Genomic DNA, 55,909 nt, shown 5'->3' with positions numbered 1-55,909 from the left:
AATGCCGGCATGGACAACGCCACGGCGCTGGCCGTCATCGAAGCGATGGGTCTGTTAGCGGCCGGCGTGGTGGCCCTGCAAATTGCCGAAACCATCATCGAAGAAGAAGTCATCCGCGACAGCGACATCAGCGCGCCGACCCGCGTGCGGCGCTTCCTGTCGCGCTTTTTCGTGGTGGTGGTGGTCGCCCTCGCCCTCGAAGGGCTGGTGGCCACCTTCAAGGCGCTGCACGAAGACCCGACCCAGCTGCCGTACGCGGCCAGCATCCTGATCGCCGTCGCCTTCATGCTGGCGGCCTGGGGCGTGTTTGTCCACCTGAACCGCTCGGCCGAAGAGCTCGAGCCGGAAGCGATGGAAGACGCCAAACAGGAAGACCAGAAATTAAAATAGTGGCGCGACCGTCACAGGTTTGTGTCTGCATGGTGCCTGCGAGGCATCTGCGTCCCACCAGCGCGCCGCCAGCGTTGCGCAAGCGCCGGCGGCCGTCTATGATTGGCGACATTCCCGAGATGCAACATCACGCATCGACCGGTTACCCTTTTAATTGCGGATCGCCATGCTTCCTGAAACCCTGTTTTTTGCCCCGCCAGGCGACCTGGTCGCCACCGTCATGGCCGCCGTCTTCGGCCTGCTGATCGGCAGCTTTTTGAACGTCGTCATCTACCGCTTGCCAAAGATGATGCAGCGCGACTCCGACAATTACGTCGCCCACGAAAGCGGCAAGGACTTGCCGCACCAGGACAACTTCAATTTGATGGTGCCGCGCTCGGCCTGCCCCCACTGCGGCCACCAGATCACGGCGCTGGAAAACATCCCCGTACTGAGTTACCTGGCGCTGCGCGGCAAGTGCAGCAATTGCAAGGCGCCGATTTCGGCGCGCTACCCGGCCATTGAAGCGGTGACGGCGCTGCTGTCGGCCGGCCTGGTCTGGCATTTCGGCAGCGGCTGGGCCGGCCTGGCCGCGCTGGTGTTCGGCTGGACGCTGGTGGCACTGACCTGCATCGATGTCGACACCCAGCTGCTGCCGGACGATCTGACCCTGCCGCTGCTGTGGCTTGGCCTGCTGCTCAACATCAACGCCACCTTCGTGCCGCTGCAGGACGCCGTGCTGGGCGCCGCCGCCGGCTACCTGGTGCTGTGGGCGATCTACTGGCTGTTCAAGCTGCTCACCGGCAAGGAGGGCATGGGTTACGGCGACTTCAAGCTGCTCGCCGCGCTGGGCGCCTGGATGGGCTGGCAGGCGCTGCCGGCGATCATCCTGATTTCGTCGGTGGTCGGTGCGCTGGTTGGCATCGTGCTGATCGTCGGCGCCGGCCGCGCGCGCGACAAGGCGATTCCATTCGGCCCGTACCTGGCCGCTGCCGGCATGATCGCCCTGCTGTGGGGGGCGCCGATCGCCGCCTATTCGCACCGCTACTTCGGCTGAGCCCCATGCAACGGCCGCCGCCTTTGACCATCGGCCTGACCGGCGGCATCGGCTGCGGCAAGACCACGGTGGCCAATCTGTTCGCCGCCCGCGGCGCCACCCTGGTCGACACCGACCTCATTGCACACGCCATGACGGCGCCGGGCGGTGCCGCCATGGCCGCCATCGTCGCCACCTTCGGCGCGCAATTTGAAGGCGCCGACGGTGCCCTCGACCGCGCTGCCATGCGCAAGCTGGTGTTTGCCGACCCGCTGGCCAAACAGCGCCTGGAAGCCATCCTGCACCCCCTTATCCGCACCGCTGCCGAAGCCGAGGCAAGCACCGCCAGCGGCCTGTACGTGGTCTTCGTGGTGCCCCTGCTGATCGAATCGGGCGCCTGGCGCCAGCGGGTGGCGCGCATCGTCGCCGTCGATTGCCGCGAAGCGACCCAGGTGGCGCGGGTGATGGCCAGAAACGGTCTATCCGAAGCCCAGGTACGCGCCATCATGGCCAGCCAGGTCAGCCGCGCCACCCGGCTGGCCGCTGCCGACGACATCATCGACAATGACGGCGACGCCGCCGCATTGCCGGCCCAGGTCGATGCATTACACGCCCGCTACCTGGAAATTTCAGCGACAATGCAGTGAGCAGGCGAATCAACCATGCATTATTTGTAATTTGTGGGCGCTTGCCTCAGAATCATGAGACTTCTCCGCCAACCATACAAGGGATGTCACTTTGATCGTCTACGAATACCCGTTCAATGAGCGCATACGCACCTTGTTGCGGCTGGAAGATTTGTACGAGAAATTCAAGTTCTTTGTTCAACAAGAACATGCGATGCAGCATCATGTCGCCCTGGCAACTATCTTCGACATGCTGGAAGTGGCGGGACGGGCCGACCTCAAGTCCGACCTGCTGCAGGAACTGGAACGCCAAAAGCAAAGCCTGTTGAGCTACCGCTCGAATCCCAACGTCGCCGCCGACATGTTGGACGCCGTGCTGGCCGAACTGGAAACGGTCAGCACCAGCCTGGTCGCCACGCAGGGCAAGACCGGCCAGAATGTGCGCGACAATGAATGGCTGATGAGCATCCGCGGGCGCACCATCATTCCCGGTGGCGCCTGCGAATTCGATTTGCCGTCCTATCACGCCTGGCAACAACGCCCGGCCCAGCAGCGCTACGACGACATCAGCGCCTGGTTTGCGCCGCTGGCGCCCCTGTTCGACGCCCTCGCCCTGGTGCTGCGCCTGCTGCGCGATTCCGGCGGCCCCGTTAAAATGATCGCCATCGCCGGCAGCTACCAACAGATGTTGCAAGGCAAGGTCTACCAGATGCTGCGCCTGACCCTCGATGAAACGAGTGGAGCGATTCCCGAAATTTCTGCCAACAAATACATGCTGTGGGTGCGTTTCACCACCCAGGGCGGCGACCTCAAGCCCAAGCCACTGGAAGACGACGTGCCGTTCGAACTCACGCTGTGCAATTTTTAAACGATGAAGACCACCATGACTGTCGTCTCTTGCCCTACCTGCGCCGCCAAGGTTGAATGGACCGAAGCGAGCAAATACCGGCCGTTCTGCTCCGAGCGCTGCAAACAGATTGACCTGGGCGCCTGGGCGGAAGAAAAGTACACGATTCCGGCAGCGGCGCCGACCGATCCGCTGGACGATCCGCTGGCGGACGTTTAACGCGGGGCTGACGCAGCCAAGCCTGACGCGGCGCGGCCTGCCCCCGCTGCGCCATTCGTGTTGTGGTGATCATGGGGACAGGCGGCGGCGCCAGTCCCCCTAGGCCGTCACTCCCACCGGCACCACAATCGGCTTGTTGGCGCCACTGTAGCGGTCCATGAACAGCCCCTGCAGTCCAATTTCCGGCTGCCGCCCGCTGACCAGATCGGCCAGCACGCGTCCGGAACCGCATGCCATGGTCCAGCCCAGCGTGCCATGGCCCGTATTCAAAAACAGGTTGCGGTACGGTGTCGGTCCAATCACCGGGGTGCCGTCCGGCGTCATCGGCCGCAAGCCGCACCAGAATTCACCGCGCGCCAGGTCGCCGCCATCGGGGAACAGATCGCTGACCGAATGCTCGAGGGTATCGCGGCGCGCCTGGCGCAAACTGAGGTCGTAGCCGGCGATTTCCGCCGTGCCACCAACGCGAATGCGCTCGCCCAGCCGGGTGATCGCCACCTTGAAGGTTTCATCCATCACCGTCGACTCGGGCGCGCCGGCGGCGTCGGCCACTGGCACGGTGATCGAATAGCCCTTGACCGGGTAGACCGGAATGCGAATACCGAGCTGCTTGGCCAGCAGCGGCGAATAGCTGCCCAGCGCCAGCACGAAGGAATCGGCCGTCAGTTCGCCCGCCGAGGTGACCACGCTGGTGAGACGGTCGGCCACCGTGTTCAAGCGCTCGATGGTCACGCCCTGCCTGAATTGCACCCCCAGGCCCTTGGCCAGTTCGGCCAGCCGCTGGGTGAATTTAAAACAGTCACCGGTCTCGTCGCCGGGCAGCTGCAAGCCGCCGACGAATTTGCCGCGCACCCGCGCCAGCGCCGGCTCGTACTGTTCGCAGCCAGCCGCATCGAGCAGGCTGTAAGGCACCTTGTACTGGTCCAGCACGGCGATGTCGCCAGCCGCGCCATCGAGCTGCTTGTTGTTGCGGAACAGCTGCAGGGTGCCCTTGCTGCGCTCATCGTAGGCGATGCCGGTGTCGGCCCGCAGCTGCACCAGGCAATCGCGCGAGTACTCGGCCAGACGGACCATGCGGCCCTTGTTGACTTCATAGCTTTTCTGGTTGCAGTTGCCCAGCATTTGCAGCATCCAGCGCCACATGTCGGCATCGAACGCCGGCCGCAGCACCAGCGGGCTGTGCTGCATCAGCAGCCACTTGATGGCCTTGAGCGGCACCCCGGGGCCGGCCCATGGCGCCGAATAGCCGGGCGAGACTTCGCCGGCGTTGGCAAAACTGGTTTCCATGCCGGCCGCCGGCTGGCGGTCGATGACGGTCACTTGATGGCCGGCCTTGGCCAGGTAGTAAGCAGAGGTGGTGCCGATGACGCCACTACCGAGGACGATGATTTTCACGAAAGATCCTTGCGCACAGTTGTTAGAGCGGGTGACGACGGCGGCCGGTGGGCCGTTGCCGTCACTGCAGCGTCAGCCGACGGGTAGTCGGCGTAACGCACCTTGTCGAGCCATTCAAGCAGGGGAATGGTCGCTGGCAGCAGCGGCGTCACGCCGACCTGCCCCTGCCAGGCAAAAGCCTGCCCCTCCAGGCCCTGCGCCTCGCCATGCCAGGCGCGGCTGATAAAAAAATGCAGGCGCACATGGGCGTGTTCGTACACGTGTTCGATGCCGCACCACGGCTCGGCGCTGTCGATGAACAGGCCCAGTTCTTCGACAAATTCGCGCTGCAGGGCGGCGAACAGGTCTTCGCCCGCCTCGACTTTCCCGCCCGGGAATTCCCAGTAACCGGCATACGGTTTACCGGGCGGGCGCTGGCCCAGCAGGACGTCGCCATTCGGCCGCAGCAGGATGCCGACGACGACATCAATCGGCGTCGTCACGGCGCGCCCGGTTCATCGCGTTTACCGGCGTAGTCCCTGGCGAACTGCCAGGCCACGCGGCCCGAGCGCGAGCCGCGCTGCAGGGCCCAGCGCAGCGCCTCGGCGCGCGCACCGGCGATCTGCGCGGCGTCGCAGCCAAAGCTGGCCAGCCAGTGGCCGACGATGGCGAGGTAGTCGTCCTGCTTGAACGGATAAAACGACAGCCACAGGCCAAACCGTTCGGACAGCGAGATTTTTTCTTCGACTGTCTCGCCCGGATGCAGGTCACCATTGTCGTCGCTGGCATAGCCGGCGTTGTCGCTCATCCGCTCGGGCATCAGGTGGCGGCGGTTGGAGGTGGCGTAGATCAGCACATTGTCGGACTGCGCAGCGATCGAACCATCGAGTGCCACCTTCAGCGCCTTGTACCCGCTCTCGCCTTCTTCGAACGACAGGTCGTCGCAAAACACGATGAAGCGCTGGGGCAGGCCGGCCACCAGGTCGACGATGTCGGCCAGGTCGGCCAGATCGGCCTTGTCCACTTCGATCAGGCGCAGGCCCTGGTCGGCGAACTGGTTCAAACAGGCCTTGATCAGCGACGATTTGCCGGTGCCGCGCGCGCCCGTCAGCAGGACGTTATTGGCGGGGCGGCCGGTCACGAACTGGCGGGTGTTTTGCTCGATCTGGCGTTTTTGCGGACCGATGTTATGCAAGTCATCGAACTCGATGGCGGCGACGTGCGCCACCGGCGCCAGGGTGCCATGGCCATTGCGCTTTTTCCAGCGGAAGGCAAAGCTGCGCTGGCAGTCGGGCGCCGCCGGCGGCGCTGGCGGCAGCACCGCTTCGACGCGCGCCAGCAGTGCTTCGGCACGCAGCAGGAACTGCTCGAGGGGCGTCATGCGCGCCCCTTACGAGCGGTAGTCGGCGTTGATGGTCACGTACTCGTGCGACAGGTCGCAGGTCCACACCGTGGCCGTCGCAGCGCCGCGACCGAGGGTGACGCGCACCAGGATTTCGCTTTGCTTCATCACGCGCTGGCCGTCGGCTTCCTGGTAGTCGGGATTGCGACCGCCATGTTTGGCCACCCAGACGTCGTCGAGATACAAGTCGAGCAGCTCGACATCGAGGTCGTCGACGCCAGCGTAGCCGATGGCAGCGAGAATGCGGCCAAGGTTCGGGTCGGAAGCGAAAAACGCCGTCTTCACCAGCGGCGAATGGGCAATCGCGTAGGCGATCTGACGGCATTCTTCGATCGACTTGCCCTGCTCGACGGTGATGGTGATGAACTTGGTGGCGCCTTCGCCGTCGCGGATGATCTGCTGCGCCAGGTTGGTCGACAGCGCAGTGACGGCATCGCGCAGGGCTGCATAGTTGGCATCGTCGACGCTATCGATGACCAGCGAACCGGCGCCGGTGGCGACGACGATAAACGAATCGTTGGTCGAGGTGTCGCCATCGATGGTGATGCAGTTGAACGACTGGTCGGCGGCGTGGCGCACCAGCTGCTCGAGTACCGGCTGGGCGACGGTGGCGTCGAACGCCAGGTAGCCCAGCATGGTGGCCATGTTTGGCTTGATCATGCCGGCACCCTTGCTGATGCCTGTCATGGTGACCGGGTGGCCGCCGATCTGCAGCGTGCGCGAAGCCGCTTTCGGCTGGGTGTCGGTGGTCATGATCGCCTCGGCAGCATTGAACCAGTTATCGGCGGTCAGGTTGGCGATGGCGGCGGGCAGCGCGGCGACGATCTTATCGACCGGCAGCGGCTCGAGGATGACGCCGGTGGAAAACGGCAGGATTTGTTCGGCCGCGCAGCCAAGCAGGCCGGCCAGTGCCGTGCAGGTTTCCAGCGCGCGCGCCAGACCGGTGGCGCCGGTGCCGGCATTGGCGTTGCCGGTATTTACCACCAGCGCGCGGATTGGCGCGCCACCGGCGCTGACGGTGGCCAGGTGGCTTTTGCACAGCTGCACGGGAGCAGCGCAAAAGCGGTTTTTGGTAAATACGCCAGCCACCGTGGCGCCAGCGGCCAGGCGCATCACCAGCACGTCCTTGCGGCCCGGCTTCTTGATGCCGGCCTGGGCATAGCCGATATCGATGCCGGCGACAGCGTGCAGTTCAGCGGCGACGGGCAGCGGGGAGTTGACGGCCATAACGATCCCAATCCATGATAAGGGTAAAAAATACGAAAAAAAGCGGGCGAAAATGCCAGCAGCTATTGTAACGCGTCACCTGCCATCGGGCATCGGCGCGGCGGCAACGGCGGCGGGTCAGAGTGCCTCAGTTCACCTTAGCGGCAACTTAAAACGGTGCAGCAAGCGGATGACTTTCCCCATGTTGTAGTTGATAATGGGAAAATCTTTTCAACTTGATCATTCATCGTGAATCCATTCCCGCGCCGTCGCCTCAGTGCTGTCACCATGGCCGCCGCCATGGCCGCCCTCTGCCTTGCTGCTTGGGCGGACGCCGCCGTGCCGCCAGCGGCGCCAAGACCAGCGCCAGCGGGCCCGGTGGGCGCGGCGATGACGGCGCTGGTGCAGGAACTCAGTGCGGCCACGCCCACCTCGATGCCGGTGCAGCAGCGCCTCGACGCCCTGTTACAGTTTCGCCACAGCCCGGCCACCGCCGCGCTGCTGGAAAACATCTATGGCAGCACGCCGGCCTGGACGTTGAGCCGGCTGCCGTCGGCCGATGGCGCCGCCCACTACCGCGGCGAGCTCGCTGCCCTGCATTACAGCGACGCCAACGGCAGCACCGACTGGGCCGCCTTGCCGATCACGCTGGCGGTCAGTGGCGACGGCCGCACCGTCACCTACAGCGGCAGCTGGCCGTCGCTGGCCAGCGTTGACAAGACCGTCCGCATCGATATGCGCGGCCTGACCCTGGCCGGTCAGCAGCAGCGCGCGGCCGACCAGCTCTCGCTCGGCAGCGTCAGCGTCGACCTCGCCAGCATGGCGTTCGAGCCGGTGAGCGGCGGCCCCCGCTTCGTCATGGAAGGCATCCACAATGACAGCAGCATGGACGAGCAGGCTGGACGTCTTGGCATCGGCTACCAGTTGGCGGTGCGCCGAATCGCCGTTGGCGGCGATGGCGTCGACAATCTCAAGCTGGTCACTCGCTTCGGCCCGCTCGACCGCGCCAGCATGCTCGAGCTGCAAGCGCTCGGCCAGCGCCCCCTTGCCACCGGCGCCAGCGTGCAACAGCGGCAGGCGCAGCTGGCGCCCGTATTAAAGGCGCTGGCGCGCGGCGTGATCAGAAGCGGCAGCGTGCTGGAGATCGACGAACTGAGCGCCAGCTTTCACGGCCAGACCATCCGCGCCAGCGGCCGCCTCAGCCTGGACAAGGCGGTCGAGGCGGATGCCGACAATTTACCGGCCCTGGTCAACAAGCTGGTCGGGCGCCTCGACCTCAAGGCGCCGCTGGCGCTGCTGACGGCAGTCTCAACAACCATGGCCGAACTGCAGGTGCGCGCCGCCAACCAGGGCGTCGCCGCGCCGCCGGCGGTGGCGCAGCTGGCCGCCACCATCAACGACACCCTGCTGGGCAAGATGGTCTCGAGCGGCTTGGTGCGGGTCGACGGCGATCTGCTGGTCACCGACATCGTCTACAGCGGCAGCGGCGGCTTGCGCATCAATGGCAAGGCGGCGTCGCTGCCGGCGGTCGGCAGCAAGCGAAGCAGTGCTGCTGGCAATGTAAGCAGCACTGCCGGCGGCGCGCCCTCGATGCTGCAGGCGCGCCGCATTGAGGGGCGCTGCACGCTGCCCGACTACCCGGCCGACATCGTCAAGGAGGACACCCCCCTGAGCCTGACGCTGCGGCTGCTGGTCAAGGCCGACGGCAGCGTGCGTCATGTGACGCTGGCGGCAGCGAGCACGCGGCCCGCGTATGACCAGGCGGTGCTGGCGGCGGCGGCGCGCTGCGCGTATCTGCCGGCGCTGCGCAACGGCCAGCCGGTGGACGTGCCGGTGGCATGGAAAATTGTCCGCGAAACGGGCAGTACGCGGCCATAATCGCCTGCTCACCTGCTCACCTGATCAACTCAGCACCATTCGATTCCTATTTGACCAGGAGGCCCGCATGTCGGACACCCAAAGAGATATCCTGAGCACCTGCTTTTCGCTGGCCATCATCGCGCTGGCGGCCTTTATTAGCCAGCGCTTTTTTTTGCCGGTGGTGTGGGCCGGCATTTTGTGCATCGCCACCTGGCCCATGTATGCGCGCCTGCTGCGTGCCTGCAAGGGGCAGGCGCTGCTGGCGGCGCTGGCCGCCACCGTCATTTCGGCGCTGATGTTCATCGTGCCGCTGGCGGTGGCGCTCACTGAGGCGGCGCGCGAAGGGCCGGCACTGGCGGCGCTGGTGGCCGACGCCAACAACAACGGCCTGGCGGCGCCGGCCTGGCTGCAGCACCTGCCGCTGGCGGGGCCGGCCATCGAAGAATGGTGGACCACCACGCTGGGCCAGCCGCACGGCATCGCCCACCTGCTGCAGGACGGCTCGGTGGCGCGTCTGAAAAGCGCCAGTGAAGTGCTCAGAAATGTCGGCGCCCACCTGATGCACCGCCTGATCGACATCGGCTTTGCCTTCGTCACCCTGTTCTTCTTCTACAAGGACGGACTGGCACTGGTGCGCCAGGTGGGCGCCATCGGCAGCCACTGCGTGGGCCGGGTGCGCTGGAACCTGTACGCCACCAAGGTCCCCACCGCCGTACGCGCCACCGTCAACGGCCTGGTGCTGGTCGGCCTGGCCGAGGGCGTGCTGCTGGGGATCGTGTATGCCTTCGCTGGCGTACCCTCGGCGGCGTTGTGGGGTGCGGCCACCGGCATCCTCGCCATCATCCCGTTCGGCGCCCCAGTGGCCTTCCTGGCGGTGGCGGGGGTGCTCATTGTCGGCGGTCACATGGTGGCGGCCATCGTCGTCATTGCCGCCGGCACCGTGGTGCTGTTCATCGCCGACCATTTCGTCCGCCCCACCATCATCGGCAATGCCACCGCCCTGCCCTTCCTGGCGGTGCTGTTCGGAATTTTAGGGGGGGTCGAAACGCTCGGGCTGGTGGGCCTGTTCATCGGCCCGGTGGTGATGACGCTGTTCGTCACCCTGTGGCACGAAGAAAACCTGTTCGGCCCGGGCGTCAAGCCGGGGCAGTAAAGCGCTGCCAACACCGGCAGGGGGACTGGCGCGCAGTGCACCGTCGCCCGTCCGATTGTGCCGGCACGGCGCCAAGGGTGGCCCGGCCAGTCCCGGCGGCGAACGCTGCGCAGAATCGGACTGGCGTAAACTGAAAAACGCCCGGCATTGCCGGGCGTTCTGCATCTGATCAGACCAAACCAACGTCGCAGTTCACATTTGTCTGATTAGCTCAACTTGCCATGGCAGGCCTTGAACTTCTTGCCGCTACCGCAAGGGCAGGCATCGTTGCGCCCCACTTTCATGCCGTTGTACGTGGTCGCCGGATCATCGGTGGCCGCCACTTCGCCAGGCGCCGGCGCCAGCAGTTCTTCAGGGGTGGCGTCGGGCCGGTAATCGGCGTGCTGGTAACTGATGTTTTCCAGGTGTGCCTGCTGCTCGGCCATGGCCGCTTCGGCCGCTTCGACTTCTTCGCGCGACTGTATGCGCACCAGCATGATCTGGCGGATCACTTCATTCTTGATCTCGTCTAACATGCTGCCGAACAGTTCAAACGCTTCGCGCTTGTATTCCTGTTTCGGGTTTTTCTGCGCATAACCGCGCAGGTGGATACCCTGGCGCAGGTGGTCAAGGGCCGCCAGGTGCTCGCGCCAGTGGCTGTCGACGGCCTGCAGCATGACGCTGCGTTCAAAGCCGCCAAACGATTCCTTGCCGACGACGGCAATCTTGGCCGCATACGACGCTTCGGCCGCCGCCTGTACTTTTTCAAGAATGTCGTCGTCGCTGATATTGCTGTCGTCGGCAATCTGTTGCGCCAGCGGCACCGGCAGGTTCCATTCATTGGCCAGGCTGCTTTCCAGCGCGGCGATATCCCACTGTTCTTCGACCGACTCGGCCGGCACGTGCACCCGCACCAGGTCGTTGAACACGCCCGCGCGCAGCGACGCGATCAGCTCGGAAATGTCGAGCGTTTCGAGCAGTTCATTGCGCTGCGTGTAAATGACCTTGCGCTGGTCGTTGGCGACGTCGTCGTATTCGAGCAGCTGCTTCCGGATATCGAAGTTGCGCGCTTCGACCTTGCGCTGCGCCGTTTCGATCGAGCGCGAGACGATGCCCGCTTCGATCGGTTCGCCCTCCGGCATTTTCAGGCGGTCCATGATGGCGCGCACGCGGTCGCCGGCAAAGATGCGCAGCAGGGCGTCGTCGAGCGACAAATAAAAGCGCGAGGAGCCGGGGTCGCCCTGGCGTCCCGAACGGCCGCGCAACTGGTTGTCGACGCGGCGCGATTCGTGGCGCTCGGTGCCGATGATGTGCAGGCCACCGGCCGCCACCACGTGCTCGTTGAGCGACTTCCACTCATTGCGCATGGTCTCGCCCTGCGCCGCTTTTTCGGCGTCGCTGAGCGCGTCGTTGGCATCGATGAACTGGATCTGCTTTTCGACATTGCCACCGAGGACGATGTCGGTACCGCGACCGGCCATGTTGGTGGCGATGGTGATCATCTTCGGCCGCCCCGCCTGGGCAATGATTTCCGCTTCGCGGGCATGCTGCTTGGCGTTGAGCACATTGTGCGGCAAGCCGGCCTCGGTCAGGATGCCCGACAACAGTTCGGAATTTTCGATCGAGGTGGTACCGACCAGCACCGGCTGACCGCGTTCGTAGCAGTCGCGGATATCGATGAGCATGGCGCCGTATTTTTCCTGCGCCGACTTGTACACCTGGTCCTGGCGGTCCTTGCGCTGCGACGGCCGGTTGGGCGGGATGACGACCGTTTCGAGGCCGTAAATTTCCTGGAATTCGTAGGCTTCGGTATCGGCCGTACCGGTCATGCCAGCGAGCTTGCCGTACATGCGGAAGTAGTTCTGGAAGGTGATCGAGGCCAGCGTCTGGTTCTCGTTCTGGATGCGCACACCTTCTTTTGCTTCGACGGCCTGGTGCAGGCCATCGGACCAGCGCCGTCCCGTCATCAGGCGGCCGGTGAATTCATCGACAATGACGACTTCATCGTTTTGCACCACGTAGTGCTGGTCCTTGTGGAACAGCGCGTGCGCGCGCAGCGCTGCGTACAGGTGGTGGATCAGGGTGATGTTGGCGGCGTCGTACAGCGAGGCGCCTTCCGGCAGCAGGCCCATCTTGGTGAGGATGGCTTCGGCTTTTTCGTGACCCGCTTCGGTCAGCAGCACCGAGTGGGCTTTTTCATCGCGCGTGTAGTCGCCCGGTACTTCGACAACGCCCTTGCCATCCGGCGTCTCTTCACCGATCTGCAACGTCAGCATCGGCGGCAGTTCATTGATGCGCACGTACAGGTCGGTGTGATTTTCAGCCTGGCCGGAAATGATCAAGGGCGTGCGGGCTTCATCGATGAGGATCGAGTCGACTTCATCGACGACGGCGAAATTGAGGCCGCGCTGGACCCGCTCCGACTTGTCGTAGACCATATTGTCACGCAGGTAATCGAAGCCGAATTCATTGTTGGTGCCGTAGGTGATGTCGGCGGCGTAAGCGCTCTGCTTGGTGTCGTGGTCCATCTGCGACAGGTTCACGCCGGTCGACAGGCCCAGCCAGCCGTACAGACGCCCCATCCAGTCGGCATCGCGCTGGGCCAGGTAATCGTTGACGGTAATGACGTGCACGCCCTTGTCGGCCAGTGCATTGAGGTAAGTTGGCAGGGTGGCCATCAGGGTCTTGCCTTCGCCCGTGCCCATTTCCGCGATTTTGCCGTAGTGCAGCACCATACCGCCGATCAGCTGCATGTCGAAGTGGCGCATTTTAAGGACGCGGCGGGCCGCTTCGCGGCACACGGCAAACGCTTCGGGCAGCAAGTCGTCGAGCGCAGCGCCGGCGGCCACCCGCTTTTTCAGTTCGGGCGTCTTGGCCTGCAGCTCGGCGTCCGACAGCGCTTCCATCTGCGCCTCGAGCGCATTAATCTGGGCCACCGTCTTTTTGTATTGCTTAAGCAGACGCTGGTTGCGGCTGCCGAAAATCTGGGTCAGTAATGACATGCTTGAATTCTTGAAAAATGCGCCGCGAAAGAGAGCCAGAGTCGGTACCCGAAGTTACCCGGTTCTAGCCGCCATAGACAAAAAGAGGATGATTTTATCACGCACCACCACCATACTTGGGGTTATCCCACGCGATAACAAGTGCGCACAGTAAAGAATGTTGTCAATTTGCTCCGTCTGCGCCGGCTGTCCCGTGCGCCAGCGGGCGCGCCGCCGGGATCAGGGCGTGCAGGCCGGCTTGCATGGCCGCATGCATGCGCATGCGCCACGGTGACACCGCGACGCCTGCATGTGATATGTTCTCCCTCATGCGCCCATCCTCCCCAGATCAATACGGCGGCCACATTTATGGTACCCGTTCACGCCAGACGTCCGTTGGCGCTACTGACTTTTTGACCGGCAACTCCCGCATGGCCAGTCTGCTGCCCACCGCCATGCGCATGGGCCGCCTGCAAAAAGATTGCGCCGACGCCCTGCCCGCCATGTTCGCCAACTGCGACGTGCTGTCGTTCGAAGAAGGCGCGCTGGTGCTGGCGGTGCCGACCTCGGCTGTTGCCGCCAAGCTCAAGCAGCAGCTGCCAAAACTGCAGGGTGCCCTGCAGCAACGTGGCTGGCAAATCAACAACATCAAGCTGAAAGTGCAAGTCATCCGGGCCATCGCCCCGGTGGTGCACACGCGCCAGCTCGACTTTCCCGCCACTGCCGTGCAAGCCTTCGAGGCGCTCGGCGAGGCGCTGCCCGACACGGCGCAAAATGCCCGCCTGATCGCCGCCATCAAGGCGATGGCGGCGCGCCGCCGTTAGTCGTGCCGGCGATTTAAGTAAGTGCCCACTCGCGCGCCATTTGCCGCACATACGATTGCGGCGCCGCAGCAACATCGTCAAAACTGACGATCTCATAGGCGTCGGGCTGCTTGAGTAATTCGAGCAGCAACAGATTGTTCAAGCCGTGGCCCGACTTGTGCGCGCTGTAGGCCGCCAGCAGCGGGTGGCCCACCAGGTACAGGTCACCGATCGCATCGAGGATCTTGTGGCGCACGAACTCGTCTTCGTAGCGCAGGCCATCGGAATTGAGAATCCGGTATTCGTCCATGACGATGGCGTTTTCCAGCGAACCGCCGCGGGCCAGACCCATCCCCCGCAGACTTTCGACATCCTGCATGAAGCCAAAGGTGCGGGCGCGGGCGACGTCGTGCACATACGACACCTTGCCAAAGTCAACCGATGCGCGCTGGGTGGTGCCGTCAACCGCCGGGTGATTAAATTCGATATAAAAGTCGAGCTTGAAGCCATCGTGGGGCGACAGGCTGGCCCATTTTTCCTGTTCTCCCGTGCCCTGGCGCACTTCCACGGTGCGCAGCACGCGGATGAATTTTTTGGCCGCTGGCAGCTCCTGCACGCCAGCCTGCTGCAGCAGGAAGACGAACGACGAGGCCGAGCCATCCATGATGGGAATTTCTTCGGCCGACACGTCTACCACCAGGTTATCGATGCCCAGGCCGGCGCAGGCCGACATCAAGTGTTCGACGGTCGACACGCGGGCGTCGCCCTGGATCAATACGGACGCCATGCGGGTGTCGCCCACCACACCGGCGCTGGCGGCAAATTCGACCACGGGGTCGAGATCGACACGGCGGAACACGATGCCGGTGTTGATCGCCGCCGGGCGCAGGGTCAGTTCGACCTTGGTGCCGGAATGCAGGCCAACACCGGTGGTGCGCACCATCTGTTTGAGGGTTCTTTGCTTTAACATCCGCCGATTATAGCCAGTTTGCAAGGTCACCGCTCACCGGTGTTCCGTCTCGGCAAGACCGTTACTGACGGCGCCATGCGCCCGTTCATGGCCGATCAGATACAGGCCGCTGCCGATGATGATGGCCGCGCCCAGCAGCGTGATGCGGTCGGGCAACGTGTTCCACAGCAGCCAGTCGAAGCCGACACCGAAGGCCAGCGCCGCGTATTCAAACGGCGCCACCTTCGACGCTTCGCCGTAGCCGAACGCTTCGGTGATGGCCAGCTGGCCCAGAAAGCCGCTCACGGCCAGCCCTGCCAGCAGGGCGCTGTCGGCGCTGCGCACGGCCACCCAGTGCGGCCAGGCCAGCGTGCTGGCGCCAGCGGCGACGATCACCATCAACCACAGCACCATGTGTTCGCTGCGGTCGGTGCGCGCCAGCATGCGCGCCGTGATGGCGGAGACGGCATACATGGCGGCCGCCCCCAGCACCGCCAGCCCGCCCAAGGTCAGCATGCCGGCGCCGCTGGGGCGCAGCACCACCAGCACGCCCACCAGGCCGAGCCCGATGGCGGCCCAGCGCGCGCCGTTGACGGATTCCTTGAGCAGTACCACGGACAGCGCCGTGATCAGGGCCGGGGCAATGAAAAAAATTGCATACGCTTCGGCCAGCGACAGCGTCTGCAAAGCGAAGGCAAACAGGAACAGCATGGCAATGCCGAGCGCGCCGCGCAGCAGGTGCAGCGACCAGCGCACCCGCAACAGGCCAGCGACAGCACCGCGCCAGAGCACGTAGACCAGCACCAGCGGCAGCGCGGTCAGCGCGCGCAGGGCGACCACCTGCATGGCGGGGTAGTTGCTCGACAATAGCTTCATGCAGCTGTCCATGACGGAAAACAGGGCCACCGCGCACAGCATGGCGTAGATGCTGCGCAGGTGGCTGGGATGACGACCAGGCATAGCGGTGATATCAACTAAAAAAAACGGCGCCGCGGCGCCGTGATGGACTACTGTGAGTGCGGCGATTTAGCCGATTTGTTCGAGCAAGGTGTCAGCGCCGGAGACTTTCAGACCGCCGCCCTGCTCGACATTGAGTTGCTTGACGACGCCGTCGACCACCAGCATCGAGTAGCGCTGCGAGCGGGTGCCCATGCCATGCTTGGAAAAATCGGCGTCGAGGCCGAGCGCCTTGCTGAAGTCGGCGTTGCCGTCGGCCATCATGCGGACCACGCCGGTGGCTTTTTGTTCACGGCCCCAGGCGCCCATGACGAAGGCGTCATTGACGGAGATGCACCAGATTTCATCGACGCCCTTGCCCTTGAAGGCGTCGGCGTGGGCGACATAACCAGGTACATGCTGGGCCGAGCAGGTCGGGGTGAACGCACCTGGCAGACCGAAGATGGCGATGGTCTTGCCCTTGATCAGATCTGCGACCTGGAACTGGTTCGGACCGAGCGCACAGCCTTCGGTGGCCGATTCGATGAATTCTGCAAGCGTGCCGTTTGGCAGGGTGTCGCCGACTTTGATGGACATGGGGGCTCCTGTAATGTTGTTTTAAAATGGGTGGTCCGGCGACTCGCACCGTCGGTACGGCGTCGAGTATGCCCGATCCTGGCGATCCTTGCAGGCGGCGCGCCCTGTCGGCGCCCATGGCGGTGCGCTAAAGCCAGCTGGGACGGGCACCCTGCGGTGCCAGTCCCCCTTGAACCGGCCGCCCTACCCCTTCGACTTAATCGGCCTGCTTGCGCAAAAACGCCGGAATATCGTAGGTCTCAACGCCATTGCGCTGCATCGCCTGCACCTGCTCCGACGCCTGCTCACGGCGCCAGACGGCGGGCTGCTTCATGCCATCGACAGCGGCATGACCGGCCGAAGCGGCGCCCATGGTGACGCCGCTGGAAGCGGACAGACCGCTGTTTGACGCCATCATCGGGGCGTTGTGCAAGCCGCCCAGGCCACCATGGGTGCCGGTGCGCAGCATCGGCTGCTGGACCAGCTGCATGGCTTTTTTCGCTTTACCCAGGCCGGTAGCGACCACGGTAACGCGGATGTCGTCGCCCATGGCGTCGTCGTAAGCGATACCTTGCGCGATTGACGCGTCAGGGGCGGCGAAGGCGCGCACGGCCGCCATCACTTCCTTGATCTCTTTGCCCTTCAGACCGCGCGAAGCGGTGACGTTGACCAGCACGCCACGGGCGCCCGACAGGTCAATGCCGTCCAGCAGTGGCGAGGCCACCGCCTGTTCGGCAGCGATACGCGCACGGTCAACGCCCGATGCGGTGGCGGTGCCCATCATCGCCTTGCCCTGCTCGCCCATGATGGTCTTGACGTCATTGAAGTCGACGTTAATATGACCGGGCACATTGATGATCTCGGCGATACCGGCCACCGCGTTGTTGAGCACATCATCGGCGTGCTTCATCCAGTCGATCATCGACTCGTCTTCGTAAATCTCTTCGAGCTTTTCGTTGAGGATGATGATCAGGGAGTCGACGTGCTTGCTCAATTCATCGAGGCCTTCCTCAGCGATGTCCATGCACTTCTGGCCTTCGTAGGAAAACGGCTTCGATACCACCGCCACCGTCAGCGCCCCCATCGCCTTGGCGATTTCAGCGACGATGGGCGCGGCGCCAGTGCCGGTACCGCCGCCCATGCCGGCGGCGATGAACACCATGTGGGCGCCGCGCAGCGAGTCTTCGATGCGCGCGCGCGAGTCTTCCGCCAGCTGGCGGCCGACCGACGGCTTCATGCCGGCGCCGAGACCGGAGTCGCCGATCTGGATGATGTTGTGGGCGCTCGAGGCGGCCAGCGCCTGGGCATCGGTGTTGGCAGCGATGAATTCGACGCCGCTGACGCCCTTGTTAATCATGTGCTGCACGGCGTTGCCGCCGGCGCCGCCGACACCCACGACCTTGATGACGGTACCGATTGCTGCGTTGTCGACCATATCGAACTCCATGATGAAACTCCTAATCAAATTGCCGTTTCCAAGCGCCAGGGCTCATGCTGAGGATGAAACCTGGAGATTGAAAACCGCCACTTCAGTGAATAATAAAAAATGTGTTTTTGTGTGTGCTGTGTTACCGCTGCTACCGCTGCTGCTACCATCAAATACCGAAACCACCCGCTTAAAAATTCCCTAAAAACCATTCCTTCATCCGCTGCACGACCGCCTTCACCGAACCGTCCTGGCGCGTGACGATGTGCCCGCGCAAATACTGTTTTTTCGCTTCCAGCAGCAGCCCCAGCACGGTGGCGTAACGGGGACTGCGCACGACGTCGGCCAGCTGGCCGCGGTAATCGGGCGTACCGAGGCGCGCCGGCTTGAGGAAAATATCTTCCGCCATTTCCACCATGCCGGGCATGATGGCGGTGCCGCCGGTGAGCACGATGCCCGACGACAGCACGCCTTCATAACCGGAATCGCGCACCACCTGGTGCACCATGGCGAACAGCTCTTCCACGCGCGGCTCGATGACGGCGGCGAGCGCCTGGCGCGACAAGGTGCGCGGACCACGGTCGCCCAGCCCCGGCACTTCGAGCTGCTCGCCCGGATCGGCCAGCACCTGCTTGGCGACGCCATAGCGAATCTTGATTTCTTCCGCTTCCGAGGTGGGTGTGCGCAGGGCCATGGCAACGTCATTGGTGATCTGGTCGCCGGCAATCGGAATGACCGCCGTGTGGCGAATGGCGCCATCGGAAAACACGGCGATGTCGGTGGTGCCGCCGCCGATATCGATGAGCACCACGCCGAGTTCCTTTTCATCGGGCGTGAGCACGGCATCGGCCGAAGCCATCGGCTGCAAAATCAGGTCCGACACTTCCAGGCCGCAGCGGCGCACGCACTTGACGATGTTTTGCACCGCCGAGACGGCGCCGGTGACGATATGCACGCGCACTTCGAGGCGGATGCCGCTCATGCCGATCGGTTCGCGCACATCTTCCTGGCTGTCGACGATGAATTCCTGCGGCACCGTGTGCAGCAGCTGCTGGTCGGTGGGGATGTTGACTGCCTTGGCCGTCTCGATCACGCGGGCGACATCGGTGGCGGTCACTTCCTTGTCCTTGATGGCCACCATGCCGCTCGAATTGAACGAGCGGATATGGCTGCCGGCGATGCCGGCGTAGACATTGCGGATTTTGCAGTCGGCCATCAGCTCGGCTTCTTCCAGCGCGCGCTGGATCGATTCGACGGTCGCCTCGATATTGACCACCACGCCTTTTTTCAGGCCGCGCGATTCATGCTGGCCAAGGCCGATGACCTCGTGGCGGCCATCAGGCATCACTTCGGCGACCACCGCCACCACTTTCGAGGTGCCGATGTCGAGTCCGACGATGAGGTTTTTCGCGTCTTTTGTCATTTTTATGGCCTAGTGCTGGGTGCTTGCTTTGGTGTTGGGTTTGGCGGGTAAGGCGGCTTGGGGGACTCTGGTGGCGCTGCTGGCGCTGGCAAGCACCTTGGCAACTGGCTGGGGCAGCAGCTTGCCATCCTTGGAAATCTTGATGCCACGGGCGGCCAGCGCCAGGCCGTTCTGGTAGCGCATGTCGATGGTCTCGATCTCCGGCACGCGGGCAGCGAGCTGGGGATAGACCTTGACCAGCCGCTGAACGCGCTCGCGCATGGTGTCGTGCGTGCTGTCGTGGTCCTGTTCACGGCCGAGCGCCACCAGCATGCCGTTGTCGAGTTTGACGGTCCACGCATAGCGGCTCGACAGGCTGAGCGACTCGGGGGTCAGCGCCACCGGCGCAAACCAGGCGCGCAGCTGGCCAAACCGGGCCAGCACTTCCTTTTCGCTGCCTTCCGGACCGTCGAACGCGGGCAGCGGATGGTCGTCGTCCGCTTCGGCCAGGTTGGCAGTAAACACATCGCCCTTGACCGACAGCAGCCGACCATCTTCGCCCCAGGTGCCCAGCGGCTCATGTTCTTCGATCGAGACGATCAACTGGTCGGGCCACTCGCGGCGCACGGTGGCGCGGCGTACCCATGGCACCGATTCAAAAGCGGTGCGCACCTGCTCCAGATTGGTGGTGAAAAAATTGCCCTTGAATTTGCCGATCACGCCGGCGCGCAGGGTCAGCGCACTGACCCGTTTGAGCTCAATGTCATAGATGCTCTCGACGCGCACGCTGCGCAAGGTAAACATGGGGCGCTGCGAGACCCACCAGACGCCCGAGGCGACGCACGCCAGCACCACCAGGGCGATCAGGCCGTTGGCGGTGGCGTTGAGGGCGCGCACGTCTTGCCACATGATTAGCGTCCCGCTCCCTGGTGCAGTTTTTGCAGTTTCACCCTGGCGGTGGCCAGAATGCTCAGGCACAGATCGTCGTAGCTGATACCCAGCGCGCGTGCGGCCATCGGCACCAGCGAGTGACCGGTCATGCCAGGCGAGGTATTGGCCTCGATCAGGAAGGGCTGCTGATCGCTCGCGCGCAGCATGAAGTCGATGCGCCCCCAGCCTTCGCAACCGAGCGCGCGGTACGCCGCCAGCGCCAGCTGCTGCATGTGGGCGGTCAGTTCAGCGCTCAACACGGCCGGGCAAAAATACTGGACGTCGTCAGTAAAATACTTGTTCTGGTAATCGTAGTTGCCCTGCGGGGCGACGATCTCGCAGATCGGCAGCGCACGCGCACTGCGACCGGCACCCAGAATGGCGACGGTAAATTCGCGGCCGGTGATGAACTGCTCGGCCAGCACAACGTCATCAAACGTGGTTGCCAGATCGACCGCAGCCTGCATGGCGCTGGCCTGCTCGACCTTGGTGATGCCAATGGTCGAACCTTCGTGGGGCGGCTTGACGATCAAGGGCAGGCCAAGCTGGACCAGCACCGCAGCCAGATCAGCACCCGCCTCGATCTGCGCATAAGCGGGGGTCGGCAGCCCGTTTTGCAGCCACATCATCTTGGTGGCGATCTTGTCCATGGCGACGGCGCTGGCCATCACCCCGCTGCCGGTGTACGGGATGCCCAGCTGTTCGAGGGCGCCTTGCAGGCTGCCATCTTCGCCGAAGCGCCCGTGCAGGGCGATGAAGACGCGGTCGAACTGCTGCGCTGCCAGTTCGGCCAGGCTGCGTTCGGCCGGGTCGAACAGGTGGGCATCGACGCCGCGGCTTTGCAGGGCGGCCAGCACGCCCGCGCCGGACATGATGGAGATGGCGCGCTCGGCCGAACCGCCGCCGCACAGCACGCCGACTTTACCGAGCGCCTTGACGTCGATGTCGTCGAACTCAATGGTGCTCTCGCTGATGTTCGCCTGGTTCATGCTGATCCCTTCACTGCAGTCAGTTTGGCCGGCACGCCCGAAATCGAGCCGGCGCCCATGGTGATGACGACATCGCCGTCGCGCACCGCGTTGAGGATCGCGGCCGGCATGTCGGCGATCGCTTCGACAAAGATCGGCTCGATCTTGCCGCCCACCCGCAGCGCGCGTGCCAGCGCGCGGCCATCGGCGGCGGAAATTGGCGCTTCGCCGGCCGCATAGACGTCGGCCAGCAGCAGCACGTCGGGGGTCGAGAGCACCTTCACGAAATCTTCGAACAGGTCGCGCGTGCGGCTAAAGCGGTGCGGCTGGAACGCCAGCACCAGCCGGCGGCCCGGGTAGGCGCCGCGGGCGGCGGCCAGCGTCACCTCGGTCTCGAGCGGGTGGTGACCGAAGTCGTCGACCAGCGTAAAACTGCCGCCGCCGGAGGCCTCATCGATGGCGATTTCGCCATAGCGGGTAAAGCGCCGGCCGACGCCATGAAACCCTTCGAGACCGCGCTGGGTGGCGGCGTCATCGATGCCAATTTCGCGGGCGATGGCGATGGCCGAGCAGGCGTTTTGCACATTGTGCAGGCCTGGCTGGTTGAGGATGAAATCGGTGTCGGGGTAGCCGTCCTGGATCACGGTGAAATGCATGGTGATGCCGACCGCGCGGGCGTTCACCGCGCGCACCTGGGCCTGCGCCGAAAAGCCATAGGTGGTGACCGGCTTGGTCACCTGCGGGATGATGGCGCGCACGTGTTCGTCGTCGATGCACAGCATGGCGCGGCCATAGAACGGCAGCCGGTGCGTAAAGTGCACAAACGCTGATTTCAATTTCTCGAAATCGTGCTCGTAGGTGTTCATGTGGTCGGCATCGATATTGGTGATCACTTCGATCATCGGCGCCAGGTTCAGGAACGAGGCGTCCGATTCATCGGCTTCAACGACGATGTAGTCGCCGGTGCCCAACTTGGCGTTGGCGCCGGCGCTGGTCAAACGGCCGCCAATGACAAAGGTGGGGTCGACGCCGCCTTCGGCCAGCACCGACGCCACCAGGCTGGTGGTGGTGGTTTTGCCGTGGGTGCCGGCAATCGCGATGCCGCGTTTCAAGCGCATCAATTCACCGAGCATGATGGCGCGCGGGACGATCGGGATCATGGCGGCGCGGGCGGCCACCACTTCGGGGTTTTGCTCGTTGACGGCGGTCGAGGTGACGACGACATCGGCACCGGCCACGTTGGCAGCGTCGTGACCGAGGCACACGCGGGCGCCCAGTTCGGCCAGGCGCACGCTGGCGGCATTGCTGCCCAGGTCCGAGCCCGACACCTGGTAACCGAGATTGAGCAGCACTTCGGCGATGCCGCTCATGCCGCTGCCACCGATGCCGACGAAGTGAATGTTTTTGATTTTATGTTTCATGCTGTGCTCTTCATGGCTGTGCCATCTTTTCTAAAATATCGGCAATGGCGTCGTTGGCGTCGCGCCGTCCCACCGCCAGCGCGGCCAGCGCCATCGCGCGGCAGTGCGCGCGCGTGGTGGCGCTCAGCAGCGCGCCCAGTTTGTCAGCCGTCAGTTCGCCCTGCGGCAGGTGGATGGCGGCGCCCTGGCTGGCCATCCATGTGGCATTGTCGACCTGGTGGCCGGTGGTGGCGGCAACGAACGGCACCAGCACGCTGGCCACGCCGGCCGCCGTCAGTTCGGAGACGGTGATGGCGCCGGCGCGGCAAATCACCAGGTCGGCGGCGGCGTATTGTGCCGCCATGTCATCGATAAAATCGACCACAGTGGCGTCGACCCCATGGCGCGCATACGCTGCAAGCAAGGCGTCCAGATTTTTCTTGCCCGACTGGTGCGTCACCTGCGGGCGCACGGCGACATCGATGGTCGCCAGCGCGGCCGGTACGGCGTCGTTGAGCACCTTGGCACCGAGGCTGCCACCGACCACCAGGATGCGCAGGGGGCCGCTGCGGCCATCAAAACGCGCCTCTGGCGACGGCATGTCGAGAATCGCCTGGCGCACGGGATTGCCGGTGACGGTGGCCTTGCCGGCGGCGCGGCCGAAATCGGCCGGAAAACCAAACAGCACGCGGCGCGCCAGCGGCGCCAGGGTTTTGTTCGACAGCAGCAGTGCAGCGTCGGCGTTGACCAGCACCAGCGGCACGCCGCGCAGGCGCGCCATCACGCCGCCCGGTACGCACACGTAGCCGCCCATGCCGAGCACGACGTCGGGCCGGCGACGCCCCAGAATCGCAAAGCAGCTGGCAAAGCTGGCCGCCAGTTTGAAGGCGCCGGTGACGGTGTGGCGCCAGCCCTTGCCGCGCATGCCGGTAAAATCGATGGCGTCCATGGCGATGCCCGCTTTCGGCACCAGCTGCTGTTCCATGCCGGTGGCGGTGCCCAGCCAGCTCACCTGCCAGCCGCGCGCGGCCATGGTGTGGGCGATGGCGATGCCGGGGAAGATGTGGCCGCCGGTGCCGGCTGCCATGATCAACAGGCGCTTCATGGGCGACCTCCGCGCATGAGCACACGATTTTCGTAATCGATGCGCAGCAGGATGGCGATGCCGATGCAGTTGATGAAAACGCCGGTGCCGCCATAGCTCATCAGTGGCAAGGTCAAGCCCTTGGTCGGCAACAGGCCCAGGTTGACGCCCATATTGATAAAGCACTGCACGCCGATCCAGATGCCAATGCCCTTGGCGGCCAGACCGGCGAAGGTCTGGTCGAGGGCAATCGCCTGACGGCCGATGTCGAAGGCGCGCTTGACCAGCCAGTAAAACATGGCGATGGTCACCAGCACACCGGCCAGGCCCAGCTCTTCGCCGATCACGGCGAGCAGAAAGTCGGTGTGCGCTTCCGGCAGGTAGTGCAGCTTTTCGACGCTGCCGCCCAGGCCAACGCCAAAAATCTCGCCGCGGCCAAAGGCGATCAGCGAGTGGGTCAGCTGGTAGGCTTTATTCAAGGCGTTGTCTTCCTGCCACGGGTCGAGATAGGCGAACATGCGCGCGCGCCGGAACGGCGAGAGCGCAATGATGGTGCTGAAAATGACCACCAGCAGCGCGCCGATACCACCGAACCAGATCGCATTGATCCCGCCCAAAAACAGGATGCCCATGGCGATGCAAACGATCACCCCGAAGGCGCCCAGATCCGGTTCGAGCAGCAGCAGCAAGCCGACCAGGCCAATCGCGCCAGCCATCGGCAAAAAGCCCTTGGTCAGCTTGTGCATGTATTCCTGTTTGCGCACCGTGTAGTCGGCGGCGTACAGCACCGCCACCACTTTCATGATCTCGGATGGCTGCGGCTTGAAGACGATCAGGTTGATCCAGCGGCGCCCGCCATTGACAGTCACGCCCAGGCCCGGCATGAACACCATCGTCAGCATCACCAGGGTGGCGCCGAACAGCCACGGCGCCGCCTTTTGCCAGGCTTCGACGCGCACGCGGAATGCCAGCAGGCCGGCGACCAGCGAGACGCCGATAAAAGCGGCCTGGCGCTGTAAAAAATAGGTGCTCTTGTAGGCGGCGAACTTGGGCGAATCGGGCAGCGAGATCGACGCCGAATACACCATCACCATGCCGAACAACATCAGCAGCAGGGTCACCCACACCAGCGGCTGGTCGTACTCCATCATCTTCGACGGCCGGCTGCGGCCGGCCGCGAGGGCGCTGGAGGAGGCGCCGCCGAATTTGAAGGGGAGCTGGAACACCGACATCAGAGCTCCTGCCCATGGTCGAGGGCCAGCTGGCGCACGGCGTCAGTAAACACCTGGGCGCGGTGGGCATAACTGGTGAACATGTCGAGACTGGCGCAGGCGGGCGAGAGCAGCACGCAGTCGCCGGCCTGCGCCAGCGCGGCGGCGCGCTGCACGGCGTCGGGCAGGTTGCGGCAGTCGACCAGGTCGACGCCGGCCGGTTCCAAGGCGGCGCGCAGTTGCGGCGCATCGCGGCCGATCAATACCACCGCGCGCACATACCGCGCGCCGGGCGCGGCCAGCGGCGAAAAATCCTGGCCCTTGCCGTCGCCACCGGCGATCAGCACGATTTTCTGGCCGGCGCCGGCGAAGGCCTGACCGAGGCCGCTCAGGGCGGCGACGGTGGCGCCCACATTGGTGCCCTTGCTGTCGTCGTAGTACTCGACATCGGCGATGCTCGCCAGCAGCTCGACCCGGTGCGGTTCGCCCTTGTAGTCGCGCAGGCCGTGCAGCAACGGCGCCAGCGGCAGGCCGATGGCGCGGCACAGCGCCAGCGCGGCGAGCGCATTGGTGGCATTGTGCAGGCCGCGAATGTGCAGGGCATCGGCCGGCATCAGGCGGGTGATTACCACTTCGGCCGGCGCGGCGAAGTCGCGCTTGCGCTTTTTTTCGATCTCTTCGCCGGCCATCGCCTGGGCCAGCCACAGCACGCCGCGTTCGTTGACCAGGCCGAAGTTGCCGGCCGCGGTGGGTTCAGCTGCGCCGAACAGCACCGTGTCGGCACCCGGCGTGGTCAAGGCCAGGTCAAACACCAGCGCATCGTCGCGATTGAGCACGCGCACCGTGTTGGCGGCAAAAATGCGCGCCTTGTCGGCGCCATAGCTGGCCATGTCGCCATGCCAGTCAAGATGGTCCTGGGTCAGATTGAGGACGGTGGCGGCATCGGCCTGCAGGCTGAAAGTCGAATGCAGCTGAAAGCTCGACAGCTCGAGCACCCACGCCTGCGGCAGGCTGCCATTGCCGACGCAATCGAGCAGCACGTCGAGCGCGGCCGGGCTGATATTACCGGCCAGGCGGACGGACAGTCCGGCACGCTCGCACAGCAGCCCGGTCAGGCTGGTGACGGTGGTCTTGCCGTTGGTGCCGGTGATGGCGATCACTTTCGGAGCGTAGCCCTGCCCGGCTTTTAACTGCGCCAGGCCCTGGGCGAACAGCTCGATTTCACCCCACACGGGAATTGCCAGCGCCGCGGCAGCCGGCACGATGGTGCGCAGTTCGCGACGCGGGGCCAGGCCGGGACTCAAGGTGACGAAATCGACGCCGGCGAGCAGCGCTTCATGAAATTCGCCGCAGCTAAACTGCACTTCCGGCACTGCCAGGCGCAGCGCCTGCAGACGCTGCGGCTCGGTGCGGGTATCGGCCACGTGCACCAGGGCGCCGCAGGCGGCCAGCCACTTGGCCATGGCCAGACCGGACTCGCCCAAGCCCAGCACCAGTGCGCGCTTGCCGGCGTACAGGGCAGACAGGGATGCCGGCGTGGTCATGGGGGACATGGTGGACATGGTGATCAGCGCAGCTTCAGCGACGACAGGCCGACCAGCACCAGCATCATGGTGACGATCCAGAAGCGCACCACCACCTTGGTTTCCTTCATGCCCAGCTGCTCGAAGTGGTGGTGCAGCGGCGCCATCCGAAACACCCGGCGACCAGCGCCATAGCGCTTCTTGGTGTACTTGAACCAGCTGACCTGGATGATCACGGACAGCGTCTCGGCGACGAACACGCCGCCCATGATGAACAGGACAATTTCCTGGCGCACGATGACGGCGATGGTGCCGAGCGCGCCGCCGAGCGCCAGTGCGCCGACGTCACCCATGAACATTTGCGCCGGGTGGGCGTTAAACCACAGGAAGGCCAGTCCCGCGCCGGCCATGGCGCCGCAAAAAATCAACAGTTCGCCAGCGCCCGGAATGTGCGGCAAGAACAGGTAGCGCGAATAGGTCGACGACCCGGTCAGATAGGCGAACAGGCCGAGGGCGGCGCCCACCATCACGGTCGGCATGATGGCCAGACCGTCGAGACCATCGGTAAAATTGACGGCATTGCTGGCGCCGACGATGACGCAATAGGTCAGCGCAATGAAGCCCCACACACCCAGCGGATAGCTGATGGTTTTGACGAAGGGGACGATGAGGTCGGCCTTCGGTGGCAGCGACATGGCAAAGCCCGAGCGCACCCACGCAAAAAACAGTTCCCACACCTTGATCGGGGTCGGCGCCGACACCGAGAACGCCAGGTACAAGGCAGCGGCCACGCCGATCAGCGACATCCAGAAGTATTTTTCGGCCGAGCGCATGCCCTCCGGGTCCTTGTGCACCACCTTGCGGTAATCGTCAGCCCAGCCGACCGCGCCGAAACCGAGCGTGACCACCAGCACCGGCCAGATCAGGCGGTTCGACAGATCGCACCACAGCAGCGTGGAGACGCCGATGGAGATGAGGATCAACACGCCGCCCATGGTGGGGGTGCCGTGCTTGGCCAGGTGGGTCTCGGGACCGTAGGTGCGCACCGCCTGCCCCACCTTCATGCGGGTGAGCCAGTTGATCACGGCAGGACCGGCACCGAGGCCAATGACCACCGCGGTGATGGTGGCGAACACCGCGCGGAAGGTGATGAAGTTAAAGATACGCAGTGGACCGAGATCCTGCTGAAAAAATTGTGCGAGCCAGAGCAGCATGATTAATGGGCTTCCTTGCCAGTGTTGTCAGTATTGTCAGAATTGTGTGTGCCAGTCAGGTGCCGGACCACGCGTTCCATCTTCATGAAACGCGAGCCCTTCACCAACACAGTCGCGTCAGACTTACTGCCCAGTGCTGTATCCAGTGCTGCCAATAACTCGTCAAACTGTTCAAAATGTTGTACCGCCGGCGCGTCGGGCCGGCCCTGCATGTGGCGTGTCAGTTCACCGGTGACCAGCACGGACTCAATGCCGGCAGCGCCCGCGCAGGCGGCGATCTCTTCATGGAACTGGCGGCCCTGGGTGCCCACCTCGCCCATGTCGCCCAATACCAGGATGCGCGGCGCAGGCGCTTGTGCCAGCACCGCAATGGCGGCGCGCACCGAGTCGGGGTTGGCGTTGTAGCTGTCGTCGATGACGGTGATGCCGTTGGCACCAGGCTTGCGTTGCAGGCGCCCGCTGACCGGCGCAAACGCCTGCAGGCCGGCGACGATGGCCGCCTGCGGCACGCCGGCAGCAAAGGCGCAGGCCATCGCGGCGAGCGCATTGCGCACGTTGTGCACGCCGGCGGCAGCCAGCGCGACGCCAAACACCTGGGCGGCGCCGTCATCGATGCGCGCCGTCACTGTGAGCTCGCTGCCAAACGCACCAGCAACATAGGTGCAGCTGACGTCAGCGCTGGCATCAAGGCCAAAGGTGATCGAGCGACGCGCTCCCGCCAGGCCCGCCCACAGCGACGTGTAGACGTCATCGGCCGGATAGACCGCGCAACCGGACGCCGGCAGGGCCGCCAGCACGGCGCCGTTTTCGCGTGCCACCGCTTCCACGGTGTGCATGAATTCCTGGTGCTCGCGCTGGGCGTTGTTGACCATGGCGACGGTAGGCGCGGCAATCGCGGCGAGCCGGGCGATTTCGCCGGGATGGTTCATGCCCATCTCGATGACGGCGGCGCGGTGCTGTGCTCCCAGGCCAAACAGGGTCAGTGGCACGCCGATTTCATTATTCAGGTTGCCGCGCGTGGCCAGCCGGTGCGCTTGACCAAAGGCGGCGGCGAGGATGGCGGCGATCATTTCTTTGACCGTGGTCTTGCCATTGCTGCCAGTGACGCCGATCACCGGGCCGCTGAACTGCGTGCGCCAGTAGTGGCCCAGCTGGCCCAGCGCCGTCAGGGTGTTTGGCACGATCAGTGCCGGCAGGGTCCAGCCGGCCGGCAGCGTTTCAGCGATGACGGCGGCGGCCAGCCTGTCAGCGGCGAGGGTCGGCAAGAAGCTGTGCGCATCATACGTCTCGCCGCGCAGGACGACGAACAGCTGGCCGGCGCCCAGCGTGCGGCTGTCGGTGGAGACGCCGTCAAATAACGCCTCGCCAGTCAGGCGCGCGCCCGGCAAGTGCGCCAGCAGGTCGGACAGGCGGGCCTGCATCAGCTGCCCCTCAGCATGGTGGCACGCGCGGTCAGCGCCAGCGAAGCGTGGTCGAAGTCCGAAAATGCCAGCTTGCGGCCCTTGATTTCCTGGTACGGCTCATGGCCCTTACCGGCCAGCAGAATGACGTCCGGGCGCGCCGCCTGCTTGATGGCCAGCAGGATGGCGGCGGCGCGGTCTTCGATGGTATGCAAGCTGCTGCCGGCGCGCGCCGGGTCGATGCCCTTGACGATGTCGGCGATGATGGCGGCCGGCTCTTCGCTGCGCGGGTTGTCGCTGGTGACGAACACGTGTTCGGCGATCTGCGCAATGGCGCCCATCGGCGCGCGCTTGCCGGGATCGCGGTCGCCGCCGCAACCGAACACGCACCACAGTTCGCCGCCGCGCTGGTGCGCCACCTGTTTTAAGGCCGCCAGGGTTTTTTCCAGGGCGTCGGGAGTATGGGCGTAGTCGACGATGACCAGCGGGCCGTCGACGCTGCCCTGGCCGTCCACCTGCTGCATGCGGCCCGGCGCTGGCGTGAGCGCTTCGACGGCGTCGACGGCCGCTTTCAGGGCGACCTGTTTGACCAGCAGGGTGCCCAGCACCGCCAGCGCATTGCTGATATTGAAGTGGCCCACCAGCGCAGTTTTCACCGTCGCATTGCCCAGCGCCGTGGTCAGCTGAAACTCGGTGCCGCCATGTTTGCTGCGGCACTGCGCCGCGCGCAGCATGGTCACGCCATCGATATCGGCCAGCGCGCCCGCATCCTGCAGGGTGTAGCCGGTCAGCGCCAGCTGCGGACCATGCGTGCGCAGGTGCTGCACCAGGCGCAGGCCGGCAGCGTCGTCGAGGTTAATGACTGCCGCCTGCAGGCCGGGCCACTCGAACAGGGTGACCTTGGCCGCTTCATAGCTGGCCATGTCGCCGTGAAAATCGAGATGGTCGCGCGTCAGATTGGTAAATACGGCGACATCGAAATGCATGCCGCGCGTGCGCCCCTGCACCAGACCGATCGACGATACTTCGATGGCCAGTGCGGTCGCTCCCGCGTCGCGCAGGCCGGCCAGCCGTTCGGCCAGCATCACCGCGTCCGGCGTGGTGTAGCCGGTGACATCGAACTGCGCTGCGCCCTTGGCGTGAGCGTTGAACAGGCCAACGCCAAGGGTGCCGATGACGGCGGCATTCTGTCCCAGCCGCGACAAGGCCTGGCCCAGCCACAGCGCCACCGAGGTCTTGCCATTGGTGCCGGTGACGCCGACGCTGAACATGGCGCGGTCGGGCTGATGGCGCAGCGCGTGGGCGATCGGCCCGGCATTCGCCTTCAGGGCGGGCACCGCCAGCTGCGGCACGCGCAAGGCGGCATTGGCGACGAAATGATCGGGATCGAACAGCACGGCGGCAGCGCCCCGTTCGACGGCGCTGTCGATGAACTGGCGGCCATCGACGGCATCGCCCGGATAGGCAAAGAAGACGTCGCCCGGCTGGAGCAGGCGCGAGTCGGTGGCCAACCTGCCTTGCGGGGCAGCGTTGGCGATCCAGGCGGCGATGTCAATGGGCGTCATTCATTCCTCCTGCGAGTTTTCAGGGTGGATGATTTCCGTCACCGTCGAGTCGGGCGACACATTCGCCGCGCGCAGGGCGTTGGCGGCCAGCGCGGCAAACGTTGGCGCGGCGACGCCGCCACCGGTGTGGATGGCGCCGGACGGATCGTCGACCATGACGGCGATGACGAAGCGGGGATTCGACATGGGGGCGATGCCGGCGAACGAGCCGATGTAGCGGGTTTGCGAATAGTGGCCGTTGACGAATTTTTGCGCCGTGCCGGTCTTGCCGCCAACGCGGTAGCCGGGCACCTGCGCCTGCGTGGCGGTACCGCCCGGCAGCACCACGGTTTCCAGCATGGCGCGCATTTCGGCGGCGGTTTTCGCCGAGATCACTTGCTGGCCAACGGGTTTTTCCGTCACCTTCTGGAACGACAGCGGAATGATGTCGCCATCGCGGGCGAAGATCATGTAGGAACGCGCCAGCTGCAGCAGCGACACCGAGATACCCTGGCCGAACGACATATTCGCCTGCTCGATGGGGCGCCACGATTTGTACGGCCGCACGCGGCCGGCGACGGCGCCGGGAAAGCCGAAACGGGGCGCCTGGCCGAAGCCGGCCTTGGTGAACATTTCCCACATTTCCTGCGGCGGCATGGCCAGCGCCATTTTCGACACGCCGATATTCGACGACTTCTGGATGATGGTGGAGACGTCGATCATGCCGTGCGGGTGGGTGTCGCGGATGGTCTTGTCACCGACCACGTAGCGGCCCGACAGGGTGGTGTCGAACAGGGTGCTCGGCTTGACCCGGTTGGTGTCGAGCGCCAGCGCCACCGTGAACGGTTTCAAGGTCGATCCCGGCTCGAAGGTGTCAGTGATGACGCGGTTGCGCAACTGCTCGCCCGTCAGCTTGCTGCGATCGTTGGGATTGTAGGTGGGCCAGTTGGCCAGCGCCAGCACTTCGCCGGTGTGCACGTCGAGCACCACGGCGGCGCCGGCCTTGGCGTGGAATTTTTCCACCGCCTCTTTAATGCTGGTAAACGCAATGTACTGCAGCTTGCTGTCGACCGACAGCGTCAGGTCCTTGCCATCGTGCGGCTCTTTCGACAGGCCGACGTCTTCGACGATGTGGCCGAGGCGGTCCTTGATCACCTTGCGGCTGCCGACAGCGCCCACCAGGGTTTTTTGCTGGGCCAGTTCCATGCTCTCCTGGCCGACGTCTTCGACGCTGGTAAAGCCCACCATGTGGGTCATCACTTCACCCTGCGGATAGAAGCGCTTGTATTCCTTGCGGGTGTCGAGGCCATCGATGTCGAGCTGTTTGATCTGCTCGATCACATCCATCTCGACCTGCCGTTTGAGGTAGACGAAGGTGCGGTCGGAGTCGAGTTTTTTGCGCAGCTCAGCCTCGCTCATCTCCAGCAGGGCGGCCAGCTTGCGCAGTTTTTCCGGCGGCTCGGCCAGCACGTCGTCAGGGATCGCCCATACCGCCTTGACGGGGATCGACGAAGCGAGCACCTGGCCGTTGCGGTCCATGATCTTGCCGCGCGTGGCGGGCAGTTCGAGGGTGCGCTCGTAGCGGCTGGCGCCCTGCTTTTGCAGGAACTGGCGCGACACCGCCTGCAGCCACAGGGCGCGGCCGGCCAGCGCGGCGAAAGCGCAAAACAACACCACCAGCACCACCCGCGAACGCCAGCTGGGCAGGCGCACCGCCAGCAGCGGGCTGGTGGAAAACTTGACGCCCCGCGAGGCCGCCACCCGGGCGCCGCTCTTGTCCGCGCCGCGCTTCATTTGGCGCCTTCCGTCAGGTACTGGGTGCGCGCGGGGGTCAGCGGCGTCATGTTCAGGTCAGTGCGGGCGATCTGTTCGATGCGGGCATTTTTACCCAGCGTCGACTGGTCCAGCTGCAGCTGGGCCCAGTCGATGTCGAGCTGGCGCGACTGCTGCTGCAGCGCTTCGAGATCGATGAACAGGTGGCGCGCGATGTACTGCGCCTTGACGACCGACAGCGCACAGGCGACCAGCAGGGCCAGCAGCACCAGGTTGACCTTGCTGCTCATGCCGCACCTTTCATCGACAGCGCCGACGCCGGCAACCGTTCGGCCACCCGCAGCACCGCCGAGCGCGAACGGGGATTGGCCGCCACTTCAGCGTCCGATGGCTTGGTTTTGAGAATCAGCTTCATCAGGGGCTGCGGCAAATCGACGGCGCGGATCGGCAGGCGGCGGTCGGGCTGCTCGAGCTTGACCTTGGCGGCGAAGAACTGCTTGACGATGCGGTCTTCCAGCGAATGAAAACTGATCACCGCCATGCGCGCGCCAGGCGCCAGCATGGCGTAGGCAGCGCTCAGCCCAGCCGCGAGGTCTTCAAGTTCCGCATTGATGTGAATCCGGATAGCCTGAAAGGTACGGGTGGCCGGATCCTTGCCCTTTTCCCGAGTCTTGACCGCGCCTGCCACGAGACTGGCAAGCTGTCGTGTGCTTGAAATTGGTTCGACTGCCCTGCGAGCAACAATCGCCTTTGCAATCTGAAAAGCAAACCGTTCTTCCCCATATTCTCGTATCACCTTTTCAATTTTTTGTTCGGTTTCCACGGCCAGCCAGTCAGCGGCGGACATGCCGCGCGTGGTGTCCATGCGCATGTCGAGGGGACCGTCGTTGCGGAAAGAAAAGCCGCGGGCGGCGTCGTCGACCTGCGGCGAAGAAATGCCGAGGTCGAGCAGGATGCCGTCGACCTGCGTCAAGCCGCATTCAGCCAGCGCCGTTTGCATGGTGGCAAAGCTGTCGTGGACGATGCTAAAGCGCGGATCATCGATGGTGGCGGCGGTGGCGATCGCCTGTAGATCTTTGTCGAAGCCGATCAGCCGGCCGTTCTGGCCCAGGCGCGACAGGATCAGGCGGCTGTGACCGCCACGCCCGAAGGTGCCATCGATATAGATGCCGTTGGCGCGTGCGCCGGCCAGATCGAGGGCGTCGACCGCTTCGTCAAGCAACACTGTCAGGTGCTTGTACTCCGGCACCGTTACGTCAGTCATTGCGGCGCCTCAGAAAGAAAAATTGGAAAGAACATCGGGCATACCACCGGCCACCGCTTCCTGCTCGTCAGCGGCCAGCCTGGCCGCGTCCCAGATTTCAAAATGGCTGCCCATGCCGAGCAACATCACATCCTTGGCCAGCCCGACGGCACTGCGCAGTTCCGGCGCGATCAGGATGCGGCCCGCCGCATCCATCTCGACGTCGCAGGCGTTGCCGAGGAAAATGCGCTGCCAGGCACGCGCCGACATGGGCCAGCCGGCAATCTGTTCACGGTGAGATTCCCACACGGGACGGGGGAAGAACAACAGGCAACCATGCGGGTGGCGGGTCAAGGTCAGGCGGCCTTCGCACTGAACGGCGAGCGCGTCGCGATGCTTGGCCGGGATGGACATCCTGCCCTTTGCATCGAGATTGATTGCGGACGCGCCTTGAAACACGGTGATTTGCCTGATGGTAGTTGGAGTAGTCGGTTTAGTTTGCGCATCGGGGAGCGATTTTTGCCCCACAAAACTACACTTTTCCACACGTTCACCCACTTTAGTGGATGGTCCGAGCAGGGTCAAGCGGTTTTCTTCACGAAAATGGGAAATTTGCTAATGAAGTCAATGACTTAGCGCACTTACCGGAGAAAGTGGCTCGAAAAAAAAGGTCGATAAATTAGATACTTATGGCAGAGCCTTAATGTTGCACCTCATCTTTAGCGGGTCACAGGGGGTGTTACAGATGACGGAAAAATAATGTCCTCAGTTCAATACTGGCAACACATGGTCAGGGGATCCCGGCAAAAAACGCGTCCATCACTTTGTGTTCACCCGGCAACACAACGCCACATCCCCCACATGCTGCTGGTATATAATTCCCCTATAAAAAATAGGTTTTTAAAAAGAAATACATTACTTGTTTGTATAGCGAACAGGATCGCCCTGCCGTGCGGCCCTGCCCCCGCATCCGGGGCGTGACCCTGGCGCACCTTTGAATGAAACGTACCCGTGAGTAATATGTTAACTAAGCAATCTTCGTCACGCCTCGACTATGGTGATACCAAGCTGGAATTTGTGATCGCCAAGGACGATGTGCTGATCACCCGCACCGACCTGCAGGGACTGATCACCTATGCCAACGATGCCTTCGTCACCTCGGCGGCGTGCGCGCTCGACGACCTGCTGGGCCACAGCCACAAACTGGTGCGCCACCCTGACATGCCGCGCAGCGTGTTTGCCGACATCTGGGCCACCCTCAAAAAGGGCAAGTCGTGGTCCGGCATCATCAAGAACCAGCGCTGCAATGGCGGCTTTTACTGGGTGCGTGCTTTCATCACGCCGATTGCCAGCGGCGGCGTGGTGCACGGCTACATGAGCGTGCGGGTGCGCGCCAGCAAGGAAGAAGTGGCGGCGGCGATTGCCGTTTATCGCCAGCTCGACGCTGGTACGGCACTGCCGACGGCCGCCGCCCGCGCCGCCTACGCTGCCGGCCCCTATCTATTGCACGAAGGCGTGCCGATCCGCCGCTTCGCCCCCCTGCGCCTGAATCACTGGCTGATGACGCGCCCGGTCGGCGCGCGCCTGGCCGGCTGTTGCGCGATGCTGTCGGCGGCAGTGGCGATGGCGGTGGCGGCGCCCGCGCTGGGGATGCCGCAGTGGGCGCTGACGGGCGCCTGGGTCACCGCAGCGGTGGTGCCGTGGATCGGCTTTGCCTATTTAAACCTGCGCATTCTCCAGCCCCTTAACGAACTCAACCACACGATCGGTCAAGTCATCAGCGGCACCCCGCTGGCGCATTTTACGGGCAGCGGCGATGACGCCGTCCTCAGCCTGGCCAGTGGCATGAACCAGATGACCATGCGCACCGCCGGCGTGCTGCGCGATGTGCAAGACCGCCTGACCGTGCTGACCGCCACCGGCAACGCCATGCAGCACACCAGCGCCAGCCTCAGTGCCAGCGCCGAACAGCAGGCCGCCAGCATCGCCTCGGTATCGCAGTCGGTGGCCGACATCGCCAGTGGCGTGCAGCAAACCACGCGCCAGTCGGATCAGGTGACGGAACTGGCGCAGCACGCCCTGAAACTGGTCGATTCGGGCACCGCCGCCTCGCGCGACGTCACCACCGCGTTTAATGGCATGCAGGCGGCCACCCGGCAGGTGACGAGCTTGATGGAAACAGTGCGCGACCTGGCCATGCAAACGAATATCCTGGCGATCAATGCCAACGTCGAAGCGGCGCACGCCGGCCATGCGGGCGCTGGCTTTGCCGTGATTGCGCGCGAAGTGCGCGCGCTGGCCGAACGGGTTACCCATATCGTCGACCAGGTCGACCATGTGAATGCCACCGTCAATAGCGAATTGGGCAACGCCGCCGAGCGCCTGCAACGGATGCATGCTGCAGTCGGTGATATTGAAGCGGCGTGCTCGCAGGTGGGCGCACTGGCGGCCCAGGTGGCCACCATCACGCACACGCAAGGCACGGCGATTTCGGCAGTGTCGAGCGCGATGGGAGAGCTGGACGGCTCGACCCAGCAAAATGCGCTGGCGGCAGAGAGCTCGGCGCGCGCGGCGCATGAACTGCTGACCCATGCACGCCGGCTGGGCGCGGCGATTACTTGAAGTAAGCAGGCAAATGACTGCAAAAATTAGTGTGAAGCAGACCGATAGGCCGGATTTTGTTACGGCAGCGACGCTTGCGCGCCGCCGCTATGACAGCCATTCCTCTAGGCGCCTGATTGCTCAGGCGCTCAAGCTCCCTACCCGCACGCTCCGCGAGCCGCCTCAACGCGTGCCTATTTGGGATTGCTCCGGGTGGAGGTTACCGCGTTTCACCGTAACTAAATACGCTCGTCTCTGTGGCCCTGTTCCTCGCCTTATACCTTGCGGCTTTCAGCGGACGGCCGTTAACCGTCACCCTGCTCTATGGAGTCCGGACCTTCCTCCCGCCAGCGCCCGATAACAAGTTATCAAACACCAGCCAGCGACTGTCTTGGCCTGCATCACGGCGCCATTCTAACCGCAATGGGCGCCGGCGGCAGCTCCTTTGGATGATTGGCTCAGTTCGATGGCCGCAGCGGCAAGGCCACCAGGTCATCCGCCAGCGCGGCGATATTGACCTTGACGGCACCTTCATTGGCCAGCCGCATGCGGTCGAGGGCGCCGAAGGTGTCGCCAAATGGCGCCGTGTACGGCAAGGTGTAGGTACGGTGCAGCAACTCGTGGCCGCTGGCCCGTTCCACCAGCGAATAGCTGACGGTGGCGGTGACCGTCAGGTTCATGCCCGTCAAGGGCTGCTCGAGCCGCTCCATGCGCGCCGACAGGGCGTAGCGGGCGCTGGCGGGATCGGCCGCCAGCAAACCCGCATCGGCCAGCGACATCGTCAATGCTTCGGCGAACTGGCGGTTGTCCACTTTCGAGGTCCACAGGCGGTTGCTGCCCTGGCCACCACTGACGTCCTGCACCGCGATATTGCCGCGCAATGCCGTGATGGCCATGCGCTGCTGGGGCGTGGCGGTCACCGCCATATGGTCGCTGCGCGCCGGGCTGGCGCAGCCGCACAGCAAAACGGCCAGCAGAGCAGTCAGGGCCGTCGTCAATACGACGGGTCGCGCAATTTTCATGGCACACTTTCAGTCGAAAGCCAGGATTAGGGAAAACAACCATTGCACCGCACAATATCATATGGGGAACTTTAATTTCCCGACGAATCTTAGTCAATCAGTATTATTCTGGCGCGCAGTGCGGCGGGCGGGGAATCTGAAAATTGCTGTCGCCATTGCAAAAGCTGGCCCGGCAGCGCTCGCTTAAAATGGTGCCACCCATTTAGACGTGCTCGAGAGGCCTGCCATGACCCATCCATCCCGCAGCGGCGGCCAGATCCTGGTCGACGCCCTTCGCATTCACGGCGTCGACACCGCCTTTGGCGTGCCTGGCGAGAGCTACCTCGATGTGCTCGACGCCCTGCACGGTTCGGCCATCGAGTTCGTCATCAACCGGCAGGAAGGCGGCGCCGCTTTCATGGCCGAGGCCTACGGCAAAATGACGGGCAAACCCGGCATCTGCTTCGTCACCCGCGGTCCCGGCGCCACCAATGCCGCCATCGGCGTGCATACGGCCTACCAGGATTCGACGCCGATGATTTTGTTCGTCGGCCAGGTGGGCCTGGACTTCATGGACCGCGAAGCATTCCAGGAAATCGATTACCGCCGTATGTACGGCCAGATGGCCAAGTGGGTGGCGCAGATCGACCGCGCCGAGCGCATCCCCGAATACATCGCCCGCGCCTTTCAGGTCGCCACCAGCGGCCGGCCCGGCCCGGTGGTGCTGGCGCTGCCGGAAGACATGCTGGTGACGCGGGCGGCGGTGGCCAACACCGGCGCCTATCAAGCGGTGCAGGCGTCACCGGCGGCGGCCCAGATCGACCAGCTGCGTGCCATGCTGGCAGCCGCCAAGCGCCCCCTGCTGCTGCTGGGCGGCGCCACCTGGACCGCCCAGGCCTGCGCCGATGTGCGCCGCTTCGCCGAGGCGAATGCGCTGCCGGTGGCGTGCGCCTTCCGCTTCCAGGACCTGTTCGACAACGGCCACCGGCAATACATCGGCGACGTCGGCATCGGCATCAACCCGCAGCTGGCCGCGCGCGTGCGCCAGGCCGACCTGATCATCGCCTTCGGTCCCCGCTTAGGCGAGATGACCACCAGCGGCTATACCCTGATCGAAGCGCCAGTGCCGCGCCAGCAGCTCATTCACATCCACCCGGACCCGCTGGAACTGGGCAGCGTGTATCAAGCCGCGCTGCTGATCGCCAGCGGCGCACCGCAGGCGGCGGCGATGCTGGCAGCGATGCCGGCGGTCGACGCCACTGCCTGGCAACAGACGGCGGCAGACGGCCGCGCGCAGCTGCAGGCATGGCAGCGGCAGCCGCCGATTTTCCAGGACGGCAGCGCCGCGCTCGACCTGTGGCAGCTGGTCCAGCAACTGCAGGCGGCGCTGCCGGCCGACGCCATCATTACCAATGGCGCCGGTAACTACGCCACCTGGGCGCACCGCTTTTACCAGTACGGACCGATGCGCACGCAGCTGGCGCCCACCAGCGGCGCCATGGGCTATGGGGTACCGGCCGGCATCGCCGCCAAGATCATCGACCCGGCGCGCACCGTGGTCACCTTTGCCGGCGACGGCGAATTCATGATGAACGGCCAGGAACTGGCCACCGCGGTGCAGTACCAGGCGGGCGTGATCATCATCGTGTTTAATAATTCGATGTTCGGCACGATCCGCATGCACCAGGAAAAAAACTATCCGGGCCGGGTCTGCGGCACCGCCCTGCACAATCCCGATTTTGCCGCGCTGGCGCAGGCGTATGGGGCGGCGGGCGAAGTGGTGAGCGAGACCGCGCAATTTGGCCCGGCGCTGGCGCGCGCGCTGGCGCACACGCGCGAGCACGCGCTGCCGGCGCTGATCGAACTGCGTTACGACGGCAATTTGATTACGCCGGGGGCGACGCTTGACGCGATTCGCGCGGCGGCGGAGCAAGCGCGGGGTTGAGGCGCGGTCGGTTCAGACCTGTGGGGCTGGCACCTGCGGCGCCTGTCCCAACGATGCCTGTCTAAAACGGCGGGTTAACTCGCAGCGCGACGCTTAAGCGCGCGCATCAAGCCGCCCAGCAGCGGCAGCTTTTCGTACAGCTCTTCAGCAGCATCCCAATAATCGCGGTGCAAACACACCCTGCCCTGGCCATCGAAGCGCACATGGGTGGCCCCGCGAATGGTCTGCGGCGCAGTCGAAAAGCGCTTCATGGTGAAGCCAAATTCCCAGCTGATAAAAGCGTCGTCACCCTGCAGCACGCGGGTGCGAATGACGAAGCGGGGATCGTTGACCTGCTGGTACATGTGGCGAAAAATCGCCGTGATGGGGGCGATCCCGCGCACCTCATTAAAGGGGTCCTTGAACGCTGCATCGGCCGCATAGATGCAGGCCAGCTGCGCCAGCGCCGCTTCGCTGATGCTCTCGTAAAAGCCGATCAAACGCTCCAGCGCAGCCTCGTTGGGCGCCGCCGTCATAGCCCGGTCACCTTGTGAATCAGCCAGAAGTACAGGCGGTATGGCAGCAGCCGCGCGAGCCGCAGGCCAAACGTGAACCGCTTTGGAAAGTGGATGTGGAAGTGACCCCGCTCGATCCCATCGACCATCGCCAGGGCGGCGTCGTCAGCGCTCATCAGGGCCGGCATTTTAAAATCATTGCCGGCGGTGAGCGGGGTGTCGACGAAGCCGGGGTTGATCTGGTAGACGCCGATGCCCTTGTCGTGCAGGTCCAGATACAGGCACTCGGTGAGGTTGATCAGCGCCGCCTTGGTGGGACCGTACACCAGCGCCTTCGGCAAGCCGCCGTAGCCGGCCACTGAAGCGACCAGGCCGATGCCACCGGCGCCCTGCGCCAGCAGCTGTGGAATGACGGCGTCGAGCACATAATAGGCGCCGCGGATGTTCAGGTCGATCATCGCTTCGGCGGCCACCAGGTCGATGGCGTCGGCGCGCATTTCGTTGTAGCCGCCGGCGAGCACCAGCACCAGGTCGATGCCGCCCCAGGCAGCCTTGATGTCGTCGCGCGACCGCACGATGGCGCCATGGTCGAGCACATCCATCGGCAGCACCAGCGCCTTCGATGGCGATGCCGCCGCCAGCTGTTCGAGCGGTTCGCGCTTGCGCGCCGACAGCGCCACGCGGGCGCCGCGCGCGAGCAGCAAGCGGGCGGCGGCAGCGCCAATGCCGGTTGACGCGCCAATCAGCCAGACGCGCCGGTCTTGCCAGTGATCGATACGGGGATTCATCATGGCCGGCCGCTCAACGCTTGGTGAACGACAGGGTGACACTGCCGACATCGACGCCGAATTTGCTCATCGCTGTACGGTTGAGCATGACCTTGTCGTCGATCAGGAACATCCAGTCTTCCATGTCGAAGTTGTAGACCTTCTCGCCCACCGGTTGCGCCAGCACGTACTTCCAGCGCAGCGCATTGCCAGCGACCACGCCCTGGGCAGTGCCAACGACGTCGGGCGCGGTGGCACTAAACGTATTGGCGCCCGTCTTTTTCAGGGTCCAGACGCGCTTTTGGCGGGCCCCGTCAGCATAGGTAAAATCTTCATCGAGAATGCCGGTATCGCCCTGCCAGCTGGCGCGCATGACGACGACAAAGCGCTTGATGACGGCGCCCGAGCGGTCCTGGAACATGCCGTGGGCATCGAGGGTGCCGTTGAAATAGCGGGTGACGTCGAGCGCCGGCTGTTCCTTGGCATACAGCTCGGGCGTGGGAGAAGCGCAGCCAGCCAGGCCGACGGCGATGGCGATGGCGGCGAGGCGGAGGGAAAGCAGCATTGGCAGTTTCATGGTCAGTCCTGACAAAAAAAGGGATAAAAACCGCTTAATACGGTTAACACGGCTAACAATCGCGCAGGGGCGCGCGCCATAACATCGCCGCCGCCACACATTTTAAGACGCAGGGCAGCAGCGCGTAGGCGCCGGCGAGAGCGATCACGCCGCCCTGCTGGCCCGGCACATAGCCACACCAGCCCAGCAGCGGCAGGGCGATGCCGGCAGCGAGCGCCAGCGTTATTTGTACGCCCCAGTTCCACACGCCGAAATAGGCTGCCTCGCCACGACCGGACTGGCCGGCCTGCTTGACCACACCGGCCAGCAGTGCCGGCGGCAGCGCCAGGTCGGCCCCCAGCGCCAGCCCGGACAGGGCGCAAATGACGCCGAAGCCCAGCGCCGCGCCAGCGTCCAAAAAATACGCCCAGACGAACACCACGCTGGAGGCGAGCATGGCGCCGGCCCATGCGCGCGCTTCGCCGAAGCGGCGCGCCAGCGCCACCCACAGCGGCATCGACAGGGCGGCAGCGACGAAATACACGATCAAGAACAGGCCGGCCAGCGGCCCCAGGCGCAGGCGGTCGGTGGCGAAAAACAGGAACAGGGTGGCGGGAATGCTGGAGGCGATACCGTTGACCAGCAGGACCGCGAACAGGGAGCGAAAACGGCGCTGACGAAATGGCGCCAGCATGCCTTCAACGCCGGCCGCCAATGCCGGCGCCGTGGCGGCAGCGTCAGAGCGCGCGGCTGGCGGTGCGGCGCGACTGAGCAGCGCGGCGCCCAGCAGCAGCGCCAGCGAGAAGGCGATCGCCAGCGCCGTATAGCCTGCCGCCGCCGTCACCGCCGCCGCCAGCACCACGCCCAGCAGGCCGCACGCTTCGCGCGTGCCAGTCACGCGCGCGCGCAGTGCCGGCGCCTGGGTCAGTGCCGCGCCCCAGCTCTGGTGGGCGATGGTGGCCAGACTAAAGCCGAGATACACCAGCATCAGGGTGGCGCCGAACCACGCCAGGGTGGCGCCGGCGCCCAGCGCGGGCGGGTGAAACAGGCCGATGAAACCGGCCAGCAGGGGCGCCAGAGAACACCAGACGTAGCGCCGATAGCGGGGACCGCCGGCCCTGCCGGCAGCAGTGCGGCCGACCCACCAGCCCAGCGCGGGATCGATAAACGCGGCAGCGATGCGCGCCGCCAGCAGCGCCGCGCCGATGGCGCCAAGCGAGATGCCGGCGCGCTCGGCGTAAAACTGCGGCAGGTAGACGTAGATGGGCAGCGCCACCATGGCCAGCGGCAGGCCAAAAAACCCGTACAGCAGCAGGTTGACTGCGCCGAACGGCGCCCGGCCCACCGTCCGGCCCGGCGTCACTGCGGCGCCGCCTGGCGCAGCAGGGCCTGGCGCAGGGCCGGCGCGGTGCTGGCGGGATCGAGCCAGATGCCAAAAAAGGCGCGCGCAAATTCGGGCTCGTCGATGGCGCCGATGGCGACGCCATCGAGATAAAATTTGGCGCCCTGGCCAGGCACGCTGATGCCAGTGATATGGCTGCCTTCGGCGACATCGGGAAACAGTGCCAGCATTTTTTGCAGCCAGCCCTGACGCTGGGCCGCAGTGCCGGCACCGATTTTTTCCATCTGGTCGGCGCTGGCCTCGGCGATCTTGCGCCCTTTTAAATGGCGCGCATAGCGCAGGTCGAGGGCAAACGGCGCGTCGGCCGCATAGCCCTTCGGGCCGACGAACAGTTCGGCCGTGTAGACCTTGATGCCAAAATAAGTGAACTGGCCGCTGCCGGCCAGGCGCGCCTGCGGCACTGCCGCCTGCACCTGCGCCGGTATTTGTGCCGGCACCTGCAGCGGCGCCGCCAGCGCCGGCATGCCAACCATGCATGCCAGCGCCATCAGCCATGTCGTCAACGCGCGGCGCGCTTTCATACCAAGCCTCAAGCCCAGCTTCATACCTTCACCAGCGTGAAGTGCATCACATCGGTATTTTTGGCGCGGAAAGCCGCCTCGCAGTAGCACAGATAAAATTCCCAGGTGCGGATAAAGGTATCATCAAAACCCTGGGCGCGCACCTGTTCGAGCTGGCCGTGAAAGGCCACCCGCCAGGTCGCCAGGGTGCGCGCGTAATCGAGCCCGAAACCAAACTGGTCGACCACTTTCAAGCCGTGCGCGGCAGCCTGGCGGGCAAACACGGTGGGCGACGGCAGCATCCCGCCCGGGAAAATGAACTGCTGAATAAAGTCGGTGCTCTTGCGATAGCGTTCGAACAGGTCGTCGGCGATGGTGATGGTTTGCACGCAGGCGCGCCCGCCCGGTTTCAGGCGCGCGGCGATGCAGGCGAAGTAGCTCGGCCAGTAGCTCTCGCCGACCGCCTCGAACATTTCGATCGACGCGATGGCGTCGAACTGGCCGCTGCTGTCACGGTAATCGCACAGCTGCAAATCGACCTGCGCGGCCAGGCCGGCGCGTTCAATGCGCGCCCTGGCGTAGGCCAGCTGCTCGGTCGACAGGGTGACGCCGACCACGCTGCTGCCGGCGCGCGCCGCCATTTCGGCAAAACCGCCCCAGCCACAGCCGATCTCCAGCACCTTGGCGTCCGCCGGCAGTGCCAGCTGGTCGAGGATGCGGCGGTACTTGGCTGCCTGCGCCAGTTCCAGGTTGTCGCCCGTCAGTTCGCCGTACAGCGCGCTCGAATAGGTCATCGAAGGATCGAGCCACAGCCGGTAAAAGGCATTGCCGATGTCGTAGTGGGCGTGGATGTTCTTGCGGCTGCCCGACTTGCTGTTGCGGTTGAGCAGATGGCGCAGGCGGTAGACCAGGCTGCCCCACCAGCTGCCGTACACCAGCTGCTCGATGGTGTCGCGGTTACGCGCCATCAGTTCGATCAGCGCCGGCAGATCGGTGGTGCTCCAGTCGCCGGCGATATAGGCTTCGGCAAAACCGATGTCGCCCGAGCGCAGGGCGGCCGTGAACAGGTTCCAGTTTTTCAGCTCGAGCACGATGGCCTGGCTGTCGCCGCTGCCGAAGTGGCGCACGGCGCCGTCGGGCAAGTGCACCGTCAGCGCGCCGTGGCGCAGCCGCGCCAGCAGCGACAGGATGACGCGGGCAGCAGCCGGCGGCGCCTTGGTGCTGCCGTTGGCGGCAGGGGCGCCGACCTGGGAGGCAGCAGTCGGCATGGTTTCATAAGTCATCGGGTCACCTTTTGTTGGGGCGGAGCGGGTTTCGGATAGAACGGCGCGCGCTTGAGGAACAGGCGCAGCGCCTGGTAATGGATGCGCAGCATGACGCCGACGCTTTGCATGGGATAGCTAAAAAAGGCGGCGGCGGCGCTGCGGTCGGACAGCGGCCGGGCCAGCCCGCTGATACTCGTTTGCAGCAGGACGCCGGCGTCGTCGCAGTAATCGATGGCGGCGCTGGTGCGCTCGGCCGTGCCGGCCGCCTGCGCCTGCAGCACGCGCACGAAGCGGAAGGTGTAACTGCCGGCGACCGGGTTGAAGGGCGAAACGTGAAACACCTTGCGCGCGTGCAGTGCGGCGCCCTGCTCCATGGCGAAGCCGTCGTCGAGCAAATAAAAATGGCGCTCGCCGAAGGTGTTACGGACATCGCACAGCACCGCGCGCAGGCTGCCGTCGGCACGCTGGCAAAACCAGAACGAGACCGGATTGAAGACGTAGCCGAGCACGCGCGGCATGGCCTGCAGCCAGATCTGGCCATCGGCGTCGTCGATTCCCTCGGCATGCAGCAACGCGCTGATCCAGCCTAGCAGGTCGCCACTGGCGTCGCCGTGGTCGGCGTCATAAAACGACAGCAGGCCAAAGCGGTTGCGGCGGCACAGGCGGCTGGGCCACGCGCTGGCCGGATCGCTCAGGCTGCGCAGGGGCAGGCGCAAATAATAGGCGCGGTAGCGAAAGGCGTTGGCCACCGGCCGCAGGCGGCGGTGACCGACGCTGCCGAAGCACAGCTGGGCGACGTCAGCCGGCACCGGTTCAGGCGTCGGCATGCTGTGCCACCTGCGCCGTGGTGCTTGGCGACGGCGATGCCGGCGATGCCGACGCCAGCGCCTTCAGCGCAGCGGCCACCGCCAGTCCCGACTTCAGACCGTCTTCATGAAAACCGTAACCGAGCCAGGCGCCGGCAAACCAGGTGCCGCGCTGGCCCTGCAGCGCCGTCATGCGGCCCTGGGCAGCCACGGCGGCGGCGTCGAACACCGGATGGGCGTAATCAAAACTGGCGATCACCTTGGCCGGGTCGGGTGCATCGATGGGATTGAGCGAGACGATGATAGGGGTGTCGACCGGCAGCGGCTGCAGCATGTTGAGCAGGTAGTGGACGCAGACGTCGGGCGTGCCGGCGCTGGCAGCGGTGCTCTGGTAATTCCACGCCGACCAGGCCTTGCGGCGGCGCGGCAGGCAGCTGGCATCGAGGTGCAGCACGGCGCGGTTGGGCTGATAGGTGATCGCCCCCAGCACGTCGGCTTCGGCGGCGCTGGCGTCGAGCAGCGCCAGCGCCTGGTCGCTGTGACAGGCCATCACCACCTGGTCATAGTAGTCGGCGCCGGCAGCGGTGGTCACGCGCACCGGGTGCGCGCCGCCGACGTCGCGCTGCACGCTGGTGACCGCCTGCTGCAGGCGGCGCGACGGGATCCCCGCCAGCAGCTTGTCGACGTACTGGCGCGAGCCGCCGCGCACGGTGCGCCACTGCGGACGGTTATTCACCTGCAGCAGGCCGTGATTGTGGCAAAAGCGCACGAAGGTGGCGAGCGGGAAGGCCAGCATCTGGTCCGACGGGCATGACCAGATGCAGGCGGCCATCGGCAGCAGGTACCAGTGGCGAAACTGCACGCTGTAGCCGCGCGCGTCCAACCAGTCGCCCAGGCCAACGTCGTCGATCACGCCGCTTTCGGCCAGCGCGGTCGCTTCGCCGTTAAAGCGCACGATGTCGGCCACCATCCGCAAAAAGCGCGGGCGCAGCAGGTTGCGGCGCTGGGCGAACACGCTGTCGAGACTGGCGCCGGCCCATTCGAGCGCGCCGCCGTTTTCCAGCGGCAGCTTGACCGAAAACGACATGTCGCTGGGAGCGACGTCGACGCCGAGTTCATCGAACAGGGCGATCAGCTGCGGGTAGGTGCGGTCGTTGAACACCAAAAACCCCGTATCGACGCCAAAGCGCTTGCCATCGACGCTGACATCGACGGTATTGCTGTGGCCGCCAAAATAGGCGCCCGCTTCGTACAGGGTGACCGCAAAGCCGGCCTGCACCAGGCGATACGCGCACGCCAGGCCGGAAATGCCGGCACCCACCACTGCAATTTTCGTGTTCATTACCATGTACTCGAGTCTGTCCTGGCCATCGCCGTAAAAAGGTTGAAACTTTGTGGGATAATTGTGTCTAGCCGCGTTTGTCATGGACAAATTTAACCGTCGCTAGTTTATACGTAGAATTTCCGACTTTAGATTCAAAAGTATCAAATTTCCGTTGCACGCGTTGATAATCTTGCTCGAACTTAACTTTCGACCACAGACGTCCGCTTTGTTCAGCCTAAAACAATAAAATCAAACTAACTAAAATTTACATTGCCGTAACAATTGATGGTCGCGGTAGAATGGTGCATCGCACCGCGACGGCGATTGTTCCGACAGCAATCTAGCGACGCCTCCCCTGGAATTGTTTTATGACTGATACCCAAACTACGCCGGTCTTTTTCAGCATCAGCGACGTTGAACGCGATGTTGGCATCGCCAAGGAAACCCTGCGGGTGTGGGAACGCCGCTACGCGTTTCCGCGTCCGCAGCGCGATGCCAACGGTGAACGGGCTTACTCTGTCGAACAGGTGCACAAGCTGACGATGGTCAAGCGCCTGCTCGACCAGGGCTACCGGCCCGGCAAGATCATGGCGCTCGAGCCGGCGGCGCTGGCCGAGCTGGGCGGCAAGGCCAGCAGCGGCCCGGCCGCCTGCGCCATGGACGCGCCTCACATCACCACCTGCCTGACATTGCTGCGCGAGCACAAAATGACCGAGCTGCGCCAGCTGCTCACCAACACCATTGCCAACGACGGCTTGCAGCGCTGCGTGGTGGAGCTGGTGGCGCCGCTGACGGGGGCGGTGGGGCTGGCCTGGACCCAGGGACAGCTGGCGGTGTTTGAAGAACACCTGTTTGCCGACATGCTGCAGACGGTGCTGCGCAATGCGATTGCCGAGGCCAGCGCTGTCCAGGCGCATGCGGCAGCGAACGATCCCCACCATCAGCGCCAGCCGCGCGTGCTGCTCACCACGGTGCCGCAGGAACGCCACGGTCTCGGTTTGCTGATGGTCGAAGCGCTGCTGGCAGTCGAAGGGGCGCACTGCATCTCGCTGGGCGTGCAAACGCCGCTGGCCGAGATCGTCGATGCCGTCAAGGCGCAGCACGCCGATATCGTTGCCCTGTCGTTTTCGGGGGTGACTTCGCCACGGGCGGCGGTCGACAACATCAACGACTTGCGCGCGCGGCTGGGCGAGGGGGTCGAGGTGTGGGCTGGCGGCGCCGGCGTCTCCATGGCACGCCGTCACCTGCCGCCTGGCACCGTGCTCGACTTGACCAGCGTGGGCACCGCCGTGCAGCGCTGGCGCAGCCGGCATGCGGCGGGCGCGTTCGCTGCCGCGCAGGCCGCCTGACGACAGCACGGCGCCACGGCACACAAGGGCGCCGCGGCGGCGCCGCGCGCACATCGCTCTGGTAAAATACCCGCCAATCGATTCGTCGTGCCCGGCGCCGCCCGGCATGTGCATGCAGCGCCCGCCCCCTCAGAGATCCATGTTCAGTTTTTTCAAGAAAAAGCCGCCTGTTGTCGAAGCCGCGCCTGCGCCAGTCGCGCCAGCGCCTGCGCCAGTCGCTCCTGCAGCTCTCGCGCCTGCTCCGCCGGCCCCTGCGCCAGCGCCCGCTGACCCCAGCAGCACGCCGGCAGCGCCTGCGCGCCGCTATGGCACCACCAGCACGTTTGTGCCACCACTGACGCCGCCGCCCGCCGCAGTCATCGCGGCGGCCCCGGCAGCCACGGCTGCCACGATGCCCCCGGCTGCCACGCTTACCGCGCTTGCACCGGTTCCCGCCGCCATCGCCGCCCCCGCTGAAGCGACCGAGTGGATCAGCGAAACAGCCGAGCGCCCCGGCATGGAAGCGCAGCGCAAGCTGTCGTGGATGGCACGTTTAAAAGCGGGACTGTCGAAAACCTCGTCGAACCTGTCGCTGCTGTTTGTCGGCGCCAAGATCGATGAAGATTTATATGAAGAGCTCGAAGCGGCCCTGTTGATGTCGGACGCCGGCATGGACGCCACCCTGTTCCTGCTCGATGGCTTGCGCCGCAAGGTCAAGGATGAGCGCCTGCTCGATGCTGCCGCCGTCAAGGCTGCGCTGAAGGTGCTGATGATCGATCTGCTGCGGCCGCTGGAAAAGCCGCTCGAACTGGGCCGCCACCAGCCTTTGGTAATGATGATTGCCGGCGTCAATGGTGCCGGCAAAACCACCACCATTGGCAAACTCGCCAAGCATATGCAAAAGTACCAGCAATCGGTGCTGCTGGCGGCCGGCGACACCTTCCGCGCCGCCGCCCGCGAACAGTTGATGGTGTGGGGCCAGCGCAATAACGTCACCGTCATCGCGCAAGAATCGGGCGACCCGGCCGCCGTCGCTTATGACGCCGTGCAGTCCGGCAAAGCGAAAAAAATGGATGTCGTCATGGTCGACACCGCAGGCCGCCTGCCGACCCAGCTGCACCTGATGGAAGAGCTGAAAAAAATCAAGCGGGTCATTGCCAAGGGCATGGATGGCGCTCCCCACGAACTGCTGCTGGTCATCGACGGCAATACGGGACAAAACGCCCTGGCGCAAGTGAAAGCGTTTGATGAGGCGCTGCAGTTGACCGGCCTGGTCATCACCAAGCTCGATGGCACCGCCAAGGGCGGCGTGCTGGCAGCGATCGCGCGCACCCGCCCGATCCCCGTGTATTTTATTGGTATCGGCGAAAAGATCGAGGACTTGCAACCGTTTAAGGCCGACGAATTCGTCGAAGCCTTGCTCGGCTGAGCACGAGACCATGATTTCATTCCAGTCCGTCAGCAAGCAGTATTCCGCCCATGCCACCGCCCTGCGCGAAGTGAGCCTCGAGATCGCCAGGGGCGAGCTGGTCTACCTGGCGGGGCCGTCCGGCGCCGGCAAGTCGACCCTGCTGAAAATGATCGCCGCCATCGAGCGCCCCACCAGCGGCGCCGTGCTGGTCAACGGCCAGGATATCGGCCGGCTGCGCCGCGAAGGCGTGCCTTTCCTGCGGCGCAACCTGGGCCTGATCTTTCAACAGCAAAAATTACTCAATGACCGCAACATCCTGGCCAACACCATGATGCCGCTGCTGGTCACGGGCGCCTCGAAAAGCGAGGCCGAGCAGCGCGCCCGCGCTGCCCTCGACAAGGTGGGTCTGCTCGCGCGCGCGCGCGCCCTGCCGCTCGAACTGTCGGGCGGCGAGCAGCAGCGCGTATCGATCGCCCGCGCCATCGTCAACCGGCCGCAAATCATCCTGGCCGATGAACCGACCGCCAACCTCGACCGCGCCAGCGCCGACAAGGTGCTCGATGCCCTGCGCGCCTTCCACCGCGCCGGCGTCACCTGCCTCATTTCCACCCACGACGACCTGGTGCTCGATGGCGCCGCCCGCGTGATCCGCCTCAATCAGGGCGAACTGGTCAAGGAGCAGCCATGAACCGCTGGCTGCGGCAACACCGCTTCGCCTTTGGCGCCGCGCTCGGCAATGTGCGCAAGGCGCCCGGCAGTTTTCTGTTCAACGTGATGGTGGTAGCGATCGCGCTGGCGCTGCCATTTACCGGCTTGACCCTGCTCGAAAATGTACGCCCGGTGTCCGAGCAATTGTCGGTCGACCCGGAAATGAGCGTGTTCATGACGCCGCACGCCGCGCGCGCCGACGCCGAGGCGCTCACGCCGCGCTTGCGCGAGGTCCTCAAACCGTTCAAGGCAAACATCACCTTTGTCGCGCGCGAACAGGCGCTGGCCACGCTGAAGGAAAAAAGTGGCTTGACCGATGTGATCGGCACACTGGGGGAAAATCCCCTGCCGGATGGCTTCGTCATCAAGCTCAACGGCGTCAACAATGCCGCCGATGCCAGCCGTGTCGATGCACTCGCCGAACAGTTGCGCGCCCTGCCCGGGGTCGATACGGTGCAAATCGATTCGGCCTGGGTCAAGCGTCTGGCCGCCCTGCTGGGCATCCTGCGGCTGGTGCTGCTGTTGCTGGCGATAACGCTGGGGATGGTGGTGATCGCCGTGGTGTTCAACACCATCCGCCTGCAAGTGCTGACCCAGCGCGATGAAATCGCCGTCTCCAAGCTGATCGGTGCCACTGACGTGTTTATTCACCGGCCGTTTTATTACACGGGCGCCTTGCTGGGCCTGGCTTCTGGCGCGGTGGCGCTGGGGGCGGTGGCGCTGGCGCTGCGCCCGCTGAATGTCGCCATTGCCGAATTTGCACGCCTGTACGCCAGCCAATTCCAGCTGCTGGCCCTGCCACCGCTGGGCGCAGCCGCCTGCCTGGCCGTTAGCGCCGGGCTCGGCCTGGTGGGCGCCATCCTGTCGGTGCAGCGTCACCTGGCACGCCTGCATTGACATTTATCCGGCCCCGTTAAGCGTCGTTTAATTCGCCGCTGTCAGAATACTGCCAAGCGCCAGGGTAAGAAGACTTCCCCTGGCGCCCCTGTGTGCGCAGCCACACAGTGCAATTTAAAGGGACAATCTATGCTGTCCTCATTGCGCGGCCTCTGAAGCGATCCAGTCACGCATGCGCTACATCAAAGACCTTGCTGCACGCGGCCACTAGAGTGAATTGGTCGCCCCCATTTTGATGCAATTCAGAAATTTATTTCCTATCAAAGCCATAGTACGGGTCAATTGGCACTCCTACCAAGAGAGTGCTAAACTATGATTTCACTGGCGGGGCATTGACCATTCCACCGCCGGCACCCAGAAACTTCGCAGTACGCCGCACCACACACACGAGGATTACATGACGACGATGTCCGCACAGGCTGCACTGATTCCAACAGGAAATCGGGCGCTGGGATTGGGCTTCACTGGCAATCTTGGCAATATTGATGCCTATATTTCGGCAGTCAATCGTCTGCCGATGTTGACCCACGAAGAAGAAATCTCGCTGGCCAAGCGTCTGCAAGAGCACAACGACTTGGGCGCCGCCCAGGAACTGGTGTTGTCGCACCTGCGCCTGGTGGTGTCGATCGCCCGTGGCTACCTGGGCTATGGCCTGCCGCACGCCGACCTGATCCAGGAAGGCAATATCGGCCTGATGAAGGCAGTCAAGCGTTTCGACCCGAATCAGGGCGTGCGTCTGGTGTCGTATGCGATGCACTGGATCAAGGCCGAGATGCACGAGTACATCTTGAAAAACTGGCGTCTGGTCAAGGTGGCCACCACCAAGGCCCAGCGCAAACTGTTTTTCAATTTGCGTAGCAACAAGGTGGGGCTCGATGCCATGTCGCCGACGCAAATCGATGCGCTGGCCAAGCTGCTCGACGTCAAGCGCGAAGAAGTGATCGAGATGGAAACCCGGCTGTCGGGCCGCGACATCGCCCTCGAAGCGCCCACCGACGACGAGGATGACAAGTTTTCGCCGATCGCCTACCTGTCGTCCGATCTGTCGGAGCCGACCAAGGTGATCGAAGCGGCGCAAGTGACGCGCCTGCAGTCGGAAGGCCTGGAAACGGCGCTCGGTAAGCTCGATCCGCGCTCGCGCCGGATTGTCGAAGCACGCTGGCTGGCCAACGACGACGGTTCGGGTGCAACCTTGCACGCGCTGGCGGAAGAATTCGGCGTTTCGGCCGAGCGCATTCGCCAGATCGAGTCGGCGGCGCTGAAAAAAATGAAGGGTGCGCTGTCGTCGTTTATATAAGGCGACTGCACCTCGACCAAGGCGCCTGCGGGCGCCTTTTTTTGCGTTCACAGAAGGCCAGTGACGCGCTTCAAGGACGCGGCGCGCCGTGCTACCATCGGCCTTCATCAGCCGGGGCGCATCGATGCGACAACTTATTATGTGGACCAAACTGTGCGGCGCTTTCCTGCTCTATACCCTGGCCGGTTGCGCCGGCACGCCGCCCGCGCGGCCGCTGGCTGACGGCAGTTATCCGCTGCAACCGACCGAGTCGGTCGCCATCGGCGGCGGCGCCAGCGTGCGCTATGATGCTTTTACTGACAGCCGCTGCCCGACCAACGCACAGTGCATTTGGGCTGGCAAGGTCAGCTACCATTTTGTGCTGACCAGCCCCAGCGGCACGCAAGCGTTTGCCCTCGATTACGCCGGCCAGCAAGTCGAGGCGACGCAGGTGTCCGGGGTGCGGGGGGTGCGTTTTGGCATTTCATTCGAAGGCGTCAGCACGCTGCCGGTCGAGCAGCGCGCGGTGGTGCTCGAAGTGCAGAAGGTGGCGGGCCAGTAACGACGTTCGGGTTGGGAGAATGGGGACTGGCGCCGCACGGTGCCGGTCCCGATTTTCCTGACAAAAAAAGCAGGCACCGCATACACGGCGCCTGCCAAGGGCACTGCCAGAGAAACGGATGGCACCGTAAAAGACGACGCCTTAATTCAAATGCGGCGTAATTTTCGGCATCAAATCATCGAAGGTGCGGCCGCTGCCGTTTTCGCCGATCGCGTGCATCTTCCACTCATTGTTGTGGCGGTACAGTTTGGCCATGATTTGCGCCGTGTGCGCGCCCTGCACCGACAGGTCGTAACGCGCCACTTCCTTCTGGTCGGCGGCGTTGACGATGCGACAGTAAGCGTTTTCCACCTGCGAAAAATTCTGGCCCGTAAAACTATTTACCGTAAAGACCAGCGACTTCACCTGCGGCGGCACGCGCGCCAGGTCGACGATGATTTGCTCGTCGTCGCCGTCACCGGCACCGGTGCGGTTGTCGCCCGTGTGGACGATGCTGCCATCCTGGCTTTTGAGCTGGCGGAACCAGACGGCGTCGACTGCCTTGCCGTTCTCGTCGAACAGCAGGCAGGAGGCGTCGAGGTCGACCGACTCGCTCTTGGCGCCAAAGCCGAACAAGCCTTTTTTCTTGATGGCGTCCCAGCCGAGGCCCATGATGATGCGCGTGAGCGCGCCGCCGGCCTCTTTATCGAGGGAAATTTTCTGGCCTTTTTGCAGACTGACTGACATATGTTGCTCCTTGTTTCTCATTGGTGGTAAGGCTTAGCGCCCGCCCGTTTGCGCCCAGGCGCGAAACGCCGCGCGGTTGCGCGAACAGACATACACCTTGCCCTTGCCGGAAAAGCGCAACACCACGCCCTCCCCGCTGGTCTGGCTGTTGATCAAATTGCCGAGAAAGCCACCGCTGTTGCCGGTGGTGATAGATATTTCGTAGCGCAGCGTGCTGTCCCAGCACACCACGTGCGAGTTGTCGATGATGGCGTCCTTGCCCGGCTCGACATCGAGCACCGACATGGAGCCGAAGCCGGACACCACCACCTGGCCGCGTCCGCCCGTTTCAGTGACAAAAAAGCCGCCACTTTGGGCGAACAGGGCATTGCCCACGCTCTGGGTGCGCACCTTCAGGTCGACGCCAGAACTGGCGGCCACAAACGCGCCATCGCTGATGATGTAATTGTTCGGCCCCACATCGACTATCTGCATGGCACCGGGCAAGGTGGGCGACAGCAGGCAATCGCCATCACCGCGCACCGCTTCGATGTGCTGCTGAAAGAACGATTCGCCGTTGGCAAAGGTGCGCATCAGCGCGCTGCCGATGCCGCCTTTCATCTTGCCCTTCAAGTCGAGCGTCGCTTCCATCATCACCATGGCGTCCGACTCGCAATAAATGGTGTCGCCACGGCTGAGCGCCACATGGAGAAAGGGATCGACATCCTCGGTTACGGTAAATACTGGCATTTGATGGCGTCCTTTCGTGCGGCGTTCAGGTGGTCAAATCTCGGATCAGGACTAGACGTTGACGCCGTAGTTCTTCGCCAGTGGCCCCAGGCCGCCCTGAAAACCCTGGCCGATGGCGCGGAATTTCCAGTCGCTGCCGGCGCGGTAGACTTCGCCGAAAATCATCGCCGCTTCGGTCGAGCTGTCTTCCGACAGGTCGTAGCGGGCGATTTCAACGCCGCCGGCGGCATTCACGCAGCGCACGAATGCCTTCGACACCTGGCCGAAATTTTGCTTGCGCGCTTCGGCTTCGTGAATGGTCACGCCGACGACGATCTTGTCGATATCGGCCGGCACCTTGGCCAGGTCGATGGTGACCGTTTCATCGTCGCCGTCGCCGGCACCGGTGAGGTTGTCGCCCGAGTGGACGATGGAGCCGTCCGCCGACTTCAGGTTGTTGTAGAAGACGAAATCGGCGTCCGAGCGGACCTTGCCCGAGCTACCCAGCAAGAACACGGCGCCGTCGAGGTCGAAGGCGGCGCCATCGGTGCTGCGGGTATCCCAGCCGAGGCCGACGATCATTTTCGACAGGCCTGGGGCTTCTTTGCTGAGGTTGACGTTGCCGCCTTTTTGCAGACTGATTGCCATGATGTGAATCTCCTAAGTGGTTGGTTGAGTGCGTACAAGTACGCGATGTACAGCGTTCGAACACCAGCTACTTCTGACAGGGAGCGACGGGGTGTCCGGCCGTTCGCTCCCGCTGTGTGGCGCTGCCTGAGTGACGGATCAGGCGCTGGCCAATACCTTGTTCTGGCGGCGGTGCTTGATCGACGAGTACAGCGAGGCGACGATGAAAGCCACACCGATCAGACCGGTAAATACTTCGTGGATGTGGTACTTCATGCTGGCCAGCATGATCAAGGCCAGGATACCGATGGCATAGTGGGCACCGTGCTCCAGGTAGACGAACTCGTCGAGCGTGCCCTGCTTGACCAGGTACACCGTCATCGAGCGCACAAACATGGCGCCAATGGCCAGGCCCAGCATGATGATGACGACGTCATTGGTGATGGCAAACGCACCGATCACACCATCGAAGCTGAATGACGCGTCCAGCACTTCCAGGTAGAGGAAGGCACCGACACCACCGCGCTTGACCAACTCTCCCACATTTGCGCCGGAAGCGCCGTTCGTTGCGCCAGCCTCTTCCGCCGAGTCTTTCTCCAGCAGGCTGCTGAGGGTGTCAACGCCCACATAAATCAGGATGCCCCACAGGCCGGCCATCAGCACCACCATCTTTTGCGCTTCTTCCACCAGGCCGAGACACGCCATCAGGGCGCCCAGGGCGATCATCACCGAGATCGACGACACCTTGCCAAGCGCGCCGATCTTCTCTTCGATGTGACCGAGCCAGTGCATTTCCTTGCTGTCGTCGAGCAGAAAATTGAGGAACACCAGCAGCAGGAACATGCCACCGAAGGCAGCCACTTCAGCATGGTGGGCGGTCAGGTGCGCCGAATACTGCTTCGGATCGGACAGCGCCAGGTTCCACACTTCGAGCAAGCCCAGATCAGCCGCCTGCGCCACGATGACCAGCGGGAACAGCAGGCGCATGCCGAACACGGCAATGATGATGCCGACGCCGAGAAACAGCTTTTGCCAGAATTCGTCCCAGGTCTTGAGCACCGAGGCGTTGACCACGGCATTGTCGAACGACAGCGAGACTTCCATGATGCCGAGGATGACCGCCACGCCCAGCGCCGTCAGGGCAGCCGACCAGCCGCCGTGCGTGTAGCCCCACCAGCCGGCCGTAGCCAGGCAGATGAAGGTCACCAAAAATGAAATACGAAAATGCTTCATGAAGCGCCCTTTCTTTTTATATACAAAAATTTCTTATTTGAAAATCAACAAAGCAACGCAACAACTGAATTGATGAACAACAGTGTAACGACGTGCACGCAATTGAAATAGCGAAGATAATAGGAGCAATACTTCCGAAAAACAGAACAATGAAACAATCCGACATCAATTTCCGTCACCTGTATTACTTTTGGGTGGTGGCCAAGGAAGGCGGCGTGACCCGCGCCGCCGAGCGGCTGGGCCTGGCGGTGCAAACCGTCAGCACCCAGCTCTCGCAGCTCGAGCAGCAGGTCGGCACCGCCCTGTTCAGCCAGCAGGGACGGCGCTTGGTGCTGACC

At 64.1% G+C, this 55,909-nt stretch carries 53 protein-coding genes, 1 other RNA gene and 1 pseudogene (2 of these 55 only partly in view); 18 read left to right on the top strand and 37 right to left on the bottom strand.

Features of this window, described 5'->3' with window-relative positions; translation table 11 throughout:
* From ACP7BZ_RS08720 to yacG, 5 genes are all read left to right on the top strand, one after another.
* A protein-coding gene (locus tag ACP7BZ_RS08720; RefSeq protein WP_426112112.1) for a hypothetical protein crosses the window boundary here: on the top strand, window positions 1-390 show its 3' portion. It extends 114 nt beyond the left edge of the window; only the last 390 of its 504 coding nucleotides appear in the window; the start codon falls outside the window, past its left edge; its stop codon occupies window positions 388-390.
* A 166-nt stretch (window positions 391-556) separates the two neighbouring features.
* Window positions 557-1,426 carry a prepilin peptidase gene (locus ACP7BZ_RS08715; protein ID WP_426112110.1) on the top strand — a complete coding sequence of 290 codons (870 nt, stop codon included), beginning with the start codon at window positions 557-559 and terminating at the stop codon, window positions 1,424-1,426.
* A gap of 5 nt (window positions 1,427-1,431) precedes the next feature.
* Entirely contained in the window at window positions 1,432-2,052 is a 621-nt protein-coding gene (coaE, locus tag ACP7BZ_RS08710; protein ID WP_426112108.1) for a dephospho-CoA kinase, read from the top strand.
* Between the two features lie 91 nt (window positions 2,053-2,143).
* Window positions 2,144-2,899: a cell division protein ZapD gene (gene zapD / locus ACP7BZ_RS08705; protein ID WP_426112106.1), complete on the top strand. Its 756-nt coding sequence runs from the start codon at window positions 2,144-2,146 to the stop codon at window positions 2,897-2,899.
* 15 nt (window positions 2,900-2,914) lie between these two features.
* Complete coding sequence (yacG, locus tag ACP7BZ_RS08700) at window positions 2,915-3,097, top strand: DNA gyrase inhibitor YacG (protein WP_426112104.1); 183 nt, start codon at window positions 2,915-2,917, stop codon at window positions 3,095-3,097.
* Between the two features lie 99 nt (window positions 3,098-3,196).
* Here yacG and ACP7BZ_RS08695 read toward each other — a convergent pair whose 3' ends face one another.
* The 4 genes and pseudogenes from ACP7BZ_RS08695 to argJ form a co-directional block, all read right to left on the bottom strand.
* Entirely contained in the window at window positions 3,197-4,492 is a 1,296-nt protein-coding gene (locus tag ACP7BZ_RS08695) for a D-amino acid dehydrogenase (RefSeq protein WP_426112102.1), read from the bottom strand.
* A gap of 92 nt (window positions 4,493-4,584) precedes the next feature.
* Window positions 4,585-4,974, bottom strand: a pseudogene (locus tag ACP7BZ_RS08690) (NUDIX domain-containing protein); the annotation flags it as partial.
* Window positions 4,971-5,852: an ATP-binding protein gene (locus tag ACP7BZ_RS08685; RefSeq protein WP_426112100.1), complete on the bottom strand. Its 882-nt coding sequence runs from the start codon at window positions 5,850-5,852 to the stop codon at window positions 4,971-4,973. The gene ACP7BZ_RS08685 and the pseudogene ACP7BZ_RS08690, both read right to left, overlap by 4 nt.
* Before the next feature lie 9 nt (window positions 5,853-5,861).
* Entirely contained in the window at window positions 5,862-7,100 is a 1,239-nt protein-coding gene (gene argJ / locus ACP7BZ_RS08680; protein WP_426112098.1) for a bifunctional glutamate N-acetyltransferase/amino-acid acetyltransferase ArgJ, read from the bottom strand.
* Between the two features lie 228 nt (window positions 7,101-7,328).
* Between argJ and ACP7BZ_RS08675 the strand changes: the two genes are divergently transcribed.
* Window positions 7,329-8,957, top strand: a complete 1,629-nt coding sequence (locus ACP7BZ_RS08675; RefSeq protein ID WP_426112096.1) for a DUF945 family protein — start codon at window positions 7,329-7,331, stop codon at window positions 8,955-8,957.
* Window positions 8,958-9,024: 67 nt separating this feature from the next.
* On the top strand, window positions 9,025-10,092 hold the full coding sequence (locus tag ACP7BZ_RS08670; protein ID WP_426112094.1) for an AI-2E family transporter: 1,068 nt from the start codon (window positions 9,025-9,027) through the stop codon (window positions 10,090-10,092).
* Window positions 10,093-10,298: 206 nt separating this feature from the next.
* On the opposite strand, the gene secA is transcribed toward ACP7BZ_RS08670, so the two are convergent.
* Window positions 10,299-13,073 (bottom strand): preprotein translocase subunit SecA, encoded by a 2,775-nt coding sequence (secA, locus tag ACP7BZ_RS08665; RefSeq protein WP_426112092.1) that lies wholly within the window; start codon window positions 13,071-13,073, stop codon window positions 10,299-10,301.
* Between the two features lie 410 nt (window positions 13,074-13,483).
* Between secA and ACP7BZ_RS08660 the strand changes: the two genes are divergently transcribed.
* Window positions 13,484-13,876, top strand: a complete 393-nt coding sequence (locus ACP7BZ_RS08660) for a DciA family protein (protein ID WP_426112090.1) — start codon at window positions 13,484-13,486, stop codon at window positions 13,874-13,876.
* Window positions 13,877-13,889: 13 nt separating this feature from the next.
* On the opposite strand, the gene lpxC is transcribed toward ACP7BZ_RS08660, so the two are convergent.
* From lpxC to mraZ, 18 genes are all read right to left on the bottom strand, one after another.
* Window positions 13,890-14,825 (bottom strand): UDP-3-O-acyl-N-acetylglucosamine deacetylase, encoded by a 936-nt coding sequence (lpxC, locus tag ACP7BZ_RS08655; protein WP_426112088.1) that lies wholly within the window; start codon window positions 14,823-14,825, stop codon window positions 13,890-13,892.
* A gap of 33 nt (window positions 14,826-14,858) precedes the next feature.
* Complete coding sequence (locus ACP7BZ_RS08650; RefSeq protein ID WP_426112086.1) at window positions 14,859-15,764, bottom strand: DMT family transporter; 906 nt, start codon at window positions 15,762-15,764, stop codon at window positions 14,859-14,861.
* Window positions 15,765-15,830: 66 nt separating this feature from the next.
* Complete coding sequence (locus ACP7BZ_RS08645; protein WP_426112084.1) at window positions 15,831-16,337, bottom strand: peroxiredoxin; 507 nt, start codon at window positions 16,335-16,337, stop codon at window positions 15,831-15,833.
* A 196-nt stretch (window positions 16,338-16,533) separates the two neighbouring features.
* Window positions 16,534-17,763 (bottom strand): cell division protein FtsZ, encoded by a 1,230-nt coding sequence (gene ftsZ / locus ACP7BZ_RS08640; protein WP_426112082.1) that lies wholly within the window; start codon window positions 17,761-17,763, stop codon window positions 16,534-16,536.
* 169 nt (window positions 17,764-17,932) lie between these two features.
* Window positions 17,933-19,165 (bottom strand): cell division protein FtsA, encoded by a 1,233-nt coding sequence (ftsA, locus tag ACP7BZ_RS08635; RefSeq protein WP_426112080.1) that lies wholly within the window; start codon window positions 19,163-19,165, stop codon window positions 17,933-17,935.
* 9 nt (window positions 19,166-19,174) lie between these two features.
* The gene (locus ACP7BZ_RS08630) at window positions 19,175-20,053 is read right to left on the bottom strand and encodes a cell division protein FtsQ/DivIB (protein WP_426112079.1); all 879 of its coding nucleotides are present in this window, start codon (window positions 20,051-20,053) and stop codon (window positions 19,175-19,177) included.
* A gap of 2 nt (window positions 20,054-20,055) precedes the next feature.
* Window positions 20,056-21,063, bottom strand: a complete 1,008-nt coding sequence (locus ACP7BZ_RS08625) for a D-alanine--D-alanine ligase (protein WP_426112077.1) — start codon at window positions 21,061-21,063, stop codon at window positions 20,056-20,058.
* Complete coding sequence (gene murC / locus ACP7BZ_RS08620) at window positions 21,060-22,463, bottom strand: UDP-N-acetylmuramate--L-alanine ligase (RefSeq protein ID WP_426112075.1); 1,404 nt, start codon at window positions 22,461-22,463, stop codon at window positions 21,060-21,062. Before murC ends, ACP7BZ_RS08625 begins: the two co-directional genes overlap by 4 nt.
* Before the next feature lie 10 nt (window positions 22,464-22,473).
* Entirely contained in the window at window positions 22,474-23,547 is a 1,074-nt protein-coding gene (gene murG / locus ACP7BZ_RS08615) for an undecaprenyldiphospho-muramoylpentapeptide beta-N-acetylglucosaminyltransferase (protein ID WP_426112073.1), read from the bottom strand.
* The gene (ftsW, locus tag ACP7BZ_RS08610; RefSeq protein ID WP_426112071.1) at window positions 23,544-24,758 is read right to left on the bottom strand and encodes a putative lipid II flippase FtsW; all 1,215 of its coding nucleotides are present in this window, start codon (window positions 24,756-24,758) and stop codon (window positions 23,544-23,546) included. The genes murG and ftsW overlap by 4 nt, the downstream gene beginning before the upstream one ends.
* A complete protein-coding gene (gene murD / locus ACP7BZ_RS08605; protein WP_426112069.1) occupies window positions 24,758-26,299 on the bottom strand; it encodes a UDP-N-acetylmuramoyl-L-alanine--D-glutamate ligase in 1,542 nt (513 codons plus the stop codon). Before murD ends, ftsW begins: the two co-directional genes overlap by 1 nt.
* Window positions 26,300-26,304: 5 nt before the next feature.
* Window positions 26,305-27,474 (bottom strand): phospho-N-acetylmuramoyl-pentapeptide-transferase, encoded by a 1,170-nt coding sequence (mraY, locus tag ACP7BZ_RS08600; RefSeq protein ID WP_426112067.1) that lies wholly within the window; start codon window positions 27,472-27,474, stop codon window positions 26,305-26,307.
* A 2-nt stretch (window positions 27,475-27,476) separates the two neighbouring features.
* Complete coding sequence (locus ACP7BZ_RS08595) at window positions 27,477-28,895, bottom strand: UDP-N-acetylmuramoyl-tripeptide--D-alanyl-D-alanine ligase (RefSeq protein WP_426112065.1); 1,419 nt, start codon at window positions 28,893-28,895, stop codon at window positions 27,477-27,479.
* Window positions 28,895-30,439, bottom strand: coding sequence for a UDP-N-acetylmuramoyl-L-alanyl-D-glutamate--2,6-diaminopimelate ligase (locus ACP7BZ_RS08590; RefSeq protein ID WP_426112063.1), 1,545 nt, complete (start codon window positions 30,437-30,439; stop codon window positions 28,895-28,897). The genes ACP7BZ_RS08595 and ACP7BZ_RS08590 overlap by 1 nt, the downstream gene beginning before the upstream one ends.
* Window positions 30,440-32,212, bottom strand: a complete 1,773-nt coding sequence (locus ACP7BZ_RS08585) for a peptidoglycan D,D-transpeptidase FtsI family protein (protein ID WP_426112061.1) — start codon at window positions 32,210-32,212, stop codon at window positions 30,440-30,442.
* On the bottom strand, window positions 32,209-32,481 hold the full coding sequence (ftsL, locus tag ACP7BZ_RS08580) for a cell division protein FtsL (protein ID WP_426112059.1): 273 nt from the start codon (window positions 32,479-32,481) through the stop codon (window positions 32,209-32,211). Before ftsL ends, ACP7BZ_RS08585 begins: the two co-directional genes overlap by 4 nt.
* Window positions 32,478-33,455: a 16S rRNA (cytosine(1402)-N(4))-methyltransferase RsmH gene (gene rsmH, locus ACP7BZ_RS08575; protein ID WP_426112057.1), complete on the bottom strand. Its 978-nt coding sequence runs from the start codon at window positions 33,453-33,455 to the stop codon at window positions 32,478-32,480. The genes ftsL and rsmH overlap by 4 nt, the downstream gene beginning before the upstream one ends.
* Before the next feature lie 9 nt (window positions 33,456-33,464).
* Window positions 33,465-33,893: a division/cell wall cluster transcriptional repressor MraZ gene (mraZ, locus tag ACP7BZ_RS08570; protein WP_426112416.1), complete on the bottom strand. Its 429-nt coding sequence runs from the start codon at window positions 33,891-33,893 to the stop codon at window positions 33,465-33,467.
* Between the two features lie 561 nt (window positions 33,894-34,454).
* Here mraZ and ACP7BZ_RS08565 point away from each other — a divergent pair.
* A complete protein-coding gene (locus ACP7BZ_RS08565; RefSeq protein WP_426112055.1) occupies window positions 34,455-36,056 on the top strand; it encodes a methyl-accepting chemotaxis protein in 1,602 nt (533 codons plus the stop codon).
* Window positions 36,057-36,085: 29 nt separating this feature from the next.
* On the opposite strand, the gene rnpB is transcribed toward ACP7BZ_RS08565, so the two are convergent.
* Together rnpB and ACP7BZ_RS08555 are read right to left on the bottom strand one after the other, a co-directional pair.
* Window positions 36,086-36,438: RNase P RNA component class A (gene rnpB / locus ACP7BZ_RS08560), an RNA gene on the bottom strand.
* 55 nt (window positions 36,439-36,493) lie between these two features.
* Window positions 36,494-37,057, bottom strand: coding sequence for a hypothetical protein (locus tag ACP7BZ_RS08555; protein ID WP_426112053.1), 564 nt, complete (start codon window positions 37,055-37,057; stop codon window positions 36,494-36,496).
* A gap of 226 nt (window positions 37,058-37,283) precedes the next feature.
* Between ACP7BZ_RS08555 and ACP7BZ_RS08550 the strand changes: the two genes are divergently transcribed.
* Window positions 37,284-38,981 (top strand): thiamine pyrophosphate-binding protein, encoded by a 1,698-nt coding sequence (locus ACP7BZ_RS08550; RefSeq protein ID WP_426112051.1) that lies wholly within the window; start codon window positions 37,284-37,286, stop codon window positions 38,979-38,981.
* Between the two features lie 74 nt (window positions 38,982-39,055).
* On the opposite strand, the gene ACP7BZ_RS08545 is transcribed toward ACP7BZ_RS08550, so the two are convergent.
* Genes ACP7BZ_RS08545 through ACP7BZ_RS08510 form a run of 8 tightly spaced genes read right to left on the bottom strand, consistent with a single transcriptional unit; the run spans window position 39,056 to window position 46,113 of the window.
* The gene (locus ACP7BZ_RS08545; protein WP_426112049.1) at window positions 39,056-39,496 is read right to left on the bottom strand and encodes a nuclear transport factor 2 family protein; all 441 of its coding nucleotides are present in this window, start codon (window positions 39,494-39,496) and stop codon (window positions 39,056-39,058) included.
* A complete protein-coding gene (locus ACP7BZ_RS08540) occupies window positions 39,493-40,263 on the bottom strand; it encodes an SDR family NAD(P)-dependent oxidoreductase (protein WP_426112414.1) in 771 nt (256 codons plus the stop codon). The genes ACP7BZ_RS08545 and ACP7BZ_RS08540 overlap by 4 nt, the downstream gene beginning before the upstream one ends.
* A 13-nt stretch (window positions 40,264-40,276) precedes the next feature.
* Window positions 40,277-40,819: a DUF3833 domain-containing protein gene (locus tag ACP7BZ_RS08535; RefSeq protein ID WP_426112047.1), complete on the bottom strand. Its 543-nt coding sequence runs from the start codon at window positions 40,817-40,819 to the stop codon at window positions 40,277-40,279.
* A gap of 52 nt (window positions 40,820-40,871) precedes the next feature.
* Window positions 40,872-42,161, bottom strand: a complete 1,290-nt coding sequence (locus ACP7BZ_RS08530; protein ID WP_426112045.1) for an MFS transporter — start codon at window positions 42,159-42,161, stop codon at window positions 40,872-40,874.
* Window positions 42,158-42,721, bottom strand: a complete 564-nt coding sequence (locus ACP7BZ_RS08525; protein ID WP_426112043.1) for a chalcone isomerase family protein — start codon at window positions 42,719-42,721, stop codon at window positions 42,158-42,160. The genes ACP7BZ_RS08530 and ACP7BZ_RS08525 overlap by 4 nt, the downstream gene beginning before the upstream one ends.
* A gap of 20 nt (window positions 42,722-42,741) precedes the next feature.
* Window positions 42,742-43,983 carry a class I SAM-dependent methyltransferase gene (locus ACP7BZ_RS08520; protein ID WP_426112041.1) on the bottom strand — a complete coding sequence of 414 codons (1,242 nt, stop codon included), beginning with the start codon at window positions 43,981-43,983 and terminating at the stop codon, window positions 42,742-42,744.
* Window positions 43,980-44,792: a DUF1365 domain-containing protein gene (locus ACP7BZ_RS08515; protein ID WP_426112039.1), complete on the bottom strand. Its 813-nt coding sequence runs from the start codon at window positions 44,790-44,792 to the stop codon at window positions 43,980-43,982. Before ACP7BZ_RS08515 ends, ACP7BZ_RS08520 begins: the two co-directional genes overlap by 4 nt.
* Window positions 44,779-46,113, bottom strand: a complete 1,335-nt coding sequence (locus ACP7BZ_RS08510; RefSeq protein WP_426112037.1) for an NAD(P)/FAD-dependent oxidoreductase — start codon at window positions 46,111-46,113, stop codon at window positions 44,779-44,781. Before ACP7BZ_RS08510 ends, ACP7BZ_RS08515 begins: the two co-directional genes overlap by 14 nt.
* A 350-nt stretch (window positions 46,114-46,463) precedes the next feature.
* Here ACP7BZ_RS08510 and ACP7BZ_RS08505 point away from each other — a divergent pair, with 350 nt between their 5' ends.
* The 7 genes from ACP7BZ_RS08505 (at window position 46,464) to ACP7BZ_RS08475 (ending at window position 52,277) form a co-directional block, all read left to right on the top strand.
* Complete coding sequence (locus ACP7BZ_RS08505) at window positions 46,464-47,444, top strand: MerR family transcriptional regulator (protein WP_426112035.1); 981 nt, start codon at window positions 46,464-46,466, stop codon at window positions 47,442-47,444.
* A gap of 170 nt (window positions 47,445-47,614) precedes the next feature.
* Entirely contained in the window at window positions 47,615-47,782 is a 168-nt protein-coding gene (locus ACP7BZ_RS08500) for a hypothetical protein (RefSeq protein ID WP_426112033.1), read from the top strand.
* A gap of 53 nt (window positions 47,783-47,835) precedes the next feature.
* Window positions 47,836-48,852 (top strand): signal recognition particle-docking protein FtsY, encoded by a 1,017-nt coding sequence (ftsY, locus tag ACP7BZ_RS08495; protein WP_426112031.1) that lies wholly within the window; start codon window positions 47,836-47,838, stop codon window positions 48,850-48,852.
* A gap of 10 nt (window positions 48,853-48,862) precedes the next feature.
* Complete coding sequence (locus ACP7BZ_RS08490; protein WP_426112029.1) at window positions 48,863-49,522, top strand: cell division ATP-binding protein FtsE; 660 nt, start codon at window positions 48,863-48,865, stop codon at window positions 49,520-49,522.
* Entirely contained in the window at window positions 49,519-50,439 is a 921-nt protein-coding gene (gene ftsX / locus ACP7BZ_RS08485) for a permease-like cell division protein FtsX (RefSeq protein ID WP_426112027.1), read from the top strand. Before ACP7BZ_RS08490 ends, ftsX begins: the two co-directional genes overlap by 4 nt.
* Window positions 50,440-50,836: 397 nt before the next feature.
* Complete coding sequence (rpoH, locus tag ACP7BZ_RS08480; protein ID WP_426112025.1) at window positions 50,837-51,736, top strand: RNA polymerase sigma factor RpoH; 900 nt, start codon at window positions 50,837-50,839, stop codon at window positions 51,734-51,736.
* Between the two features lie 124 nt (window positions 51,737-51,860).
* On the top strand, window positions 51,861-52,277 hold the full coding sequence (locus ACP7BZ_RS08475; protein ID WP_426112023.1) for a hypothetical protein: 417 nt from the start codon (window positions 51,861-51,863) through the stop codon (window positions 52,275-52,277).
* Between the two features lie 141 nt (window positions 52,278-52,418).
* Here ACP7BZ_RS08475 and ACP7BZ_RS08470 read toward each other — a convergent pair whose 3' ends face one another.
* From ACP7BZ_RS08470 to ACP7BZ_RS08455, 4 genes are all read right to left on the bottom strand, one after another.
* Window positions 52,419-53,003: a TerD family protein gene (locus ACP7BZ_RS08470; protein ID WP_426112021.1), complete on the bottom strand. Its 585-nt coding sequence runs from the start codon at window positions 53,001-53,003 to the stop codon at window positions 52,419-52,421.
* Between the two features lie 33 nt (window positions 53,004-53,036).
* Window positions 53,037-53,732, bottom strand: a complete 696-nt coding sequence (locus ACP7BZ_RS08465) for a TIGR00266 family protein (protein WP_426112019.1) — start codon at window positions 53,730-53,732, stop codon at window positions 53,037-53,039.
* Window positions 53,733-53,783: 51 nt separating this feature from the next.
* Window positions 53,784-54,359 carry a TerD family protein gene (locus ACP7BZ_RS08460; RefSeq protein WP_426112017.1) on the bottom strand — a complete coding sequence of 192 codons (576 nt, stop codon included), beginning with the start codon at window positions 54,357-54,359 and terminating at the stop codon, window positions 53,784-53,786.
* 138 nt (window positions 54,360-54,497) lie between these two features.
* Complete coding sequence (locus tag ACP7BZ_RS08455; protein WP_426112015.1) at window positions 54,498-55,571, bottom strand: DUF475 domain-containing protein; 1,074 nt, start codon at window positions 55,569-55,571, stop codon at window positions 54,498-54,500.
* Between the two features lie 149 nt (window positions 55,572-55,720).
* Between ACP7BZ_RS08455 and nhaR the strand changes: the two genes are divergently transcribed.
* Window positions 55,721-55,909, top strand: the beginning of a protein-coding gene (gene nhaR, locus ACP7BZ_RS08450) for a transcriptional activator NhaR (protein WP_426112013.1). Its footprint extends 720 nt past the window's final position; only the first 189 of its 909 coding nucleotides appear in the window; its start codon is at window positions 55,721-55,723; its stop codon lies off the right edge, out of view.

The organism is Massilia sp. PWRC2 (genome assembly GCF_049896725.1).
In the GTDB taxonomy this organism is placed as follows: domain Bacteria; phylum Pseudomonadota; class Gammaproteobacteria; order Burkholderiales; family Burkholderiaceae_D; genus JAFCUW01.
This window is presented reverse-complemented; position numbering and strand designations above follow the sequence as displayed.

Excerpts from the sequence above, each read along its gene's own strand:
- ACP7BZ_RS08715 (WP_426112110.1), top strand. The coding sequence starts at position 557 with ATGCTTCCTGAAACCCTGTTTTTTGCCCCGCCAGGCGACCTGGTCGCC.
- coaE (WP_426112108.1), top strand. The coding sequence starts at position 1,432 with ATGCAACGGCCGCCGCCTTTGACCATCGGCCTGACCGGCGGCATCGGC.
- yacG (WP_426112104.1), top strand. The coding sequence starts at position 2,915 with ATGACTGTCGTCTCTTGCCCTACCTGCGCCGCCAAGGTTGAATGGACC.
- ACP7BZ_RS08685 (WP_426112100.1), bottom strand. The coding sequence starts at position 5,852 with ATGACGCCCCTCGAGCAGTTCCTGCTGCGTGCCGAAGCACTGCTGGCG.
- argJ (WP_426112098.1), bottom strand. The coding sequence starts at position 7,100 with ATGGCCGTCAACTCCCCGCTGCCCGTCGCCGCTGAACTGCACGCTGTC.
- ACP7BZ_RS08670 (WP_426112094.1), top strand. The coding sequence starts at position 9,025 with ATGTCGGACACCCAAAGAGATATCCTGAGCACCTGCTTTTCGCTGGCC.
- secA (WP_426112092.1), bottom strand. The coding sequence starts at position 13,073 with ATGTCATTACTGACCCAGATTTTCGGCAGCCGCAACCAGCGTCTGCTT.
- ACP7BZ_RS08660 (WP_426112090.1), top strand. The coding sequence starts at position 13,484 with ATGGCCAGTCTGCTGCCCACCGCCATGCGCATGGGCCGCCTGCAAAAA.
- lpxC (WP_426112088.1), bottom strand. The coding sequence starts at position 14,825 with ATGTTAAAGCAAAGAACCCTCAAACAGATGGTGCGCACCACCGGTGTT.
- ACP7BZ_RS08650 (WP_426112086.1), bottom strand. The coding sequence starts at position 15,764 with ATGCCTGGTCGTCATCCCAGCCACCTGCGCAGCATCTACGCCATGCTG.
- ACP7BZ_RS08645 (WP_426112084.1), bottom strand. The coding sequence starts at position 16,337 with ATGTCCATCAAAGTCGGCGACACCCTGCCAAACGGCACGCTTGCAGAA.
- ftsZ (WP_426112082.1), bottom strand. The coding sequence starts at position 17,763 with ATGGAGTTCGATATGGTCGACAACGCAGCAATCGGTACCGTCATCAAG.
- ftsA (WP_426112080.1), bottom strand. The coding sequence starts at position 19,165 with ATGACAAAAGACGCGAAAAACCTCATCGTCGGACTCGACATCGGCACC.
- ACP7BZ_RS08630 (WP_426112079.1), bottom strand. The coding sequence starts at position 20,053 with ATGTGGCAAGACGTGCGCGCCCTCAACGCCACCGCCAACGGCCTGATC.
- ACP7BZ_RS08625 (WP_426112077.1), bottom strand. The coding sequence starts at position 21,063 with ATGAACCAGGCGAACATCAGCGAGAGCACCATTGAGTTCGACGACATC.
- murC (WP_426112075.1), bottom strand. The coding sequence starts at position 22,463 with ATGAAACATAAAATCAAAAACATTCACTTCGTCGGCATCGGTGGCAGC.
- murG (WP_426112073.1), bottom strand. The coding sequence starts at position 23,547 with ATGAAGCGCCTGTTGATCATGGCAGCCGGCACCGGCGGCCACATCTTC.
- ftsW (WP_426112071.1), bottom strand. The coding sequence starts at position 24,758 with ATGTCGGTGTTCCAGCTCCCCTTCAAATTCGGCGGCGCCTCCTCCAGC.
- murD (WP_426112069.1), bottom strand. The coding sequence starts at position 26,299 with ATGTCCACCATGTCCCCCATGACCACGCCGGCATCCCTGTCTGCCCTG.
- mraY (WP_426112067.1), bottom strand. The coding sequence starts at position 27,474 with ATGCTGCTCTGGCTCGCACAATTTTTTCAGCAGGATCTCGGTCCACTG.
- ACP7BZ_RS08595 (WP_426112065.1), bottom strand. The coding sequence starts at position 28,895 with ATGCAGGCCCGCCTGTCCGACCTGCTGGCGCACTTGCCGGGCGCGCGC.
- ACP7BZ_RS08590 (WP_426112063.1), bottom strand. The coding sequence starts at position 30,439 with ATGACGCCCATTGACATCGCCGCCTGGATCGCCAACGCTGCCCCGCAA.
- ACP7BZ_RS08585 (WP_426112061.1), bottom strand. The coding sequence starts at position 32,212 with ATGAAGCGCGGCGCGGACAAGAGCGGCGCCCGGGTGGCGGCCTCGCGG.
- ftsL (WP_426112059.1), bottom strand. The coding sequence starts at position 32,481 with ATGAGCAGCAAGGTCAACCTGGTGCTGCTGGCCCTGCTGGTCGCCTGT.
- rsmH (WP_426112057.1), bottom strand. The coding sequence starts at position 33,455 with ATGACTGACGTAACGGTGCCGGAGTACAAGCACCTGACAGTGTTGCTT.
- ACP7BZ_RS08565 (WP_426112055.1), top strand. The coding sequence starts at position 34,455 with ATGTTAACTAAGCAATCTTCGTCACGCCTCGACTATGGTGATACCAAG.
- ACP7BZ_RS08555 (WP_426112053.1), bottom strand. The coding sequence starts at position 37,057 with ATGAAAATTGCGCGACCCGTCGTATTGACGACGGCCCTGACTGCTCTG.
- ACP7BZ_RS08550 (WP_426112051.1), top strand. The coding sequence starts at position 37,284 with ATGACCCATCCATCCCGCAGCGGCGGCCAGATCCTGGTCGACGCCCTT.
- ACP7BZ_RS08545 (WP_426112049.1), bottom strand. The coding sequence starts at position 39,496 with ATGACGGCGGCGCCCAACGAGGCTGCGCTGGAGCGTTTGATCGGCTTT.
- ACP7BZ_RS08540 (WP_426112414.1), bottom strand. The coding sequence starts at position 40,263 with ATGAATCCCCGTATCGATCACTGGCAAGACCGGCGCGTCTGGCTGATT.
- ACP7BZ_RS08535 (WP_426112047.1), bottom strand. The coding sequence starts at position 40,819 with ATGAAACTGCCAATGCTGCTTTCCCTCCGCCTCGCCGCCATCGCCATC.
- ACP7BZ_RS08525 (WP_426112043.1), bottom strand. The coding sequence starts at position 42,721 with ATGAAAGCGCGCCGCGCGTTGACGACATGGCTGATGGCGCTGGCATGC.
- ACP7BZ_RS08520 (WP_426112041.1), bottom strand. The coding sequence starts at position 43,983 with ATGACTTATGAAACCATGCCGACTGCTGCCTCCCAGGTCGGCGCCCCT.
- ACP7BZ_RS08515 (WP_426112039.1), bottom strand. The coding sequence starts at position 44,792 with ATGCCGACGCCTGAACCGGTGCCGGCTGACGTCGCCCAGCTGTGCTTC.
- ACP7BZ_RS08510 (WP_426112037.1), bottom strand. The coding sequence starts at position 46,113 with ATGAACACGAAAATTGCAGTGGTGGGTGCCGGCATTTCCGGCCTGGCG.
- ACP7BZ_RS08505 (WP_426112035.1), top strand. The coding sequence starts at position 46,464 with ATGACTGATACCCAAACTACGCCGGTCTTTTTCAGCATCAGCGACGTT.
- ftsY (WP_426112031.1), top strand. The coding sequence starts at position 47,836 with ATGCCCCCGGCTGCCACGCTTACCGCGCTTGCACCGGTTCCCGCCGCC.
- ACP7BZ_RS08490 (WP_426112029.1), top strand. The coding sequence starts at position 48,863 with ATGATTTCATTCCAGTCCGTCAGCAAGCAGTATTCCGCCCATGCCACC.
- ftsX (WP_426112027.1), top strand. The coding sequence starts at position 49,519 with ATGAACCGCTGGCTGCGGCAACACCGCTTCGCCTTTGGCGCCGCGCTC.
- rpoH (WP_426112025.1), top strand. The coding sequence starts at position 50,837 with ATGACGACGATGTCCGCACAGGCTGCACTGATTCCAACAGGAAATCGG.
- ACP7BZ_RS08475 (WP_426112023.1), top strand. The coding sequence starts at position 51,861 with ATGCGACAACTTATTATGTGGACCAAACTGTGCGGCGCTTTCCTGCTC.
- ACP7BZ_RS08470 (WP_426112021.1), bottom strand. The coding sequence starts at position 53,003 with ATGTCAGTCAGTCTGCAAAAAGGCCAGAAAATTTCCCTCGATAAAGAG.
- ACP7BZ_RS08465 (WP_426112019.1), bottom strand. The coding sequence starts at position 53,732 with ATGCCAGTATTTACCGTAACCGAGGATGTCGATCCCTTTCTCCATGTG.
- ACP7BZ_RS08460 (WP_426112017.1), bottom strand. The coding sequence starts at position 54,359 with ATGGCAATCAGTCTGCAAAAAGGCGGCAACGTCAACCTCAGCAAAGAA.
- ACP7BZ_RS08455 (WP_426112015.1), bottom strand. The coding sequence starts at position 55,571 with ATGAAGCATTTTCGTATTTCATTTTTGGTGACCTTCATCTGCCTGGCT.